This window comes from Streptomyces sp. GDS52, assembly GCF_052246875.1.
In the GTDB taxonomy this organism is placed as follows: Bacteria; Actinomycetota; Actinomycetes; order Streptomycetales; family Streptomycetaceae; genus Streptomyces; species Streptomyces cathayae.
In genome coordinates this window covers 1-50922 of record NZ_JBQQCR010000003.1, presented here as the reverse complement: position 1 = coordinate 50922, position 50922 = coordinate 1, and the positions used below count along the sequence as shown (strand labels likewise).

The window sequence follows — 50922 nt, the reverse complement described above, 5'->3', positions numbered from 1 at the left end:
TCGGGGCTCCCCGTCGGCTGGGTCATGAGAGCCCCCAGAACGGCTTCAGGCAGGCGTCCGTGCACGGGGTGCCGTCGTGGGGCAATCCGATCCCTTCGGCGCCGCCGTCGATGTCGTCGGAGTCGAACCGGGTGAGGGCCTGCCAGTACCACTCGCCCTTCCTGGTCAGCCAGGCCGCGTCGATGATGCTGCTGTGCTCGATCAGGCCGGCGTTGTCCAGGGCGCCGAGGACGAGGTAGCGGGCGCCGTGGTCGGGGAGCAGCGTGTCGATGTCGGTCTTGGTCCGGAAGGCGGTCAGTAGGTCGCGGACGAGGTCGTAGGAGTCTTCGGGGAGTCCGCAGCACAGGTTCAGGTCCTCGAAGAGCAGTCGGTAGACGTGCTCGCGGACGTTCTCGCTGGGCTCGGTCACGGGCTGGTCCTCTCGAGGGTGGGGGCGTGGTGTGCGGGCCGGCCGGTCATCAGCCACCTCGGGCTGGTGCCGGCCGCGTCGGCGATCAGCCGCAGGTCGGCGGAGGTGGGGGTGCCGCCGCGCTGGTATGCCGCCCGGTGCCGGTCGGGCAGGATGCCGGGCGGTACGAGGGGGAGGGCCGCACGGATGCGGGCGTTCGGAACGAACCGGCCGGTCGCCGGGCGTTCCTCTCGGTGGCGTGCTTGCGGGACAGCTCGAGCGCGTCCGTCCGGACGTCCTCGGGGACGCTGGTGGCGGTCACCCGCACCCAGTGGTCGCAGTCGCACGGGTTGAGGCCGTGCCAGCGGTTGCCGTCGCAGTCGGTCTCCCACTCGACGGTGACGGGGATCGGGTCCATGACGGCGAACTCCTGCCAGTCGCCCCAGGTGTACGAGGGCTGCTTCCCGCAGGCGGCGTGGACGAGGACGGCCTGACCCTCGTCGATCTCGAGGAGGTACTGGTTGTCGCCGTGCGGGCACTGGCATCCGGTGTCGTCGTAGTCGGGGTTGTCGGTGGCGGGTTCGTCGGCGGGCTGGAAGTTGAGGGCGGTCATGGTTTCTCCTGGTCGTGGTCGGGGTGGGTCCAGTCGATGGTGGCGAGGTAGGCGAACGCGATGATGACGGCGGCGATGAGCGGGCCGGCCAGTACTGCGGGTATGTCGGGGGCCGGGGTCAGAATCGCCACCACCCGTCGTAGCCGTCGGGGATCGCCGGGTAGTTGGCGAGCATCGGCCGCAGGATCTCGAGGTGCTGCTCCTGGTCGGCGAGGGTGCCGGTGCCCCAGTACGACTCGCCGTCCCACCTTCCCTGACAGTCGCCGCCGTACCGGCCGTCCTCGTGCTGCTCCAGGAACTCGCGGCCGTCGGCAGGCTCCGGGTGCTGGAGGTCCCACAGTTCGCCGATGCAGGCGACAGTGACGCCCTTGCGACGGCGGAACCAGACGGCGCCGATACGGCCGTCGAAGAAGTACTCGTTCCGGCCCTGCGGGGTCACGGTGCGGCTGCCGCGGAGGCTGGTCAGGTCGACGGCGTAGGGCTTGCGGCTGATGAGGAACCGGTCTTCACGGATCATGCGGGGTCTCCGTCGGCGGGGTTGGTGATGGTGTGGCCGTCTCGGGTTCGGGAGAGGACGCGGTCGTACTCGCGCTTCGGGTCGTCCCAGCCGCCCCCGCCGCCGTCCAGGGTGAGGGTCTTCTTGTTGACCCGCTTGACCTTGTAGGTGCTGGTGCTGGTCTCGAAGACCCGGACGGTGACGATGTCGCCCACCTGGAAGTCGGTGGGCTCCCACGGGCGGGACCGGGTCGCAGTGATCGCGGTGATCTCGTCCTTGGCGTCGGCATGGGTCTGCGCTGACTCGGCATGCTGCCGGGTGCGCTCGGCAGCTTTATAGGCGTCGACGGCCCGTTCGGAGGCGGCGTCGGCACGATCCCTCGTCCGGCGAGCCGAACGGTAGGAGTGGTGGCCTTGGAGGAGCGGCTGGCCGCCGGCGAACCTCCCGTACATGGCGTGGGCTCGCTCACTGGCCTGCTCGGCAGTCTCGGCCAAGCGGTCGGCGCGCTGCTGGAGTCGGTCCGCCTTGCGGCGTTCGGGGCTGTCGACCATGGATGGCTCCCGGGTTCGGGGTGTGGTGGTCAGGGTGCCGGGTTTCGGGGCGGGCGTTCCCCCGGCCCACAAGCGCGGGCCGGGGGAACGGGGGTTACGGGGTGGCGAGGTCGCGCGGGACGACGAGCAGCAGGCTGTCGGGGCGGTAGGTGGTGCAGCCGTCGACGGTCCAGTGCCCGGAGCCGGCGCCGACGCCGAGGACGTGGGCGTTGTGGGTGCACCAGTGGCAGTGCTGGGGGTCGAAGGGGCGGGCGTCCTGCTGCTGGGGCTTGGAGGTGTGGGAGAAGTAGGACACCCACTGGGCCCGGTCGAGCGGGTTGAGCAGCGTGTCGTAGTGGGGGGACACGGTGCCGATGAGGGTGTCGCCGGCCTGTACCTGGGCGATGGGGGTGATGCGGAGGTGGAGGGGGTCGAAGGCGTCGGCGGGCGGGGTGATCATGCGGGCGCCGGAGGTGGTGTGTTCGCTGGGGGCGCGGACGATGACGCGGTGGAAGACGGCGGGCTCGGGCATCGGCGGTCTCCTGGGGTGCTGGGAAGGATTCCACCGTACCGCCATACGCATGGCAGTGCAATGCGTATGGCGGGGTTGGGGGTGGCCGGAGGGAGCCACGTGCCCGGGACGCGAAGAAACCCCCGGACCATCCAGGCCCGGGGGCTTCCCCAGCTCTTCCCCTCCCCGGAGAACGGACGGATCACGGGGGCGCTTGGAGCGCGACCCCACAGGTGCGGGCCGCAAGACCAGCATGCCCGCTCCGGCGCCGGGCGTTCCCCCGGCTACTGTCCGGCGGGCGGCCGCAGCCGGTAGTCGGGGCAGACCCCCGGGTCCCCCCACGGCTCAAGGTGCGGCGTACTGGTCCCGCACCACGGGCACGGCAGGACCGGCCGGGATCCGGCGCCCTCGACACCGCAGTACCCGACGTCCCCGTGGTCGGTGGGGATGACGGTCACGGCGGGCCGGCCGCACGTGCACAGGTCGCCGGGTCGGGCGGGTCGGGGCTCGAGGCTCATGGCTGCGCCGCGGCTACGCCGGCCTTCACGCCGTCCAGATAGTTCCACGCGTCGTGGAAGCTCATGGGGCCGATACCGGTGCTGGTTCTGGGTCCGTGAAGCCTCAGATGGTAGGTCTCCTCGGTCGGTTTCTCAGTCGCTGGTTGGATGCCGGTTCGGATGTCGGACGACTTGCGGACTTCGATACGCAGTCCGGTTTCGAGAGCGACGATCCCGGCGTGCCACTCCAGTTGGGTGGGGTGCGGCCAGTTCTCGTTGTAAGCGGGGCTGTGGCTGCCATCCGTGTTCTTGGTGACGGTCATCTGTGTCAGAGGCATGCGGGCTCCAGGGCGTTGTCGGCTGGTGGCCAGTCTTCCACCCACGGGGGCCCGTGTGGGGCGGTTGGCGGGCACTGGGGCGTCGTGCCGGTGGTGAGCGCCCGTGCGCCCCTGCGGGCCCTCTCCCGGCCGTCGTGGGCGCGGGGCACCGTCGACACATGGGGGACACCTGGGACGCGTGCGCGGGGCGCGGGGACGGCAGTGGCTGCCCGCACGGGGAGACGGGCACGGTCACGGCGGGCAGGCCGGTGTACCGGTGCGTGGACTGCCGGGACTGCTGGGGGCTGGACGAGACGGAGCCGTGGCGCCGGCCGGGCGACGACGACACGTGACCCGGCCTGCCGCGCGGACCTACTGCCGGGCGCGCGGGTCGTCCGCCATCTCCAGGCCGTCGATCAGCGCGCCCGCGAACGCCCGGTTCCCGCGGGCCGGGTTGTCCTCGTCCGCCAGGCCCTGGCACACCTCCGGGGTGCGCGGGTCGTCCTGCCACTTGCCGGGGCTGTAGGACCAGTTGTCCCATCCGGGTGCGGCTTCGGCGACGGCTTCGCTGCACCGGCGGGCGGTTTCGGCCTGGCTGAGCGAGGGCGCCGTGGTGGGCGTGGCGGTGGCGGTGGCCGGCGCGGGCTTGGCGTCGCCGCTGCTGCTGCTGCCGCAGGCGGTGAGCGTGAGGGCGAGGACGGCGGTGGCGGCGGCCGTGGTGGTGCGGATGCGCATGGATTCCCCCGGGGCTGGTGCGAGTTGGGGGACCATCATGACGGATCGGCGGCGGGTGCCACCGTCAGACCTCGTCCTCGTACTGCCGCTCCCCGACGTACTCGATGCAGTCGGGGCAGCCGCAGAAAGAGCTTCCGTCATAGCTGTCGGGAACCCCGACGTACCGGGCGGCGACGCAGCCTGTCCCGTCGCTCTCGTCAGCTTGGGTAGCGGGGGCGTGATTGCGGTCCATGGGGGCTCCAGGCGGCTGGTCGGCAACGCGGCCAGTGTTCCAGCCAGGCCTGACAGGCGGGGTGGAAACGGTGAAGCCCCACCCGAGGATGATCGGGTGGGGCTTCGGGGCCGTCCGGCACGATCTACTCCTCCTCGATGCGCTCGTGTTCGCCGGACAGGCAGAGGACGCAGAACTTCGTGTCGGGGCCGGAGTGCTTCACGCGCTCGGCCGGGGTCTCCGCCTCATCCTCCTCGGGAAGGCACGCGGAGCACGGCGCGTGGGTCCAGGTATCGCCCTCCCTGAAGAACGCGTCGGGGTCAAGCCCGGATCCGTCACAGCGGTCGCAGTCCTGGTCGGGCTCACGCTGCCCCTCGGCGGCCGGTGTCTCGTCGGCCATGCGGCGCAGCACGTCTCGCGCGACCAGCTCGTACATCCGGTCCACGGCGCCGTCCAACTCCGACTCGATGTGTCCGGCGGCGTAGGCCCAGCGGCGAAGCGTCTTGCGGACGGCAGCGGAGGGGACGGCGGCCCGGTCGGCGGGCTCCGGGGTAACGGGCGCAGCAGCGGTGCGCGCGTCCCGCGTGACGGTCAGCCGGTCGGCCAGCCAGCGGGCGGCCTTGCGGTAGTCGTCCTGCCCGCGCCCGGACCGGGTGGGCAGCTGCTGCCAGCTCGGGTGATCGCCGCCGTGCACGTGGACGTCGGCGGCGCACAGCAGGCGGGCGAGCACTTCGACATAGGCGGTGGCGTCGGTCATCAGGTGTCTCCAGGGGTGGGGCCGCCCCACGGTCGGGGGCGGCCGGACGGGTCAGGGGTGGGCGGGCGTGTAGCCGACGGCGAACGCGGCCTTCTGCGCGGCCTGCACGTCGTGGCACGGCCACTCATCGCCGTCACGGAAGCAGTGGCGGCCGTCGTCGTCGGGCCCGTGAAGGGTGGCGGTGTCGACGAACCACATGCACAGCTCGCCTTCGAACCAGCCACCGCGCCGACGGAGAACCTCGGCGGCGGCCAAGAGTTCCGCCCGGGGGCTGGTGGGCCCGACGTCGGCGGAGGGCGCGGCGTGCAGGGCTTCCAGATCGGTCACGGCTGCTCCCCTTCGGCTCGCCGGGCGTTCATGCGGTCTTTGATCTGCTGCTGGCTGGGCTTCTGCCAGGTGTGGGTGCCGTCGGCGGCGGCCTGGATGCCGTGGCCGCGCCGGTCGATGCCGCAGCGGGCGCAGCCCATCGGGTTCGGGGCGGCCATCAGGCGGCCTGTCGGGGCTGGCCGTTGACGGCCCGCCGGCCGGTCTGCTGCGCCGTGGTGGGCTCGGTGTACCGGTGCGGGTTGAGGAAGTCCACGTCGTGCTTGTGCCCGTCCGGGCCCTGGTGGCAGTAGCGGCAGGCACCCACGGGCAGGGTTTCGTACCGGGGCATGTCGTCGGTGAGGCAGGCGGGGCACATGCACACCCTGCCGGGCTGGGTGGCGTGCCGGGACGGGTTGATGTCGATGGTGCCGGGCTCGTACCAGTGGGGTTCGGTGTACTGGCCGGGGATGAGCATGGCGACCATGCCGGCGCCGCCGGAGTTTTCGATGTTGTCGATGATCTGCCGGAACCAGTCGAGGGCCTGGGCGTCGTCGCCCTGCCAGCCGTGGTGGATGGTGTGGCCGTTGATGACGAGCTTGCGGTGGAAGGGCTCGCCGCGGGCGGCGAGGACCTTGATGGGGCGGCCACGGTAGGTGGTGCGGATCATGTGGTGCTCCTCGGTGGTGCGGTGGCTTCCAGGCTGGCGCGGAGTGGGCGGGAGGTTCCCCGGGGATGACGGGGCCCGGCCGCGAGAGGGGGTGCGGCCGGGCCGGAGGGGGTGGGTGGGGGCGTCTCCTTTCGGTGCGTGCGGAGTGATTCCACCGTACCGCGACATGCATGGCAGTGCAATGCGTAAGGTGGGGTTGGGGGTGGAAGGGCCCCCAGGGGTGCCGATCTCCCTTGCTACGCCTTCGGCGTGATGTGGAAACCGCCATCGGCGGCAAACAGAGCCTTGATGTCGGCTGCGGCCATAGTGTCGAGTCGGATCCAGCAGCCGCACAGGGCCTGCGCCGAACAGATCTGCCCACAGTCCGCGCACGTCCAGGGCGGGCAGTCGCCGCAGTGCTCGGACGGGAACAGGTCGGTGGGGTCGCCGGTGGGCGCGTCCTTGGTGTGTCCGCAGCCGGTGCAGGTCAGGATCGGAGCGTTCACCCGTTCCCCCAGGGCATGGTGGTGGCTGGGGCCAGTTTGGTGCGGATACGGGCGAGGGCGGCGCGTACGTCGGCGGCACCGGGGTCCTGGCGGTGACGCCATTCTTCCTCGAGGGCGGCGCATTCCCGATGCACGTCTCTAAGGGTGCGCAGGGCGAGTAGCCGTGCCCCCTCGCTCGCTTCCGCTGCTGCCTGTTGGAGCCGCTCGTAGGCGGTCTGCTCAGCCATGGTGTGCCCTCCGGTCGGTGGCTTCTCGCTGGAGACGGACGACGTAACTCGCAACCCATAGGCCCGGCGACGTCAACGCGCTCAGCCCTCCGCCCAGCCGTAGCCCTCCGCCAGGGTCTGCACGACGGGGCACACCTCGTGGTTGTAGAACCGGGCGAAGGAGTCCAGGTCCCCGTCGTAGTCGTAGGAGGGGCAGGAGTGCCCCTGGCCGGCGTGCAGCTCCAGCAGCTTCCGGTCGGCGGCGCAGCGGCGCAGGACGGCGGCCGGGTTGTTCAGCACGATGTGCTGCGCCGACTCGGGTTCGTGCGTGATGCCGATGTGCGGGGCGATGGCCCGCTGCTTGCCCGGGACGGCGTACGAGGAGTCATCGACGATGCCCCACCCGTTCTCCGGGTCGTCCTGCAACGCGGCGGCGGCGCGTGCGGTGTCCTCGTGCACGCGGATGGCGCCGTACAGCCAGGTCAGGATGTCCCCGCTCTGGGCGGTGGGGTCGGTCATGGGTCGTGTCCTCTCGCGGGGGCTTGCGGGGAGTCTGGCAGCAGGTTGCGGGGCTGGTTCCCCGCGGCGCCCCTGGACCCGAGCCCAGGAGCGCCGCGCGGTCGGTCAGCAGTCGCAGGTGGTTCCCGCGGGCCTTCGGCATCTGCCCTGCCAGGCACGGATGCACCCGGGCCGCACAGGCTCTCCCTCGGCCGTCCGCCGAAGGGGCTCCCCCTCAGCAGCGGCTGTCGACCGGCCGGGAGGGAAGCGTTCATCCCACGTGACCGTCGGGGAAACGGGAGGGAAGAGTTCCTCCCACGTCTTCCCTTCCTCGAACCGGAAGGGAGTGAAGCGCTCCTCCCATGTCTGCCCCTCCTCGAGCGGGGTGACCGTCGGGGCCGGCTGCATGGTGCTGGCAGACGCCGCGGGGTGCACTACCTTCGGCCCGCGGAACCGGCGCGGCTTCTGCAACTGCGCGCCGTCGGCGGCTTCAACCGCCTCCCGTACTGCCGCGACGGCGCCTCCGAGGGGCGTCAGGTCGAACCACTCGCCCCGCAGCCGGTACTCCTGGAAAACCGCGTGCAGGTGGTTCTCCAGCTCCTCGCCGCCCTCGTGCACCCATTGCAGGATCAGAGGTGCCGGGCTTCCGATCTGGAGTTGCGCGACCCGCTTTTCCGGGTCGCTGCCGCGCCCGATCTTCACTACTTGGGAGTCGTCCAGGCTGATGACGTAGATCATGCGGTCACGTCCTCTCGGCAGTCGTGTACAGGGTGGTGGGCGCTGCGGGCCGCAGTCAGACGGCCCGCAGCAGGGAGGTGAGAGTCGGTCACGGTATGCGGGAGACGCGGTTCTTGCCCCGGTTGGCGAGGACGGCGGCGCGGGCTTCGGCCACGATGTCCGTCGGCAGTCCCGGCGTCACAGTGGCCTGCTCCGGCACGTACGCCGGCGCCGTGTACGTCCGGGCCGTCGGAGACTTCACGGGCCGCTCCTGCGGCTGCTGGGGCCGCTCCGGGGCCTTCTCCGCCTGCCGCTCGGCCCGCCGGTCCACACCCCGCTGCTCACAGGAGATGCACGGCTGCCCGGTGTCGACATTCGTCCGCTCGTCGCAGCGGTCGTCCTGGCACTCACGGTCCCAACGCAGCATCGTGATCAGCGCGCCCACTGGCTTCTCGATCAGTCCGGCGGTGTCCCTCGAGGCGTAGTGCCCGTGCCACTTCGGCAGCAACCGGTACTCGACCAACTGCCCCGCGGTGCGCTCCTGCGGCCGGTCGACGGCCAGGGCCTCGAGGACCGCCGCCTTCAGGTTGCCGGGCGGGTTCGTCGGCACCAGGTCGGCGAGCTCCTTGGGGAGCGCCTGGAAGAACGCGGTGACGTGCTGCCGCTGGGTTGGGGTGAGGGAGGGGGGCTTGCTGTTGCCGGACGCGGCGGAGCCGCTCGAGCTCGAGCGCCTACTACCTGAGGTTGCAGGGCTACGCCCGTCCAGAAGGATCTCTACGGGTTCTCTTGGTGGATCACTAAGGGATTGGCTGTCACTTTGACAGGGGGTACCTGTCACTTTGACGGGGGGTACCTGTCGATCTGACAGGGGGTAGCTGTCAGAATGACAGTTCAGCTGGTCAGACCCGGTTCCCTCGGGTGCATCCGGCGCCTCGTCGAACGTGATCTGCTGCATCAGGTTGTCGTCGTAGCTGCGGTCTCGTCGGCGCATCGACGCCAGCAGCGGCAGGTTGACCCGGGACAGGTTGGAGATCGGCTCGCCGGTCCTCGGGTTGATCCGCCGGACCGACGCCAGCAACTTCTTCTCCTTCAGGCTGCGCTTCTGCCGCGCCACCGTGCTCACCGACGTCCCGCAGTCGTCCGCTAGGCGCTGCTCACTTGGCCAGCAGTACCCGTTCGGGTCGGTGTAGTTCGTGTACGCGAGGAGCAGCAGCTTCTCGGGGCCGGCCAGGCCCTCCGCGGCGAACACCATCGCCATGTGCTCAACGCTCACCACGCACCTCCGCACGGAGGATCTGCCGGTCACTGCTTGTCGACTTTGGGGGACGCGCTACTCTGGTCACGAACCGACCTGCCTTCATGATCACGGTTTGTTCGATGCAGCGGGCGGTATCCCGCTGTGTGTGCTTGAACGGCTGGCCCAAGGAAGCTGCGACCTTTCTTACGGGCTGGCCGTTCTGCATGTCGGGGCACTGGGGCTGCGATCCCAGAGCCCGTAACGTGCTCACCGGTCTGTCCTTCGGGCCCGAGGCTTCCTGTCCGGGCCGCGGCCGTGCGGGTTCGGCGGCTCGTCCTGGAGGTGCTCGAACAGGACCAGCGTCTTCATCTTCCGGGCGTTGGCGACCTTGCCGTACTCGTAGGGCTTGCCCTCGCCCGGGTCCCCGAAGGGCCAGGTGGTCTCCTTGCGGGCCCTGGCCAGATGGCGGAGCTTGTCCGCGGTGGCGCCGGGGAAGAGACCGTTCTTGTCGGCGAGGGCGGCTGCCTCGGTGAAGGTGACGTCTTCGGGCAGGTCGCCCCAGTCCGCGGTCACGGGTGGGCTCCCATCCGCGGCAGACTTTTTACGAGTCTCGTCATTGCGTGTAGGTTCACGGGTGGATCTCCTAGTGGGGATTCCCCACTGCCGTGTCTTCGCAGGGCTGCGGCATGTGGGGCGGCCGGCCGTGCCACTGGTGCGGTCGGCCGTACTACGTCTTACTCCTGGGGGCGCAGGGATGTGGTCCAGCGGAGGATCGTGGACCCCTCAGCGACCTTGACGGCCACCTCGACAACGCGGCCATCTTCCAGCGTCACAGTGCGAACTACCTGGGTAACGACGACCTCGCCCGCAGTCAGCCCCAACGCCTCCTTCTCAGCCGTCGTGGCGTGCCGGCTCGTCACCTCCTCCAGCACCTGATCCTGGTCGAGCCCCAGCCGTTCCGCCGCAAGCTCCCGCGACGCGCCGGTGGACACCGGCTCCGTCAGCTCGGGAGTCACCGCGATCACGTAGGCCGGGTAATAGCTGCTGCTCAGATGGATCGGAAGCCCGTTCCTGCTGACAACCCGGCGACGCACCTGCACCGGCGTCCCAGGGACTACGTCCAGCCGTGACGCCACCAGTTCGTCGGCGCCGGTCGTCCCGACTTCCAGGATGCGCGAGACCTCGCCGCCATCCAGAGCGCTACCGGTAGTTGCGTACAGAGCCACCCTGGTGCCGATGTTGTTGCTGGCAGGACCAGCGACGATCGTTCCCACGCCGGGCTTCGCGAGCGTGAGCCCTTCCATCTTGAGAACCCGGTAGGCGCGGTTCACGGTCGTGTGCGCCACGCCGAATTGCTCGCTGGCCGCCTTGAAACTCGGCAGGGTGTCACCGGGCCTGAGCGTCCCGTCGCGGATCTGTCGGCGGAAGTGCTGAGCGATCTCCGGGTATCCGGGCGTTTCGCGCATGGTCGACCTCCTCTCTGTCGTTAGTGCTGCGCTCCATGCGCGCAGCGGTACATCCCTGAGAGTAGTCGAAAGAAACTCTGTTCGCTAGCACTAGCGATACGAGCGCGAGGGCGCTACATTGGGGTTGTCGGTGACGACGGCGGCCTCAGAAGCGCCGAAAGACCCGGGTGGTTGCACACCCGGGCCTCTCAGTGGCCCCGAAGGACCCGGCACATCGCTACCCGCCTCAACAGGAGCGACCGCCATGGAAAACCGTATCGGACGGACGGCCCCGGGCCGCACCGCCACCACTCAGGCCGATGAGGCCCTGCGCCGGGTCACCGCCGCGCCGACCCGTATCGACATGTCCGCCCCGAACGGCGACGCCATCCGCGCCACCGCCCAGGCCGGCGGCCACCTCGAGCTCCACGACTCCACCCGCCCCGACGTCGCCCCGGTCGTCCTGGACGACTTCCTCATGGCTGTCCTGCGCGGAGAGGTGGCGTGATGCAGCAGCCCGCCCTCGAGACCATCCCCACCGGCGAGTACTCCCCGGCCGCGGTCGCCCACAACCACCCCCACCTGTACGCCGACGTCACCGACCTGTACGACGCCGTCGACCCGTGGTCCTACCTGGACGACGTCCTCACCTCCACCGACCCCGACGCGGCGGCCGCCGCCTACGAGCAGATCGTCACCGGCGAATGGGACGGCGAACTGTGATGCCCGGCCCCACCCCGCTGGACGGGACCGAGCTGAACGACCTGCTGGACGACCTCACCGACGGCAGCAACATCCACGAAGGTATCCACCAGATCGCCGCCGGTATCCGCGCCCTCGCCACCGACCCCGCCATCGACCGGCCCGCCCTCCAGCTCCTGATCGCCCAACTCGCCGGCAGCGCCGACGGCTGGGACGTCATCGGCGCCGTCGGCCACCTCATCGAGCACCTCACCGCCCACACCCCCACCGTCCGCGCCCTGGACGACGACACCCGGAAGGACACCGCCCGCCAGGGCTGGCTCACCCAGCACGCCCTCACCGACCCCACCCTCCGCGAACCCGCCGCCACCGCGTGCGCCGCCCTCGACACCCGGAGGGAGGTGCCCCCCATGACCCGACTGACCGACGAGCAGCGAAAGGAGCTGTCGAAGAAGGTCGCCGACGCGAACAAGAAGTCCACCAACCGCCCCCGCTGACCCCCGACCGGGGCCCGGACACCGCCGGGCCCCACCGATCCGAGAGGACACCCCATGGGATTCATCGCCGACAAGACCACCGAACTCCGCACCGCCGTCCAGAACGGCGACAGCACCCGCTCCGCCCAGATCATCACCGAGACCGTCCTCGAGTCCGGCCGCAGCTTCGAGGACACCATCCGCGAGATGACCGACACCGACCGCCGGCAGCAGCGCCGAACCTGACCCCCGACCGGGGTCCGGCCGCCGACACCCCCACGACGGCCGGACCCCACCCCACTGGCCGCGCCGGAGTCCGCCCCGACCCCATGCGGGGCGGGCCCCAGCACCACCAGCGGAACCACCCGCCCCGACCCGGAAGGACCACCGTGAACAAGCAGCGCATCAAGACCAACGCCATCAACACCACCGCCAACATCACCTACTACGGCGGCACCCTCGGAGCCGGCATCGGCCTCTACGAGCTCATGAACCAGCCCAGCGCCCTCGGCATCGTCGCCGTCCTCGTCTTCACCCTCACCGTCGAAGGCATCCTCCGCACCCTCATCGACGAGGCCCTCGACTCCCTCCTCCCCGCCGCGGACACCGCCCCGGCCACCGTCTCGCTGGCCAAGGAGACCGCCCGATGACCGGCCGCGAGTTCCGCGCGCTCCACGGCGACCCCGCCGACTGGGACGACGACGAGTACGACACCTACTTCGCCCTCACCGCCGACCAGACCACCCCCGGCGACTACCAGCCCGCCGCCTGACCACCAGGGAGGAACCGACCATGCCCGGCACCGCCACTGCCACCGTCCACTGGAACCCTCCGGCCACGTCCGTCTGGTACGACCAGACGCTCATCAACGGCCGGACCTACCACACGCGGCACCGGGCCCCGGACTCCGTGGCCTGCGGCACCTACCTGGACGACCTCGCCGACGGCCAGCGGGACACGCTGCGCGCCGTCCACGAGGCCGCTCACGCGGTCGCCGGACTGGCCGCCGGCTCCTTTGTCCACTACGCCCGGATCTCCACCACCGCCGAGCTGCGGGACCGCACTCCGGACGGCCAGGGCATGGTCGCCGGTGGTGACGTCCACGGCTGCAACCTCACCGACGGCCAGAGCTTCGCCGCCTTCATGGGCGCTGGTGAGCGGGCGGAGGACCGGTGGCTGCGCGAGAACGGGCTGTGGAGCCACACCCGGGCCGTCGGTATCGAATTCGGGGCTTACACCGACCGCCGCCAAGTCCTCGACCTCAACCCCCACATCGGGTTCGACGGCGGCCTCAACGACTATCTCGTGGTCCACCACCTCGCCGACCAGTTCCTGAGCCAGCACTGGGGTGCCGTCCTCGCCGTCGCCGACGTACTGGCCACCCGGCTGCACCTGACCGGCGGCCACATCGCCGACCTGGCCGGAATCCCGAACGGCACCCACTCCGCAACCTGTACCGCCTGACCACCGGAAGGACACCGAACCCGATGTTCGCCACGTACAAGGAAAGCCGCCGCCACAACAAGCTCATGAAGGTCGCCCACAACCTGCTCTACAGCGCCTACATCAGCGCCGCCCGCAGCCCCGCCGACGTCACCGCCCAGGACGTCGCCGCCGACGCCTTCGGCCGCCACCAGATCGAACTGGACCTCGACGAGGCCCAGAAGTTCCTCGACGCCGCCCGCGTCGCCCGCGGCGAGTCCACCACGAACAACGCCTGACCCCCACTCCACCGACACCGGAAGGACCCACGCCCATGCTCACCGACATCCACACCACAGTCGGACGGGTGCCCGTGTACGCATGGGCCGCCCTCCTCGCCCTGGCCACCCTCGCCGTCGGCTACCGCATCGCCGCCAAGACCCGCGCCCGCACCAGCCAGCGCAAGCCCGCCGACAAACAGAAGCGGCGCACCGTCACCGGCCTCCTCGGCATGGGCCTCGTCGTCGTCGCCGGCCTCGCCCTCTCCACCAACACCTCCGCCCGCTTCGCCGAGAAGCGGCTCCACATGGACTCGCCGCTGCACATCACGGTCGGCCTCGTCCTCGAGGCCATCGTCCTCGGCCTGTCCCTGTACGCGTGGGCGTTCAACGACAAGGGCGCCACCCGCACCGCCTACTTCCTCGTCTTCGCCCAGGCCGTCGGCGCCATCGAGGTCGTCCGCCAGGAGAACGAGGACATCGGCACCGCGCTGGTCCGCATCGTCGGCCCCGTCATGCTCGCCTACGGCCTGCACAAGCTCCTCGGCCTCGAGGCCAAGCTCGGCAAGATCGAGATCAAGTCCGACGGGATCCTCGCCCGCTGGTGGCGCGACCGCCTCCAGCGCCTGGAGAGCCAGCTCGGCATCGGCTCCCGCGGCGCCGACGCGCAGGCCATCAGCCGCCGCAACGCCCAGGACAAGCTCATCACCCTCGCCACGCTCGGTAAGCCCCGGCTCATGAGCAAGCGCGCCTACGAGAAGGCCCTCATGCGCGCCGGCGACGCCTCCTTCCACGGCCTGGACGACACCCTCGACCAGCTCGGCACCGAGATGACCATCACCACCCGCATCGACCGCATGGGCGCCTTCAAATCCCTCCCGGACCGGTCCGAGACCTACGCCCTGCGGTCCCTGCGCCCCACCACCGGCCCCCAGGGCGCACCCGACGTCGCCCCCGACGACATCAGCGCCCTGACCAGCGAGGGCGCAGCAGGGCGCACCACAGGGCCCGACACGGGCGCGCCCGAGGCAACCCCCAGCGAGGCGCAGGCGAACAAGAGGCCCGACGGGGGCGACACCGACCGCCGCAGGCTCGCCTTCGACCTGTACTTCGACCTCCGCGGCACCGGCCCGGCCCCCTCGCAGAACGCCTTCGAGCAGGCCTGGCGGAAGGCCGGCTACGGACTGAAGACCGACGACATCCGCGCCCTCTACAAGGACATCCACACCAAGGTCACCGGTGACAACAAGTAACCGCCTCCCCCGGATGGAGACGAAAGGAGAACGAGTGAACGAGACCCGCACCCAGCCGAAGCCGCGGACGGCCACCCCGGCCGCGGCCCCGGCCCGCGTCCACCCCACACCGGTACGCCCGGCCCGGCCGCTCCCGGTCCTGCCCACCGCACCGCAGGCACCCGGCTGGACCCACCGGCTCCTGCCCGCCCCCCTCCGGCGCACCATGGCCGGCCTCGGCTGGTGGCAGAACCCCACCCCCCAGCGCCCCTCCACCCACCTCGAACAGACCCTGGACGTCCTCCACCGCTACGGCTGGTGCCAGTCCCTCGACGTGTCCCCCACCGGCCGCATGTGCATCCGCGGCGCCCAGACCCTCCTCGAGAGGACCGGCCACGTCACCCCCCACGCCCGCGAACGGGCCGTGGCCTACATGCAGCACACCCTGACCCAGGCCGGCATCCAGATGAGCTTCTTCACCTGGAACGACCTGCCCGGCCAGACCCTGCCCGCCGTCGAAAACCTGCTGGTCAGCGCCTCCCGCGCGGCCCGAGCGAACGGAGAATGACATGACCCCCAACCAGCCCGAATACGACCCGGAATTCCACAACGTCATCCACGGCGGATACGGCATTCCCGCCCAGCCCGAATTCACCGACCCCACCCCCTACGGAATTCAGACGCATTCCGGTGCGGCCCCGGTGAAGACCGGCCTCACCCCGCGCGGAAAGGCCGCCCTCGGGGTCGGAACCGTCGCCATCGCCTGCGCCAGCCTCTTCGGCTGGCAGCACTACAGCGCCCAGCAGGCCGCGAACGAGGTCCGCGCCCAGGAATTCGCCATCCAGAAGCAGCAACTCGAACTCGAGAAGCTGAAAGAGCTCAACAAGGTCAACGCGGCGCAGCAGGAAACCCAGGCCACCGAGAACGCGGCCCGCCAGAAGCAGATCGACGCCTGCGTGGCCGACAACAAGGGCCTGGTCGGCAAGCAGCTCGGGGCCTCCTACCGGTCGGTGGTGGAGGACTGCCAGGCCCAGTACCCGGCCACCAGCAGCACCGACATGCAGGCCGTCGCCACCACCGCCGACCCCACCGGCGGCGGCGTCAACCCCGGCCTCCTCCTGGGTGCCGGCGTCCTCGGTCTCGGCCTGGCCGTCGCCGTGAAGAAGAGCACGAAGAGTCACCCCGCCTGACTTCCTCCTCCGCTTCCTTCCCGCCCCGAAACCCCCCGCCTCATACCCGCACGCGAGGGCTTGATCAGGGGAATTCGGGGCCGGGAGGAAGGGAGGAGGAGGAAACCACCCACCCCCATGACCACACACAGTGAGGAACCCTGATGGCGAGCAACGCGGTCCCCGCGGCCGTCCCCGGCCCCACCGACCCGCCCCCCAGCACCGCACCCACCACCCCCGCCGCCGCCGGCGGCACGCAGCAGCAGCCGGGCGGGATGGCCGGGCTGCTCGCCCCCGTCACACCCACCCGCACCGCCTTCACCCTGGACCCCGACCCGGCCGCGGAAGCCACCCCCGGCGACCAGGCCGTGACCGACGCCAGCAGCGCCACCTACCGCACCGAGAGCACCCCCGACGACACCCCGGGGAACACCGGAAAGGCCCCGGCGGGAAAGCAGGAGCGCAGCGTCCTGCGGGCGTGGATGCTGGCCGGTGCCGAACGCTGGAAGAAGGGCGCCGACGCCCGCAACAAGCGCCTCGACATCCAAAAGGCGAAGGCGCAGGCCCGGCAGGTGAAGGAAACCGTCACCGTGAACCGTGCCGAGAAAATGGTGGGCGGGTCGACGAATTCCAGCACCGGCAGCAAAAACAATGCCGCCGGGAAGTCCCTGAACAGCAAGTCCAACGGGGCCGGAAACGGTGGCGGCACGGGGCCGAAGAACCGGCCCGGCGGCACGAACAGTTCCGGCGGGGGCCAGTCCGGCAGCACAGGCCGCAGCGGGTCCGGCGGCCCGGCCGGAGGCGGCAGCCGCGGCAGCAACACCGGGACGAAGCCCGGCGGATCCGGGCGCACCAGCACGGGCAACGGCAAGGACTCCAGCAGCGGACGCGGCACAGGCAAGGACAGCGGCCCCGTGAAGCAGCCCGGCGGGAAGCCCGGCGGCGGCAGCGGCGCCGGGCCGAAGCACGACACGAAGCCCACCGGGCCGGGACCGAAGACCAGCGGCGGATCCGGGGGAGGGGCAGGCAAGTCCGGGTCCTCCGGTACGCAGGGCCCGGCCGGGAAGCCCGGCAAGGACGGCTCCGGCCCGAAGACCCCCACCAAGTCCCAGGACGCCACGAAGCCGTCCACGACCGGCCCGGCCCCCGACACCGGCAAGAACACCCCGACCGGCACGGAGACCCGACCCAAGGGCCCCGACTCCAAGGGCAACGCGAGCAAGGTCCGCCTGGACAAGACCGGCCGCACCAACGGCAAGACCGCCGACGGCACGCCCGGCACGGACCCCAAGAAGCCGCAGCGCGGTGACGCGCAGCCGACGACGAAGGACGGCCAGGAGCCCCGGAAGCCGCAGGACGGCGGCACCGGCACGCAGCAGACGGCGAAGACCGGCACCGCGAAGGACGGAAAGGGCACCGAGCCCACCAAGCAGACCGGCCCGCGCGTGCCCGCCCCCCGCATCAACCTCCAGAACTCCCGCGAGGCCGGCTACCGCGACGGCACCCGCGCCGCCAAGGCCGTCGCCCACACCCAGGCCTGGCGCGACGGCGCCCGCGACGGATACGCCGACACCACCCAGGCCGCCGCCCGCGAGAAGACCCGCCTGGACAAGGCCCACACCGACCGCAAGAACGCCCGCACCCACCCCGAGGACACGCCCGTGACCGCACCCGCCTCCAGCGCCGACTACCAGACGGTGCCGCCCAAGCCCGACCACGCCCCCGGCCCGCAGCCCGTCCAGGTCGCGTCCATCGACGCCACCCACGTCCACCTCGGAGACGGCGCCGCCCGCCCCTCCATCAGCCGCGGCGAGGTCCGCACCCTCCGCCAGTTCCAGCAGCGCCTCGAGGCCAAGACCGACACCATGACCCGCGTCGGCGAGGCCACCCGCGTCCTCGAGCAGCACGCCCTCGAGCAGGCCAAGCAGGTCACCGACCTCCTCGAGCAGGCCCGCAGCGTCGAAGGCGGCGAGAAGGTCGTCGCCGCCCTCACCCGGCTCGCCGACACCGCCCAGGTGCAGGCCGGCAAGGCAGCCGAGATCCACCAGCGGGCCGTCCGCGCCGGCGAAGCCTGCACGGTGCTCCACACCAACACCGAGACCCGCTACGGCGGCATCTACCAGGCCGTCCAGGACTCGCCCGAAACCAGGGCCGCGCGCATGACCTACTACCGCGACATGGAGACCGCCAATGTCTGACCTGACCTACGCGCAGCTCGCCAAGCAGACGGCCGCCCTGGCCAAGGACATCGCCCGCAGCAGCGAAGCCATCCGCGGCCACGCCACCAGCATCAGCACCGAAGCCCAGGACACCGGCCGCACCGCCGAATCCATCGGCGCCCTCAAGGTGGATGCCGCGACCGTCGCGGAAACCCGCGAACTCGCCGCCCTGATGGACGGCGTGTCCACCGCCGTCGTCGACTACGCGACCGCCGCCGACACCACCGCCCACGCCGCGCAGGCCGCCCACGACCAGAACCAGGCCAGCCACGCCCGGATCGGGGAGGCCGCCGCCCGCTCCTCGGTCGGCCGGGAGGTCTACGACGTCGACTCCGGCTGGTTCACCCAGGAATAACCCCCCGCCACCCCTCCCCCTGCGGCCGGGACCACCACGGTCCCGGCCGCCCCCCGAACCCCTCCCAAGGAGCCCCCGATGAGCCAGCCCACCCCCACCACCGCCCGCCCCGTCGCCACCGAACGCGCCATCGCCTACGCCGAAACCTTCGCCCCCATCGCCACCGGCGTCACCACCCCCTTCCTCGACGGCTCCGCCGCCATCCTGGGAGCCGTCGCCTACGGCGGTACGGCCGGCTTCCTCGCCGCGAACTACATGAACCGCCTCCCACCCCACCTCATCGACCAGCTGCCCGCCGGGGACATCATCCGCGCCCACCGCTCCACCCTGTTCGGCTCCACCCTCACCACCGGCATGGCCCTCCTCATGGGCACCGTCCAAGGAGCGGAAGGCGCCGACGCCCTCATGGCCGGCTGGCTCGGCATCGCCGACCAGCCCCTCCCCGGCATCGTCTCCCTCGGCTGGTGGGCCGCCGTCGCCCTCGTCCCCATCAAACTCCGCAAGGTCCTCGCCCGCCCTCGCAAGCCCAAGCCGACCACCACCGCCCCGCCCGGCACCACCGCGGCCCACGTACCGGCCACCGCCGCAGAGAAGATCGCCTACCGCTGGTACGAGGTCATCTCCAACCGGGACACCGGCACCCACAGGGACCAGGAACTGGAACTCCGCACCCTCACCGCCATGCGCTGGACCGGCACCATCACCGTCCCCATGGGACAGTCCGTCACCGTCACCAAGGACACCGTCTCCTCCGCCTACCGGATCCCCATCGAATGGATCTACTTCAAGCCGGGAGCCCACGCCGGCGAGGTCCACCTCACCGTCAACCTCCAGGCCCCGCCCGAGCTCGACCCCAACACCCTCGCCGGAGCCTGGCGCAAGTGGGTCGCCAAGAGCGGCGGCGTCATGGCCGGCACCCACCTCGAGAACGCCCAGACCGACCCCAACACCGGCGGCGAAGTCGCCTACGTCGTCGCCGGCGAAGACCTCGACAAACTCCCCCTCCCCGACCGGGCCAGCCTCGCCGGAGCACTGCGCACCAACAGCCTCCTCTGCTCCTACAGCCCCGTCCCCGGCGACCCCCGCAAGGGCGAAATCCGCCTCATGAAACACAACCCCCTCCAGAACGGCGTGCCCTTCCCCGGCACCCACGTCCTGAAAATCAGCGACGGCGGCTACGTCCAGATCGGCCGCCACGTCTCCGGCTTCCCCGCCCGCATCCAGTTCACCGACCCCGTCCTCGGAGCCCGCCACCTGTTCATCGCCGGCGTCACCGGCTCCGGCAAGGGCGGCCTCGTCCAGATCGTCGCCCTCGCCGACCACGTCAACGGCCACGCCATCATCTACGGCGACCCCAAGGGCTCCTCCAACCCCGACGTGGAAACCATGGCCTGCTACAGCGGCCTCGTCGACGACGTCATCGGCGCCCTCCGCGTCGCCTACGCCCTCATGAACTGGCGCATGGAAGAGTCCGCCCGCCTGCGCATGAAGAACTTCCAGGCCACCCCCGACCGCCCCTGGGTCCGCGTCATCCTCGACGAGGCCCACGTCCCCCTCTCCGAGATGGAGGACCACAAGAAGGAAGCCGCGATCATCGTGGAAGCCCTCGCCGCCAAGGCGCGCTCCCAGGGCATCATCCTCACGATCGTCAACCAGGCCGTGAACGCCGACAAGCTCGGCGGGTCCACCACCCTGCGCACCAACGTCATCCAGGGCGGATCCCTCGCCATGCTCCGCTCCGACTCCGCACAGAAGCACCTCGTCACCACCGGCTTCGAAGGCGTCGACCCCGGCGACATCCCCGCCGCCTGGGACGTCGACCGGCCCCTCGTCTACGACGACACCGTCACCATGAAGGACCCCAAAGCCACCTTCGGCCTCGGCTACACCCTCGGCCCCGGCGGGGCAGCCGAGATGATGCGCACCTTCATCCTCGAGTCCGCCGCCCCCCACATCGACCACACCCGCATCGCCTACCCCGCCGACTGGCCCGGCTGGGACGACCGGCACGAGATCGCCGCCACCTCCATCCTCGGAGACGGCGAGCACACCGACCCGGACGCCGACGGCGCCTCCAGCCTCCTGAGCGGGATCAGCTTCGCCCCGAAGAAGCCCGCCAGCGCCGACGAGAAACTCCTCAAGGCGCTCACCGAGTTCGCCGACCCGGAAGGCATCGACATCAACTACCTGCACAAGGACGACCTCGGCCGCGCCGCCGGCGTGGAAGGCCGCACCCGCGACAACGCCCTCACCGAGCTGGTGAAGGCCGGGAAGATTCACCGCGGCCCGGAGCGCGGCACCTACGGCCTCGGACCCGACCCCGACCCCGGCCAGTAGCCGCCGGGGGATAGCGGCTCAGACAAACCGCTTCCCATGCCCCACACTCAGAACTGCACGGCCCGGACCGGTACCGGTGTCCCCGCGCCCTACCGTCCCCGGGCCGTGCCAGCAGACCCGCCCGGACCATCCCGGGCGCGCCACGGCCCCGCCACCAATCCCCCGGTGGCGGGGCCGTTCCCTGCCCACCCCCGGGCCAGGGGGAACAGAACACCGAAAATCGGCGATCATCCCTACAAGGCGCGGGGCCGACAATCACACACACGAGCGGGAGCCCCACCGCCATGGGATGGTCAAAACTCAAACTGGACGAAGTCACCGTCCGCCGCACCCACCTCCTCAAACTGCGCCGCCAAGGCGTCCGCTACGACGATCCCCGTGTCGAAGCCCTCGGCTACTCCAGCCCCGACAGCGCCCGCCGGGACCTCAGCCGCGCCCTCCAAGCCCACCGCGACGCCGAAGCCGCCGAAGTGTCCATCTACCGGCAGCAGGAGAACGAACGCCTCGACGACGAACTCAGCCGCCTCCAGAAACTCGAAGCCGCCGCCCACGTCGTCCTCAACAACCGCCACATCATGGTCAACAACGGGCGCGTCATCCTCCACCCCGACACCAACCAGCCCATGGAAGACGACGCCCCCGTCCTCCAGGCCATCGACCGGCTCGTGAAAATCGAAGACGCCCGCCGCCGCAACAGTGAACGCCGCGCGAAACTCAACGGCCTGGACATGCCCGTCAAGACCGAAGTCACCGGAGCCGACGGCGGACCGCTGGCCCTGTCCACCGCCGACCCGGACAAGCTGGCCGCGCTGATCGCCGCCACCAGCCGGCTCGACTCCGAACAGCCGGCCAACACGGCCACCTCCACCCCCGACGAGGACGACGAAGACGAGGACCGTGCGCAGTGACCACGGCGCTTGAGGATCAGGTAGCCCTCTACCGGACCCTCCCCGTCCAGCAGCGCCAGCAGATCGCCCGGCTCGCGGACGACGAAACCCGGGCGGCTCTGGCGTGGGCGGAGCGGCAGATGGCCATCGAACGCTCCCCCGGGTCGATGGCCGCCGCGCTGACCGGCGGCCGGGAATGGCAGGCCCGCCACCTGGACCTCATCGACAAGGCCTTCGTGCGGATCGCCAACGGCGAGCGGATGCGCGTCCTGCTGAACATGCCTCCGAGGCACGGGAAGAGCGCCCGTGCCGCACGGTGGGCGCCGCTGTGGTACCTGGCCCGGCACCCCGACCACCGCATCATGATCGCCTCGTATGCGGCCAAGCTCGCCGAAGGGCACGGCCGGTGGATCCGCGACAGCATCAAGGAGCACGGCCAGGACATCGGTATCGAGCTGCGGTACGGCTCGCAGGCCGCCAACCGGTTCGACCTCGCCGGAACCGAGGGCGGTCTGGTCACCGCAGGCGTCGGTGGATCTTTGACCGGCATGGGCGCAAATGTCGCAATTGTCGACGACCCCCTGAAAGACGCCAAGGAAGCCGACAGTCCCGTCAAACTCGCCAACCTCTGGGACTGGTGGCAGCAGGTCATCAACACCCGCATGGAACCCAACGGCTCCATCGTCGTCATCCAGACCCGCTGGTCCCAGAACGACCTCGCCGGCCGCATCCTCCAAGACGGCGCCGACGGCTGGACCGTCCTCAACCTGCCCGCCATCGCCATGACCGAAGGCGACCCCCTCGGCCGGGCCGTCGGCGAACCGCTGTGGCCCGAACGGTTCCGCCGCAAGCACCTCAACCGCTTCAAAAAGGATGTCGGCGAACGCGGCTGGTGGGCCCTCTACCAGCAAGAACCCCGCCCCCTCGAAGGCGGCGTGTGGAAATGGCCGTGGATCACCGACCACCGCATCACCCCCCAAGCGTTCCGCGGCGTCGACCTCACCCGCACCCTCGTCGCCATCGACACCGCCGGCGGCCGCGAAGACAGCGACGAAGTCGGCCTCATCGGCGGCGGACGCGACGCCGCCGGGGACATGTACCTGCTGGCCGACCGGTCAAAGAAGATGGGCGCCGCCGAATGGGGCCGCGAAGCCTGCCTGCTGGCCATCGAACTCCAGGCCGACGCCTTCGTGGTGGAGGCGAACTTCGGCGGAGACATGGCCGCCCAGATCCTCCGCCAGGCCTGGCAGGAACTCGAACGCGAGGCCGCCACCAACCGCCTGCTGATGCCCCGCATCATCGAGGTGACCGCCAAGGTCGGCAAACGCCTGCGCGCCGAACCCGTCGCCCAGCTCTACGAGAACGGGCACGTCCACCACGTGGGCGAGCTCCCCGGCCTCGAGGTCCAGTACGTGTCCTGGATCCCCGGCATGGACTCCCCGGACCGCCTGGACGCCGCCGTCCACCTCATCACCGAGCTCGCCGACCCGGCACAGGAAGGACTCGGCACCCAGCGCTACGCCGACCAGCGGCTCCGCGGTCGGCGGTAGCCGGGGGAAGCCCCGCGCCCCGCGCCCGTACCCTGATCACAAGGCGCGGGGCCTGGGAACAGCGGGAAGGAATGCTGTGGGCCTCATCTCCGGCCTCAAGTCGGTCATCATCGACCGCTGGTCATGGCTGAACTACAAGCCGCTGTACAGCGACTCCCTGGGCATGCCCAACCGGCGGGCGTTCCCCGAAGCGCACGCCACCTGGGTCCCCGCGTACGACGAACGCCGCCTCGCCGCGTACAAGCTCCTCACCGCCTACGACCACAACCAGGTCGCCGAACTCACCGCGTTCCGCGACGGCGAGGCGGCCCGCGACGGCCGCGAGTTCGGCGACCCGTCGATGTTCATCGACACCATCACCAGCCACGTCCTGGGCGACGAACAGACCATCACCGTGCCCGGCGCGGAGAAGGCCGGCGGCGAGCAGGCCACCCCCGAAGCGGCCACCGCGGACCGCGTGCAGAGCCTGCTGCGCGCATGGGCCGACGAGGAACTCCTTGCGATGCGGCTGCTCCAGACCGAACGCAAGGCCGTCACGCTCGGGGACGGCGTCTACCTGCTGCACTGGGATCCCGACAAGCAGCGCGTCCGCGTCCGCACCTACGACCCCGGCCTCTACTTCCCGATCATCGGCGAGGACGACGACGGCTCCGACTACCCCGACCGCATCCACTTCGCGTGGGAACTCCCCGAGGACAGGCCCCGCCGGCTGCCCGCCCGGCTGCGCCGCATCACCTACCACCTGGACTGGATCCGCCCGCAGACCGCGAACGGCGTCGACCAAACGGGCCGCCCCCTGCGCGCCCCCGTCATGTCCGAGCCCACCGAGGAGCAGGCGGCGCAGCCCGTCCTCGGCCGCGGCGACACCCTGGATGGCAACGGGTCGATCACCCGCCGGTACCCGTGGTCCGAGCGGCCCTCCTACAAGACGGTGTATCTCACCGACGCCACCTGGGAGCTGGGCGACCTGAAGGGCCCGGTCGACGTCGACTCCCTGCCGATGGACAAGGCGCACTTCGCGACCAACGGGCAGGGCGAGATCCTCGACCGGCTGGACCTGTACCAGGACTTCATCCCGGTCATCCACGTGCCCAACACTGTGCCCGAACCGGGCGAGCACTGGGGGGAGTCGTCCCTGGCGAAGGTGCTCCAGGTGTTCGACGAACTCGCCGGCGCGGACACCGACTCCGGGAAGGCGTCCGCCACCACCGGATCCCCCATCCTCGCCATCTCCGGTAAGGCGGTCACCAGTCAGCAGCAGTACACCGCCGGCCCCGGCATGGTCTTCACCCTGGGCGAGGGCGGCGCGCTCAGCACCGTCGACACCAGCGCCAACCTCGCCGAACTCCGCAACCAGGTTCACGACCTCAAGGGCCGGGCCGCGACCACCGCCCGGCTGCCCGCCGTCGCCCTCGGTACCTCCGACCCCGCGCAGTTCTCCTCCGGCTACCAGCTCGAACTTGCCCTCGGGCCGCTGGACTCACTCATCTCCGGGATGCGGCTCGCCCGCGACCACGCCGACCGGCTGCTGCCGAAGTTCGTGCAGCGCCTGTTCCAGGCCGGGCAGCACCCCGACTGGATCGACCTGCCGGTCCTGCCCGCCAAGCTGACCCGGGGCGCGTACACGCCGACCGATAAGGCCGCCGCCCTCGAGGAAGTCGCCACCGCCCGCAAGGCCGGCCTCATCAGCCTGGAGACCGGGATCCGGCGTCTTCAGGAGATCGGCTGGCCCATCGAGGACGCCGAAGAGGAGATCCGCCGGATCGACGCCCGCTCCTTTGCGGACGCCCGTCTCCTCGCCGACGCCCTGAACAACCCGGAGGAGACCGCCCGGTTCCTCGGCAGGCAGGCCCCGGATGTGCCGGAGGCCCCGCCGGTGAACCTGCCCCCGGCCGGGGGCGACGACGGTACCGGCGACGACCCCGAGGGCGACGACGGGAACCCGGCGCAGGGGAGCGGGGGGAACACGTGACGAGATCTGTGCTGCACTTGGATCTAGGCGCGGGGCCTGATCTGTCCATGGGAGGACTGTCTTCAATGCGTCGCCCCGCGCAGCACCGCCCCGGTCTCACCGCCGCCCACGGCTGGGCCCACCCCTACACCGGCATCCAGTCGCTCGCCGTCTTCTACAACGACGGAGGCCAGGGTGACGGCGGCAACCAGCCCGCCCCCTCCCCGGCCGACCTCGCCCACCGGGCCCCGCAGCCGCCCGCCAACCAGCCCGCCACGCAGACCGGCGACGACGAGGTCCTCCTGGACCACCGCACCGGCGCCCCCATGACCCAAGCCGCCTTCGCGAAGATCATGGCCAGGGAGAACGCCAAGGGCCGCCGCAACATCCTCCGTGAACTCGCCGAAGCCGCCGGTGTGCCCTTCGACCCGGACGACTTCGACGTCAACCGCTTCGGGAAGCTGTTCAAGGAGACCGAGGAAGCCCGCAAGGCGCAGCTCAGCGAAGAGCAGCGCCGCATCGAGGAACTCACCGCCCGCGAACAGGCTCTCGCCGACCGGGAAGCCCAGGCCGCCCAGCAGGCCGCCGAAGCCGCCCGCCGCGACCGCGAGACCCGCATCCGCTCCGCCCTCGTCTCCCTCGGAGCCACCGGCGACGACCTCGAGGACGCCACCCGCCTCCTCACCGTCCCCGACGACGCCACCGACGAACAGATCACCCAGGCCGCCACCGAACTCAAGGAACGCCGCGGCGTCCTCTTCGGCGCGACCGCCCCGCAGACCCTCCCCCCGGCCCCGTCCGGCGGACCGGCCGGCGGCAACGCCCCCCGGCAGCCCGCCGCGGGCAAGGACGCCGTCCGGGAAGCCGCCCGCGCCCGCGCCCGCGCCATGGGCCTGCGCACCGACGAAGCGGCCTGAACAACTCCAGACCAGGGACCACGCCCTAACCCCCGTGGACGGCGTCACGCAGACGTCATCACACGAACACCCGCGTACATCGCGAAAGGGGCTACGGCGTGGACATCCAGCCGTACACCAGCACCGAGACGCTCGCTGTCGGCCGCCCGTGGCTCATGAGCATGCTCGGCATCGAAGCCAACCAGTCCGTCACCCTCGACCTCGCCGCGTTCGACGAGGACACCCACTGGCTGCCGCCGACCGGACACCAGCCGCAACGCAAGCTGAAGTCGGGCATCCCCCTCGGCAAGAACAGCACCAGCGGCCTGTACGGCCCGTACGACAGTGCGGCCACCGACGGCACCCAGACGTTCGTCGGGTTCCTGTTCACCGAGATCTCCTACGCCCCGACCAGCACCCGGGCCGTCGCCCCGCTCATGGTCCACGGGCAGATCGACCCGGAGAAGCTGCCCGTCCCGTTCGACCCGGCCACCGTGGCGGACGGCTCCAACACCCAGTTCATCTACAAGGTCTGAGCAGGAGACACCGACATGGCCAACGACATGCTGGAGCTCCTGCTCCGCGACCTGTCCCCGACCGAGATCAACGTGTTCGCCCGGGAAATCCAGACCCCGGCCGACTACCTCCTCACCCAGTCCGTCATCCCCGAGCGGACCATCGACTCCGTGCAGTGGGAGCACCGCGGCACCCGCCGCCGGGTCGCCGCCGCCTCCTACCGGGCGTGGGACGCGCAGACGAAGGTCGCCACGCGTGAGATCACGCAGTTCGCGACCTCCGGCAAGCTCCTCCCGCTGGGCCAGAAGTACATCGTCGGTGAGTTCGAGACCATCCTCCAGAACATGGACCGCGGCATCGACAGCCGGGACCTGGTCAACACCGTCTACCAGGACGTTGCCGACCACGTGCTGTCCATCAAGAAGCGTCTGGAACTCGCCGCCGGTGACCTGCTGGCCGACGGCAAGTTCTCCCTGGTCGGCGAGAACGGCCTCACCATCGAGGCCGACCACAAGGTGCCGGCGGCGAACATGCCGACCGCGTCCACCCCGTGGACCGACCCCGCCGCCGACATGCTCGGTGACGAGATGCGGTGGCTCGAGGTCCTGCGCTCCTCCGGAGCCCCCACGCCGGCCCGCGCCCTCACCTCGTACAAGACGATGGCGCTGGCCATGGGCAACGACTCCTACCGCGCCGCCTACTACGGGTCGGTGAACTCCGCATCGACCATTCCCACTGCGGTCCTCGCCCCCAACGAGGTCAACGTGGTCCGGGCCCGCTACGGTCTCCCGCCGATCACCACGTACGACGTGAAGATCGAGCTGGAGGGCGGCTCCGACGCCCGCGTGCTGCCGGAGAACATGTTCTTCCTGCTGCCGCCGAACCCGCAGCAGTGGGCGGAGACCCAGTACGGCCTCACCGCCGACGGTCTCCTCCTCTCCCGCAGCGGCAACCCCGCCATCGAGCGGGAGGACGCCCCCGGCATCGTCGTCACCCGCGGCTACCAGGACGACCCGCCGCAGGTGTGGACGAAGGGCTCCGCCGCCGCGCTGCCGGTCATGTACGTGCCGGACATCCACATCGCCGCGACGGTGTGGTAAGCCATGGCCACCCTGCGATCCACGGTGTACGTGAAGGACCCGGAGTCCCACCAGACGGTGGTCCTGGAGGCCGGTAGCTCCCCGGAGCCGCGTCTGGCGGCCCTGGTGACGAACCCGTCCGCGTGGGAGGGCGGCAAGCTCCCGGCTGCCGCCACCAAGTCCGCCGACTCCTCCCCGTCGTCCGACGACGGCGAGAGGGACGGCGACAAGCCGGCCGCGAAGCGCGCGGCCAAGCGGCCCGCTCGGGGCCGGAGCGCCGCTGGCGAGGGCGACAGCGGCGACTAGCGGTGTGCGGGTCCGCCCCTGTGGTGGGGGCGCCAACCGGCGGGCCCGCACCCGCACCCCTTCCCACCCCCTTCAGTCCCGGGAGGACAGTCATGGCCCTGACCGCCGCCGTCACCGCATGGCTCCGCGGCGAACTCGGCACCACCGCCGACCTCGCGGACCTCGAGGCCCGCTACTCCCGGCTCGGCACCGCCCGCGCCGTCGCCCTCGAGGTCCTCCGGGAGCGGCTTGCCGCGCTGCGCGCCCAGCCCGCCACCGTCAACGTGTCCGGCGTCGTCTCCGTCGGCACCGGCGAGAACATCAAGGCGTACGAACGGCAGATCGCCGCCCTCGAGAACGGGGAGCCGCCCGCCCCCGACGACCCGGACGACGGCAGCACCGGCGGCGACGGGATCGGCATGCTGCGCCTGGTCGAACGGCCCCGCCGATGACCACCCCCGTCCGGCGCCGCGGCCGCACCCTCCGCCAACGCCTCCTCGGCTACATCACCGGCGCCGTGGACCGGCTGCGGCAGGCGTGGGCGATCCTGACCGGCGCACAGACCCGGCTGCTGTCCGCGCTCGCGGCGATCCGGCCCGGCCGCCACTCCGGCAGCGGGCCACGGCTGCGCGCCGCCATCGCCGACTTCAACACGTCCCTCGCGGCGTTCCACCGGGCGGCCATGGCGTGGACGGAACGCTGGGCGGCCACCGATCTGCCCCTCATCTACCGGGAGGGCGCCTGGACGCTGCTGGACAACGCGCTGCGCCCCACCACCCGCTTCTCCTGGACCGACCGGCACCGGGCGGCCATCACCCAAGCCTCCGCGCAGTACTACGCGGACCTCACCGCCCGGATCACCGAGGCGCTGCGCCGGGCCAGGGCGTTCCTCCGCGACGCCCAGGACGCCGCCCGCGACCCCGACGCGGCCCGCCTCGACACCGAAGCCCTGCGCCAGCAGCACCCCCTCGACACCGTCGTGTACGCCAACAACTCCCGGCATCCCGTGGACGCGTGGGCGAGTGCGGCGGTCACCTGGCAGGCCGTCACCACCGCCAACACGGGCGCGGCTCGCACCGCCCTGGACGAACTCGGCACCGAGTGGGTGGAGATCCGGGACGGCGCTGATTGTGGGTGGCGGGAGCACAAGGACCCGGACCGCGCCAACCGCACCCTGCGCACCGTCCAGGACGCCCTCGCTCATCCCGTGGCGCACGCCCACTGCCAACGGGAGCTGCTGCCCCGCATGGACCTCATCGGCCGCACCGAAATCCGCACCGGAGCGCCCCTATGACCGACGCCCCCATCGCCCTCACCGTGCACCCCGGCGGCGGTGTCCCGCCGGAGTGGCGCCGCCTCCTCATCGTCGACTGGCTCACCACCAACGGCATCAACCCCGCCGACGTGTCCTCCGACGACCCGATCACCGTACTCACCCTGCCCCACACGCCCTCCGACCCGGACGAGCCGTGGCTGGTGCAGGTCATCGTCCTCACCCAGTACCACCGGAACGTGTACGGCGTCCGCGAACAGAACCTGCTCACCCGACGCCCCGTGGCGTTCCAGCGGACCGTGCCGCTCCAAGAACCCTTCCCGACCGACCTCCCGGACGGAGAGGACCGTGGCGAAGAGCCGCAAGTCGAAGCTGTCGAAGAAGAGCAACGCCCGCCGGAACACGAAGAGCGGGCGGAAGCGGATGAGCAGCAAGCAGTTCGCCCTGCCGGGCAAGCGCTACAGGATTGATGATCTTGCTCACGCCAGAAATGCCCTGGCCAGGGTCGGGCAGCACGGATCAGCCAAGGAGAAAGCCGCCGTTCGCAAGGCGGTGACCCGCAAGTATCCAAGCCTGAAGAGGAAGAAGTAGCCCAGTGACCGAGCCCCCCGCGGAGCCGCAGGCGCACGGTGTCCGGATCGACGCCCAGCCCGGCCACGCCACCATCAGCATCGGCGGCACCCCCCTGCCCCCCGGCACGGTCACCGGATACGTCGTCCAGCACGACATCGCCGCAGGGCTGCCCACGCTGATCCTGCACACCCGGCAACCCGACGGGACCGCCTTCGAGGGCCTCGCCCGGGTCGCCGTCGGTATCCCGCAGACCCCGGCCAGCGTCATCGCCACCTTCCTGCGCGAGGTCGACCCCGTCCTCCTCGACCAGGAGGCGCTGAACCGGGCCGACTACGGCGGCGGCCCGGGGGCGACCGCCCGCGCCATGCTCGCCACCCTGTCCGAGTGGGCCCACACCGGAGGAGGCACCTGATGGCCGGCCTGGACCTCGGACCGATCACCACCCTCGTGGAGGGCCTGATCCTGCTGGACGTCGTCCGCTTCACCAGCCCCGCCGGCGGCCCGCCCGTCTTCAACCCCGACACCGGCCAGTACGAGGTGCCGGAGGGCGCTGTCCTGTACGAGGGCCCCGGGGCCGTGCAACCCGGCTCCACCTCCGCCGTCGCCAACATCCCGGTCCCCAACCAGCCGTGGGTGGATGAGACCGCGTCCAACTACCGCGCCTACACGCCGCTGTCGGCGCCGCTCGCCGTCCGGGACACCATCGTCACCGTCGTCCAGGTCCATGCGGGCGGGGACGTGTCGCTGATCGGCCGCCAGTGGCGGGCCAACGACCCGTCCCAGGGCGGCACCCTCGGTGTCATCCGGGTCACCAGCCTGGACCAGATCCAGCAAACGGGCGGGGGCGCGTGATGGACCTCGAGGACCTGGCGCCCCGGCTGGAGGAGGCGGCGGACCGGGTGGGGCCGGAGGTGAACCGGACGGTGCAGCAGCAGGCCCGCCTCGCCCGCGCGATGATCCGCTTCAACGCATCCGGCCGTCCGGGCCCGAACATCATCACCGGCGACTACTTCGACTCCTGGGGGCCAGCGCAGCCATTCGCCGTCCCCGACGGCGGAGGGGCCCTCCTCGGCACCGACCGGCCGCAGGGGCGCCGCCTCGAGTACGGCTTCATGAACATGTACGACAGCCTGGGCCGGTTCTTCCGGCAGCCCCCGTACCCGCACGTGGAGCCCGCCGTGACCGAACTGTCGGCGGAGTACGAGGACGCGTTCAAGGACGCCCTGGACCGCATCTTCGGGGGTGCCTGATGATCGAGAGACGGCCCGTCACCCTCGGCCTGCAAACCCTGCTGGCCACCCTCACCGGACGCCCCGTCGGCCTGCGCAGCGTCCCCCTGACCGCCGCCGGTCAGCCGGTGGCGCCGCCGTACACGATCCTGGACCCCCTCGACCGCATCGACGACACCCGCACCCTCGCCGACAACCAGCGAGCCGCCGTCATGAACTATCAGGCCACGTTCGTCTCCGGACCGACCCCAGGCGTACCGGACAGCCGGGGCGGGGATGAGCAGGCGCAGTGGCTCACCGACCGCGCCTGGAAGGTCGTCGAACGGCCCGCGAACGGATCCCCCGGCTACGCCCACCCCCTCAGTGTCGGGCCCGGCGTCACCTGCTGGCGGCGGGAGGCGACCGAGGCGGGGGGAACATCCGACGCAGGAGATGCCATCATCACATCAGTGATCCGATTCCGGCTCTTCCTCGAGGAGCAGCCGCCCGCCTGACCCCCTGGGGGTTGGGCATCACCGCACCGCGGCGGGACCCCACGCGGACGCCACCACGCAGGTGGCCGCCACACCAGACACGTGTAGCAGGGGCCCCACTTCTCGGCCCCATTTCCGCGAGGGGCCAATCATGAGGTTCAACCGCAAGGGCACCACGAAGATTCTCTTCCTGCCGACCATCGCTGCCGCCGACACGCTGATCCCGACCTCTGCGGAGATCTCCGACGGCACCGACTACACGCAGCAGATCAACGCCATCGACGGCTGGTCCCTCGAGAACCAGCCCATCGAAACCCCGGACATGGCGTCCACGTTCGTCAGCAAGATCGGTGGCGACGACAGTGCGGCCGACTCCTCCCTCACGTTCTACGAGGACAGCACCGCCGACGACATCGAGACCGAGCTCGCCAAGGGCACGTCCGGCTACGTGGTGATCTTCTCCAAGGGCAACACGGCCGGGAACAAGGGGATGGATGTCTTCCCGGTGACCGTGGTGTCCAACTCGAAGCAGTACAGCGCGGACAACGAGCCCGCCCGGATCGCCGTCCAGTTCACGATCACCGCGCGGCCGCTGTTCAACGGGACGGTCCCTACCGGGCCGTGACCCGCGCCGGCTGACCCACCCCCTCCAAGCCCCCGGCCGGGCCCCGGTGTATCTGGGAAGGGCGCTGTGCGCCCGGCCGGGCCTTCCCAAAGGACCCGAACATGACCAGCAGCACCGCATGGGACGCGCTTGAGAAGCGCCTCAACAGCGTCAAGAAGCCCGTCAGTGTGTTCCGGCTGTGCGACGACCCCGACATCCGGGACCGCTACCTGACCGTGCGGAGGGAAGCCGAGCGGGCCGACACCTACCTGGACGGCCTCGCCAAGGACACGGACCCCGACGTGCGGGCCGTGGCGGAGCGGCAGGCCAAGGACGCCCAGGGCAGGCTCATGGCGGCGCAGAAGGCGTACGACGCGCACACCATCACCCTCCGCTTCCAGGCGCTCGAGCGGCAGGAACTCGAGGACCTGCTGGCCAAGCACCCGCCGACCGAGCAGGACGAGGAGAACGGCAACGAGTTCGCCGAAAGTTTCATGCCCGTATTGATCTCCGCCGCGTCCCTGGACGGCATGCCCGAGGAGGCCGCCGCCCGCTTTATGAGGGCGTGGATCCCGGCAGACGTGAAGGCCCTGTGGCAGGCCGCCTGGTCGGTGCAGCACACGCAGCGCACGGACCTGGGAAAAGGCTGATCGATGACGCCGACTTCCGCACCCAGATGGAGCTCTGCCACAAGTGGGGCATCCCCCACTCCCAGTTCCGCGGGCACGGGGACGGCACCTGGACCGACCTGGACCGCAGGAAGGCCCTGGCCTACGCCCACTACCTCAAGCAGGTCTGCCCCCAGTGCGGCACCCGGCCCGAGGAGTGGGACGAGAACGCGGGCGGCGACGAGGACGCCTACCGGGCCACCACCCACCGCTGCACCGGCTGCCAACTCATCGCCGACAAACAGAAAACCGTCCCCGACGGCGACGAGGGGCACGGCGTGCAAGTCGCCCTGATCCCCACCAGCGTCGCCGCCGCCCTCGAACTCCATAACCAGCACCGCTAGTCCAGGAAGGAGCCCGCCCGTGCCCCAGTGGAACCTGTCGGTACGCCTCACCGGGCAGGGCTCCGGGCTCGCCCGCACGCTGCGCAACACCTCCCGTGACGCCCGTGCCGCCTCCCGTGACGTGCAGGCCCTCACCCGCGACATCGGCCGGCTGCGCGCCGCGGCCTCCCGCGACATCCGCCTCGGGGTCCGGGTCGACGCCCGCAGCCTGCGCGCCGACGTCCGCCGCGCCGTCACCACCGCCCGCGCCGGACAGGAACTGCGGGTCCGCCTCGGGGTCGACGCCCGGTTCCTGCGCGCTGATGCACGGCGTGCCATCACCGCGGCCAGGTCCGGGCAGGACGCACTGGCCGTCAACCTGCGCCTCGGTAACTCGATGCAGCTACGGCGTGAGGTGGAAGCCGCGGTGCGCTGGGCGGCATGGGGGCACCGCATCGAGATCCCCATCGGGCTGCGCGACCCCAACCAACTGCGCCGGGACGTGTCCGCCGCGGTGCGCCGTGCCCAGCAGAACCAGACCATCCGGGTGCGGGTCACCGCCGACACCAGCGCCCTGCGCGGCCTCACCCGCGGCTTGGGAGGCGGCAGCGGCTCCTCCGGCGGGGGCCTGGACATCGGCCTGGCCGGGCTGCTGCCCATCGCCACCGCCGTCGTGCCGCTGGTGGCGGGGCTGTCCACAAGCGTGCTGGCCCTCGCCGGGAACATGGCCATCGGCGGCACGGCCGCCGCCGCATTCGGCGTCGCCCTCGCCGGGCAGATCGGCCCGCTGGGCGAGGTCGCCGAAGCGGAGACGAAGTATCAGGAGGCCGTCAGCGAGCACGGCAAATCCTCCGCTGAGGCCATCAAGGCGCAGGTCGCCTACCAGAAGCTGCTGGCGCAGATGCCGCCGGAGACGCAGAAGGCCGCGATCGGACTGTCGCAGCTGAAGCAGGAGTTCTCCGACTGGTCGGACGAGATGTCCGGCTTCACGATGGTGCCGGTCACCAAGTCCTTCACCCTGCTGCGGGAGCTGCTGCCGCACCTGAGCCCGGAAGTGAAATCCTTCTCCACTCAGTTGGACCGGCTGATGGACGTGGCGGGCGGCGGCATGCGCACGCCCGGCTTCGACGCGTTCTCCAAGAAGGTCGCCGCGCTGACCGACCAGAAGCTGGACTCGTTCACCGACTCGGTCATCCACCTGATGCGTGTCCTGTCCGAGGGCGGCGCCACGGACGGGGCACTTGGCAAGATCCTCGACTACATGCGGCAGCACGGGCCCGCCGCCCGGGAGGCCCTCGACGCGATCGGGGACGCGGTCGGCAACCTCGTGGAAGGGGCCGCCGAAGCCGGGCCGACCATGCTGACCCTGGTCACCGCTGCCGCCCGGCTGGTGGCCGCGCTGCCGCCGGAGCTGGTCGGCATCATCCTTCAGGTCGCCACCGCGCTGAAGCTGCTCCAGTTGTCCGGGGCGGGCATGGCGGCGCTGGCCGCCGGGATGGGCCGCGTCCGTACCGCCATCGCCGCCCTGGGCACCACCGCGGCCACCGCCGGCGGTGGTATCGCCGGCCTGCGGGCCGCGTTCCTGTCCCTCGGTGTCGCCGCGCGGGCATCGATCATCGTTGCGGCCGTCGCCGCCATCGTCGTGGTGCTGTCGGAACTGTCGGAGATCGGGCAGGAGGCCCCGCCGGATGTCGACAAGCTGACCACGTCACTCGGCAAGCTCGGGCGGACCGGGAAGGTCGCCGGGGAGGCTGCCCGCGCCTTCGGGAAGGACCTGGGCGGCCTCGCGGACAGCCTGCGCACCCTCGCCCGCCCGTCGAACACGGAGAAGACGCAGCAGTTCCTCACCTCCCTGATCGGGATGGACTCCACCCCGGTCAAGAACGCCAAGGAGGACCTGGACGCCGTCGACCAGTCCCTCGCCAACCTGGTGCAGTCCGGGAAGGGCGACCTCGCAGCGGCCGCGTTCGAGCGGATTGCCGCCGCCATGCGGGAGCAGGGCATGTCCGGCAAGGAGCTCGAGGCCCAGCTGGACGACTACAAGTCGAAGCTCGCGGATCAGGCGTTCGAGGCGGAGCTGGCCGCCCAGAGCATGGGCCTGTTCGGTGAGGCGGCGCAGGCGACGTCGGCGAAGCTGGACGCGCAGAAGCAGTCGGCGGACGGGCTGCGGCAGGCGATCGTCGCGTTGAACGACGTCAACCGGGCCGCCGGATCCGCCATGTCGGCGTTCGAGCAGTCGCTGGACGACACCAGCAAGGCGGTGAAGGAGCACGGCGCGGTCCTGAAGTGGCGCGACGGCGAGTTGGACCTGGGCACGCAGAAGGCCCGCGACGCCGAAAAGGTCCTCAGCGATCTGGCCGCGAACACGGACGCGGCGGCGACGGCGGCCCGGGAGCAGGGCAAGAGCTGGGAGCACGTCTCCGGCATCTACGACGAGGGCCGGGACGCGTTCGTCCGGGCCTCCGACACCCTGGGCCTGACCCGGGAGCAGGCCGAACTCCTCGCCGCCTCCTACCTGAACATCCCGGACAAGAAGGAACTGTCCGTGGAGATGCGCACCGAGGACGCCGTCTCCGGACTGGACGCGGTGATCGCCGCGATCGAGGAAACCCCCGACGAGAAGAGCGTCACGGTCAGCGCGTTGACCGAGGACGCGCAGTCGATGCTGCGCGAACTCGGGTTCGAGGTCACCGAACTCAAGGACGGCTCCTTCCGGGTCACCGCGAACACGGCCACCGCGGAGGCGTCCCTCGCGGACGTGCAGTCCCTGCGGGACGGGCTGGCCGACAAGTCCATCACCATCGACGCCCGCACCCAGGACACCATCAACAGCCTCCAGGGCGTGCAGGACAAGGTCGCCACCACCAAGGGCAAGACCATCACCATGAAGGCCCCCACGTCGGAGGCCCGCCACCAGCTCGAGCTGCTGGGCTTCCGCATCCGGGACACCAAGGGCAAGAACGTCCAAATCACCGTGCCCACCGGCAGTCAGCGAGCCAACGTGGCCGCGCTCGCCGGCGCCATCGCCGGACTGCGGAACAAGACCGTCACCATCACCACCAACTACGTCATCACCGGCAACCAGGCGAGGCGCTCGGGTGCGCACGGCTCCCAGCTCGCCAACGCCCGCGGCGGGGTGTGGGACTACTACGCCGACGGCGGCATCCGCACCCCGCGCGTGCACAAGTTCGCGTCCGGAGCCGAGAACCACGTCGCGCAGATCGCCCCCGCCGGATCGTGGCGGGTGTGGGCGGAGCCGGAGACCGGCGGCGAGGCCTACATCCCCCTGTCGTCGGCCAAGCGCACCCGCTCCCGCGCCATCCTCGAGGAAACCGCCCGCCGCCTCGGAGGCGACCCGGCCGCCATCCAGTGGAACGCCGCCGGCAGCATCACCGACTGGCGCTACGACCCCACCTCCGGCTCCCTGTACTCCGCGTCCGACGCCGGGGCCGCGGGCCGCAAGACGAAAAAGGTCAAGGTCAAGGGCGGCAAGACGAAGGAAGTCGAGTATTTCGACCTGGGCGCCGTCGAACGGAAGCTGAAGAGCGCCTCCAAGGCGACCAAGGCGTGGAACAAGGACCTCGAGCGGGTCGCCGACCGGGTCGGCGGGGACGTCGCCGATGCGCTCGCGTCGATGGGCGAGGAGGGCGTCAAGCTCGCCGCGAAGATGGCCAAGGGGTCGACGAAGTACATCAACGAGATGGCCAAGGCCCTTCGGGGCCTCCAGGCCACCGCCAAGGCCAGCCTCACGGACTACACGCGGCAGCTGACCGGCGCGAACAAGCTGAACAAGACATTCGCTGACAACCTCGCCAAGCTCGCCGCGCAGGGGTACGGCGACCTCGCCGCGCAGCTCGCCGACCAGAACGACGAGGCCGCCCAGCAGCTTGCCGCCGCCGCGGTGAAGGACAAGGGCAAGGCGTCCAAGGCCAACACCCAGGCCAAGGCGGCCAACAACGCCCTCACGTCGGATCAGGTGCAGGACCTGGTGCAGATCATTGCCGCAATCAAGACGAAGTCGACCGGCATCCACGACGTGGCCGGGACGACCGGCCTGGGTGAGGACGTCATCATCGCCATCGCCAACAAGGCCAAGAAGCAGATCAGCTCCAGCCTCGGCACGCGGGCGACGCGGTTCCTCGCGGACCTGGGCAAGGCCAACAAACACCTGGCGTATGCGGACGGCGGTATCCGGGCGGGCATCTACGCGAGCCGGGCGGGCCTGATCCGCTGGGCGGAGCCGGAGACCGGCGGCGAGGCCTACATCCCGCTCGGGGGGAACAAACGCCGCACCGCGCTCCCGGTCCTCGCCGATGTCGCCCAGCGGTTCGGGGTCGGCCTCACGAACGGGCAGGCCGGGCGGGTTGTCATCATCCGCGAGCAGGGCCCCCTCGTGGGCGCCTCCCATTTCCACATCGGCGCCCGCCAGTCCGACCGCGACCTGGCGCGCGCCATCGAGGCCCGCCAGTCCTACCAGCTTCGGCGCCTGGCGCGCGGGGGAGTGGGGGCAAGAGGATGAGCACACCCGTGGAGCTGGCCGACCACCAGCACGATCTGGCCGGGATCCTGATCGGCCGCGGCACGCCGGTGGTCGTCGCGGCGATCGAGGGGCTGGGCAGGGCGCCGCAGCGCACTGCCGACATCGAGCCGCCGGGGGAGGACGGCCTGTGGCTGGGCCCGGACTTCTTCGCCGGCCGCACCATCCGCATCGACGCCGGTATCAGGACGCCCGGGGATGAGGTGGCGGCCCTGGCCGTGCACGCCGCGCTCCAGGAGGCCGCCGACGACGAGGCGGTGCGCCTGGCCGGCGGGGCGACCACCAGTCTGCGGCTGAAGTTCCCCGGCCGCCCGGCCCGCACCGTCCGCGGCCGGATCCGCCTGCTGGACGCCGACCTGACGACGGCCGTCCACGGCTGGATCCCCCTGGACATCGAGTACACCGCCCACGACCACCTGTACTACGGCGAGCGGCAGTCCACGTCGATGCCGCTGGGGTCGCTCACCCAGGGCGGCATGACGTTCCCGGTGATGTTCCCGTTCACGATCGAGGACACCGCCGGGGCGGTGGGCCGTCCCGGGTTCCTCACCGTCACCGGCAGTGCCCCCACGTGGCCGGTGCTGCGGATCAGCGGCCCGTGCGCCAACCCGTCTGTCACCCACGTCGCCTCCGGCCGCACCCTGACGGTGCAGGGCTCGCTGGCCGCCGGGGAGTGGGTGGAGATCGACACCCGGCCCGGCTGGCGCACGGTGCTCCGCAGCAACGGGGGCGGCATGCCCCTGACCGCGCGGTCCCGTATCGACCTGTTCCGTCTCGCCCCGGGGCTGAACGAGCTCCATTGGACGGCGACCGACCCGACCCTGACCAGCACTCTGGCCGTCACCTGGTGGCCGGCCTACAAGGCCCTGTGAGGATCCGATGGCACTGGCACCCGTTCCGATCGCCACGAAGGGCGCAGAGCATTCCGCGCAGCAGTTCCGCATGATGATCAAGGATTTGGCGCGGGACAACCAGGGCGTCACCACCGGCACCGACCTGAAGGTCACGGCGCTGCCCACGCCGGGCGCGGGGGTGCAGATCGGCGACGGGTCCGCGGTCATCGCCGGGAAGAAATCCCCGGTCCAGGGCTACTACAACGCCTACAACATCGGCACGGACACTGTGTCGGTCGCGGCGACCGGCGGGGTGGGCCGCTCCGACATGCTGGTGCTGCGGGTGGAGGACCCCGAGTACGAGGGAACCCGCGACCCGAAGAAGGACCCGATCGTGTTCTTCGAGGTCATCCCGAACGTGTCCTCCAGTGCGACGGCGGTCCCGGCCGGGTATTCGGCGATCCCGCTGGCCCGGATCGACCTCCCCGCGTCCACGGCCACCATCACCAACGCGATGGTCAAGGACCTGCGCAGGATCGCCAACCCGCGCCGGGAGCGGATCCTGTACCCGTACTACGCGCAGGACCCGCTGGTGGAAATCTCCGGCACCTCCGAGACGTGGCGCACGTTCCCCAACCTGACCATGGCGACGATCGCAATCCCCGCCTGGGCGGCGAGCGCGAAGGTCGTGTTCAGCGCCGGTGGCATCCGCACCGCCGGCGGCAACGTGTGGGGCAACTTCCGCTTCATGCTCGGCACGATCGAGGCCGGCCAGTACGTCGCCATCGACGACGAGGGCACCACCGCGCGCCGCCTGTATGTCGAGATGGTGGAGACGATCGACCTGACCACCACGGCGGGTGCGGCGATGCGGGGCACCAGCCAGGCGTTCCGCTCCCGGATGCGGACCCGGTCCTCGAACGCGGGGCGGATCGGGGTGGACGCCACCACCACCTTCAAGATCGATGTGGAGTTCACGGAGGGCCCGCTCTGATGGGCGGCCGGTGGCGGTACTTCACCCAGCACGCCCTCACCGGCGAGATACTCCACTCCGCGCTGCCGTTGTCGGATGTCGACTTCGGGAGCGAGTTGAACGGGCCGGGCCAGTTCTCCGGCACGCTCGCGCCGCGGTTCGTGAAGGCCCATGTGGCGTCCCTGCTGCCCGGGAAGGCGCTCGTCTACGCGGAAGCGGACGGGTTCCTCCGCTGGGGCGGCCTGGTGTGGGACATCACCGCCGAGGACGGCGAGTACCGCATCGAGGCGGCCTCCTGGTCGTCCTACCTGACCGCCCGGCACGACACGCACGGCGAACTCAACGCGCGTGGCCCCTACGTGTACACCGACCCGTGCAAAATCATCCGCGACCTGTGGGCGTACGCGCAGGAGCAACCCGACGGCAACCTCGGGGTGGTCGTCGATGCGACCGCCTCGCAGATGACGGTGGGCACCCCGGCGGAGCTGTGGCACTCCTACTGGTACGAGACCCCCAACCTGGGCGACCACCTGGACGACCTCGTCTCGGAGGAGGGCGCCCCCCAGTACACGTGCACCTGCCGCTACCTGACCAACGGGAGCGTGGAGAAACGCCTGCGGCTGGGCTATCCGCGGCTCGGGGCCCGCCGCACCGACATCAGCTTCGCGACCGGTGTGAACATCGTGGAGGCGCCCCCGGTGCAGTACGCGGGCGACGACTTCGCCAACGTGATCATCGCCACCGGCTCCGGTGAGGGCACCGCCACCCGCCGGGCGGAAGCTCCCTCACGGGACGGCGGGCTGCGCATGGAGTCCGTGCTGGCCCTGCCGACCGTCAACGGCGTGGACGTCCTGGGCAAGCGGGCCGGTGCCGAACTGAAACGGCGCCGGGCGCTGGGGCAGGTGGAGCAGATCACCGTCCGGGACCACCCCAACGCGCCGCTCGGCTCGTGGCAGATCGGCGACGACGTGCACGTCGCCGTGCACAACCAGTGGGTGTCCTGGACCGGCTGGGCGCGGATCACCGCCGACTCCTACCGGCCGTCCGACAGCCCCGACCAGGCCGTCCTGTCCCTCAAGCGCGCCGACTCCTACCACTACGGACCCGTGGAGGCCCCCTGATGGCCCGTGACTACGCCAGTGAACTCGCCCGCCTGGGGCAGCAGCTCAAGCAGATACAGAAGGGGCAGCGGTACGCGCACGGCGGCAGCCTCGAGGACGCGGCGATCGAGGTCCGGGACGGTGCGGGCACGGTCCGGGCCGTGATCGGGATGCAGCCGGACGGCACCGCCGGGCTGATCGCCCACGCCGGGCCCGCCCCCGGGGCCCCGTCCGCGCCGGTGGTGACCTCCACCATCGGCGGGCTGCGCATCGTGTGGGACGGCGCCCTCGCCTCCGGGCAGCCTCTTCCGGCGGACTTCGACCACACGGCTGTCCACATCTCCACCAGCAGCGGCTTCACCCCGTCGGCGGCCACCTACGTCGGCACCATCACCAAGGCCGGGGACGGCGGCATGCTGCCCGCCCTGCCACTCCCCTACGTCCCGCACTACGTGCGGCTGACCGCCGTCAACACCTCCGGGAACGCCGGGGACCCGTCGCAGGAGACCACCGCCACCCCCATCAAGGTCGACGGCCCGGACCTTGAGGCCGGGTCGGTCACCGCGGGCGCCATCAAGGCCGGCGCGGTGACGGCGGAGAAGCTCGAGGCGATCCTCCAGCTCGTCACCCGGCTCGTCGCCGGGGACCCGACCGGGGCACGGGTGGAGCTGAACGAGGGCGGGCTGCGCGTCTACAACAGCAGCGGACAGCTCGTGATCCGCTTCGACGCCGCCGACGGATCCGCCGCCTTCACCGGGGCGATCACCGGCAGCACGGTCACCGGCGGACTGATCCAGACCGCCACCAGCGGCGAGCGGATCACCCTCAACGAGCAGGGCCAGAACAAGGTCGTCGTCTACAACTCATCCGGCTCATCCGGGACCGCGATCGGTGAACTGTCCGCGCGGGGCCTCATCGTGCAGGGCACCACCGGGGCGACCCTGTGGCTGGACCCGAACAATGCGTATCCGAACCTGCGGCTGACCAACCCCGCCCGCACCAACGCGGCCATCATCAACGTGTCCGGCAACAACGCCGTGCTCGGCATGAACTCGGGAACCTACCCGGCGTCCGGGGCCACCTGGAAGTGGCGAAACCTGTTCGGCATGGACAGCGGCCTGGACTTCTGGGCGGCCGAACGCGTCCGGGACGACAACAACGCGATCTACAACGGCGGCCGGATCTACCTGACCCCCACCTCCGCGACGTTCGGCTACCGCAACGCCGCCGACGTCAGCCAGGACGCCTACCTGCGCGCCAGCCCGGACCTGATACAGCTCACCGGCAACACCCACGTCACCGGCATGCTGACCGCCAGCAACATGGCCTACGGGCGGGTCGTCATCACCCCGTCCGCGGCGAACGCCCCCACCAGCGCCACCGTCACCTACCCGCGCCTGTCCGGCACCGACTACGAGGGCTACGCCTGCGCGTCCACCGCCGTGCCCGGCATGACCGTGACCGGCGTATCCATGTCCGGCGTCGGCCCCACCAGCGCCACCGTGTGGTGCACCCGCACCAACCTGACCGCCACCGGCGTCAGCTGGCAAGTCATAGGAAGGTAACCCGCCATGTCCATGCCCCCCATGCCCATCGATGAAGAGCCGACCCCCGTCATGCTCATAGCGACCTGCCACACCGACGGCTGCAAGATCGAAGACGTGTCGATCACTGCCGCGTACTACGCGAACGCCGCCCCGCCGGTCTACCGCGGTGTGTGCGGACCGTGCGGGCAGACCATCACCGACCTCGTGCCCGCCCTGTGCGACCAGTGCGGGGCCCCTGTCAGCAGCCACCCGCCCACCGCGTGCGGGCAGTGCGGGCACACCGTCACCGACCCGGCCCGCGGCGAATGGCCGCCCGAGGGCCCGGACGGGGACCCGGGAGCGGGGGCAACGTCGGACGCGTGAGCGTCTAGCCTGACCACATAGGGCGACCCTCCGCCCCAGCTCCATCCCTCGAGGGACGACCGCACGCAGCGGTCCGCCACCACCAGTCAGCTCTGGGCGCGGGGAGTTCAGGAGCACGGGCGATGCCCGATCCGACCACATCGCAGGACGAGAAGACGGCTGCCCGGAAGAAGACCGCTCCCGCCACGGAGCCCGCTCCGGCCCCCGAGCCCGTCCCTGAGCCGCCCGCGGACGGCGACGCCGCCCGGTACGAGCCGTACCCCGGCCGGGAGTTCTTCCACGGCGGCCGCCACTCCCCCCTCTTCACCGCGATGGCCCGCCGCCTCGAGGCCGAAGGTGCCACCGACGGCCGCCACCTCGGCCCGGACTGGACCCGCGCCCACCGCGACGCCGTCGCCGCCTGGCAGCGCACCCTGCGGCCCAAGGGCGGCGGCGACACCTCCGGCATCCCCGACCAGACCGCCTGGGACAAGCTCCGCATCCCGCGCGTCACCCCCCTTCCCCAGGAGACCTGACATGGCCACCGCCCCAACCGCCGCCACCTTCGCCAAGGCCCTCAGATCCGAGGGTGCCACCGTTGTCGAGGTCGGCAACTGGGCCACCCACAACCGCAACCACAAGGGCCCGTGGGGCCCGGTGCACGGCGTGATGATCCACCACACCGTCACCAAGGGCACCGCCACCACGGTCCGCATGTGCAAGGACGGGCACTCCGCCCTGCCCGGCCCGCTGTGCCACGGCGTCATCGCCAAGGACGGCACCGTGCACCTCGTCGGGTACGGCCGCGCCAACCACGCCGGGCTCGGCGACCCGGACGTCCTCGCCGCGGTCATCGCCGAACGCAAGCCCCCAGCCGACAACGAGGCCACGGTGGACGGGAACCGGCACTTCTACGGCTTCGAGTGCGAGAACCTGGGCGACAACAAGGACCCGTGGCCGCCGGAGCAGATCGAGGCGATCGTGCGTGTCGTCACCGCCATCTGCCGCCACCACAAGTGGGGTGCCCGCTCCGCGCTCCGGCACCTGGACTGGCAGCCGGGGAAGGTGGACCCGCGCGGGCCCGGCATGGACTGGGACGACGTCCTCGCCCGCGTCACCAAGCGGCTCGCCGGGGACAAGCCGGCCCCGCAGCCCGCCGCCCCGGCCCCGAAGCCGCTGCCGAAGCCGGCCAAGCCGGTCGTGGACCTGTCCCGGCTGGTCGCCGCCGCCCGGTCCAACCCCGCCGCGAAGGGCACCCCGGTCACCTACTCCGGCGTGCGCACCGTGGAGGCCGCCCTGGTCGACGCGGGCCTGCTGGCCAAGAAGTACTCCGACGGGCACTACGGCACCACCACCGTCACCGCTTACGCGGCATGGCAGCGCTCCAAGGCGGGCGGCGGCTACCGCGGCAAGGACGCCGACGGCATCCCCGGTAAGGCCAGCCTGAAGCGCCTGGGCGACCGCTACGGCTTCACCATCGTCGACTAACTCCTACCACCAGAAACGAGACCATCGTGAAGCTCTTCGCCCGTGAACCCGCGCTCCTGCTGGGGCTGATCGCCGCCGGAGTCAAGCTGATCGGCTACGAACTGAACGTCTCCGCCGGCACCCAGACCGCCATCAACGCCGTCGCCGCCGGTGTCGTCGCCATCGTCATCGCGTTCGTCGCGCAGAACGGTGCGTGGGGTGCGGCGATCCTCCAGACCGCGCAGGCCGTCATGGCGCTGTTCGTCGGCCTGGGCCTCGAGTGGAGTGCTGACCGGCAGGCCCTGTGGATGGCGTCCATCGCCGCGACGCTCGCCGTGGTGGAACGCTTCATCGTCACCCCGCCTCTGGCCACCACCGGCCTCGAGCAGTCCAGCCCGCTCACCAAGTCGCCCGGCCCGCGGGCCGTCTGACCGTGACCCTCCGGCACGTCCGCCGTCGACTGGCAGCGGCACGGGCGTGCCCCCACATCCCCCCACACCATGAGGAGCGGTCCGATGAGTGACCTGTCGGCCCTCGCCGTCCTACTGCCGGGCGGGGCCGGTGCCATCGTCACCCTCATCGTGCTGCTCATCCTCCGAGGCAGTCTCGTCTCACGCGCCGTCCTCGAGGACGTCCGCAAAGACCGTGACGCCCGCGTCGCCGAACTGGTGGCGGAGCGGAACGCGTGGCGCGAGGCGCATCGGGAGAGCGAGGCTGCGCGGATCGAGGCGCAGAACCAGGTCGGCGAGCTGGTGGAACTCGCGCGTATCGCCGACCACGTGCTGCGCGCCATACGAGGGGAGGTGCCCGGGGATGCGATGGACCAGACGGTTGCTGCGCCGCCGTCCTGAGCCCGCCCCGCAGCACTCGGAGACGCCGGGGCATCGGGAGGCCAAGTCTGCGCTGTCCCGTGCCCGGCAGGCCCGCCGGGAGGTCGAAGCGCACCGGCAGGCCGTCACCCACCTCGCCGAACGCCTGGCCCGTGAGCGGCAGAGGAACCACTTCGCGGAACTTTTCCGCTCTGCCTTAGAGGGAGGCCGACGATGAACTGGGCGCAGATAACCAACCTCGCAGCATCGGGCCTGGTGGCCCTGGCCAGCCTCGTGTTCGTGATCGCCTACCACCTGCACGCCCCGTGGCGGTCCACTGTGGTGGGCCGTCACCTGATGGGGTTCACCGCCGCGATCGGCGCGCTGGGCGCCTACACCATCGCCATCACCATCTGGCCGGACGGGGCGGCTGCGTCGGTGCTGCGCACGGCTCGGACGGCGCTGCTGGTGGTCATCGCCTGCCTGGTGGTGCAGCGGATCCGCATGGTGGTGACCGTGCAGCACCAGGGGGCGCTCCTCGGCACCCGCGCCCCGCACGATCAGCCCGGCCCGCCGCCCACGGCCTGAACTGGAGTACGACGATGACCATGGTGAACGGGACGCTCCTGGGGGGCGGGGACACCCGCCGGGTGGAGATGCGGGCGACGCTCGTGGACGTGACCGGTGCGCCGGCGGTCGGCTACGTGCCCTCCCTGGAGGGGGAGTTGGTGCGGCCGGTGGCGATCCTGCCCGAGCCGGACGGGGACTGGACGGTGGACCTCACCCCGAACACACTGATCGACTCCGCCGCCGGGGACACGCTGTGGGCGGTACAGGAGGGCCGCACCCTGTCCGGCGCCCCGATCATCACCCACATCCTGGTCCCGGAGTCCGGCGAATGGTGGGTGGGGGAGCTGCGCGTCGACCTCGCGGACGCGCCCACCGGGCAGGGCAGCGTCGTGTACGCGCCGGGCCCCGCGGGCGAGGACGGTGCCGACGGGCAATCAGGCGCGGATGGGGCGTCAGCGTACGAGGTCTGGCTGGCCGCGGGGAACAGCGGTACGGAGGCCGACTTTCTTGGCTCGCTTCGTGGGGAGCCCGGCACACCCGGTACCTCGGGCGCAGATGGGCAGAACGGCGCCGTCGGCGAGGACGGTGCGTCCGCCTACGAGGTGGCCGTCGCAGCGGGTTTCACCGGCAGTGAGATGGAGTGGCTGGCCTCGCTGACCGGGCCCCGGGGCGAGCCAGGACCGCAGCCGCCGCTCGGCTCCGCGGGCGCCGGCCCCGATGTCGCACTCCGCTCCACCGACCCGGCCCTCACGGACGCGCGCACCCCCACCGCGCACGCCGCCAGCCACGCCACCGGTGGTACGGACCCGCTCACGGCGGCCGCGATCGGCGCCTACCCGGCCGCCGACGGCAACACGTTGAACTCGTTCGTGACCGACCTACAGAACCGGGTCGGCGGCCAGTTCGGCGTGGAGAACAGAGTCGGCGCCCTCGAGGGCGGGAAGTTCGACAAGGCGGGCGGCTCCCTGTCGGGTGGGCTCACGGTGAACACGGCGGCTGCGGGCGATGCGCTCCTCGCCCTGCACGTCGGCGCTGAGACGTTCGACCGGGTGCGGGTGCTGGTCGACCGGATCGAGTGGGGTCCGGGACCCGGCGCGCGGGATACTAACCTGCGCCGGTCCGCGGCGAACGAGCTGACCACCGATGACGCGCTGATCGTGTCCCTGATGCTGCGGCATCTGGGCAGCACGCTGGGGTTCTACGGTGCGGCGGCGGTGGCGCGGCCGACGGTGAACGGCTCCCGGGGCGGGAACGCGGCGTTGGCGTCGCTGCTGGCGGGGCTGGCCAGTCTGGGGCTGATCGTGGACGACACGACGCCCTGACCTGCTGGGGCAAGTGGCGCGCTCGTACGATGGCGGTATGAGCACGCCGCCCGCCCTTGCCCGTCCGAAGCCGCCGACGCCCGACTGCGCCCCGTCCCAGGTCGGCCTGTGTGCGACGTGCCAGCATCCGTGTCACCGGTACGGGCCCGGCGGGAACCCGCTGTGCGTCCTGTGCCGGAAGGAACTGCACGCCTGAGAACGCGAGCCCCGGGACCCTCACGGTCCCGGGGCTCGGTGGGTGGTCAGCGCAGGCGCCTTACGTTCCGGCGGCCCGCTGCCACGGGGCGCCGGAGGAGGCGCGGTGGCCGCCGCCCGGGGTGTAGACGTGGGTGGCGAGGGCCGTCTGGACGAGGTGGTCGGCGATGGCCCGCGCGATGACCATGCCGGTGGCGGCCTCGACGAATCCGAACTGGCCGAACGGATTCGCCTCCAAAAACCACCACGTGCCGCCCCGGTCGACGGCGAAGTCCAGGGCCGCGTACTCCAGACCCAGCTGATCCATGAGCTGCTGGACCTTGTGCGTCAGCGGCCGACCGGCGCTCACGGCCTCGAAGCCCAGCTCGTCCTCGGGTGCGGCCCGCCAGTCGAACGCACCGTTCGCCGTGACCTTGCACGGGAACATCCGGTCGCCGATCACCGTCAGCCGGATGTCGTGCACCTTGTCCACCGGCCGCTGGAAGTAACAGACGGCCTGCCGCACACAGTCGGCGGATTCCTTGATCTCCTCGGCGGACACCAGCCGGGCCTGGATGAACCGGTGGGGGTGGGCGGTGAGTGTCTTGCACACGACCCGGCCGCCCTGCTCGCGGGCGAACGCGGCAGCCTGGTCGGGGTCGTTGGTGAACAGGGCGGGCGGGGTCCGCAGACCGAGCGACGCGGCGAGCTTCAGTTGCCGCGGGCCCGGCCTGGCCGTTCGGGCCCGCTCGGGGTGGTTGACCCATAAGACCCCGTCCAGCCCGAACAGGAAGTCCTCCAGGATGACCCGGGACTCCTGCTGCTCCCACCCGCCGGGCGGGCCCGGGTGCCACCAGAGCACCGAGACGACCGACTGCGAGAGCGTGCACCGGTGTTCGTCGTCGATCGTGAACCGCAGCGGCTCCCCGTCCGCGGTGCCGGTCATCCGCAGGACCCCCGGGCGTGCGAGGTCGGCGGGGTCGATGCGGTGGATCGTGACCCCGCGTTCCTGGATCTGCCGTATCACGAGGTCGGCCCCGAGGTCGCCGGGTGTGGTGACGATGAGCACGGTGGGCGGGAGCAGCGGCATCAGTCGTCGTCCTTCTTGCGGCCCTCGCTGTTGTGCGTGTAGGACGGCCCGAACAGCGCGTGGGGCGCGTACTCGAAGTCGTCGTCGCGCTTGAACCCCTTGTGGTTGTGGGTCATGGTCTCGGCCTGGACGTCGGCGACGTCCACCACGGCGTCACCGGCCGGGGTCAGGTTGAGCTGGCGGAACCGGTCGTAGGTGTGCGGCGGCGTCCGGTCGGCGGGCGGTGTCGGGTCTTCGGTGAGGAGAGCGAACGGGGTGAGCGTGGCGGTCATGGCGTGGTCCTTCGGGTAGGGGCCGCGCGGTGCGGCCCGGTCTCGTGTGTCTTACTCGTCGCCGGGCGGCCGGTTGTATTTGGCGACCGTCGTCCTGCTGGTGTCGGCGTCCAGGAACGTCAGCTCCCACGGGCCGGTGTTGACGTCCAACTGCTTGCCGAACCCGACCCACTTGCCGGCCATGCGCCGTCCGGTGGGGTCGATCAGCAACTGGATCGCCCCGTGGTAGACGGCGCCCCGGTAGTAGCCGCCGGGTGCGGTGCGTTCGGTCCACGCACCGGTTACCACGGTGCCGTCCACGGTCAGCTCCATGGACAGCGGTGAGTCGGGGTTCGTAGACCCGTTCGGCAGGGACTTCACGGTGAGCCGGTGCCGGTGCTGGAGCAGCACCACGTGGTGGAGCCCGGTGAGTTCGCTGCCCCGGCCGGAGCTGGGGTAGGTGTACCGGGACAGCCAGATACCGGTGTACGGGGCGGTAGACCTCCTCATGTCCGGCGTCCTTTCGTTTCCTTGGTCCTGGCCCGCTATCAACGGGTCGACCGGTGAGAAGCCGAGCGAGGACAGCGGGAGGCCCGTCACCTGCTCCAGGGCGCGTGCGTATACCGGGCGGGGGGTGGTGATGTCGCCTGATTCCCAGCGTTGTATCAGGCGTTTCGATGCGTCGTTGGGCTGTCCGGCGCGGATTCCGGCTTTTTGGATCTCCCGGGCGAGGTCGCCTTGGCTGAGGTGCAGGCTGAGGCGGGCCGCCCGTAGTGCGCTGTTCGGCGTGTGTCGCGTTTCGTTCGTTGTCGTCATGCTTCCACGGTGGCACGGACGGTAGTCGGTGCGACGCCTTTATGACGTCTTTGATGGTGCCGAAATGACGTCCCGTTGGGACGCCTTGCGCGGAGGTGCGCGTCGTAGGGGTCGGCCTTGCAGACGCTCGACATCTCGGAGCCACCCGAGCGGAGAATCGCTCCTGACGAAGAATCTGACGGGCTGTCATACTTGCGGGTCGTCAGGGCGGCCTGAAGCCTAGCCCCTCATAACCTTCCTTATGAGCGGTTAGATCCACTAGACTCGGATCATGGACAACCTCCCGGCCCGCCGCCCCGAGGACGTCATCGACGCCGAACTCATCGACGACGACCGAACAAGCCTTCCCGCCACTCGCGACACCGACCTCTCCCCCGCCACCCGCGCGCTCCTGGCCGCAGCCGACGCCGACAACACCCGGGCCGCCTACACCCGCCAGTGGGACCTGTTCACCGGATGGTGCGCCCACCGGGGCCGCGCCGCGCTGCCCGCCACCCCCGAGACGCTCGCCGACTACGTCACCCACCTCACCGCCACCGTCTCCCAACGCACCGGCCGCACCCCGGCGCCCGCCTCGATCGAACAGGCCATCGCCGTCATCCGCGCCGCCCACACCGCCGCCCGGCACCGCGACCAGCCGGACACCGCACTCGCCCTCAAGGCCCTCAAGGCGTACAAGAAAACGCAGGCCCAAGCCGGCCGCCGCAAACGCAAGGCCCCGCCCATCAACCTCGCCCGGCTGCGCGCCCTCGCCGCCACCTGCGACACCGGCACCCTCGCCGGGCTGCGCGACCGCACCATCCTCGTCCTCGGCTTCGCCATGATGGCCCGCCGCTCCGAACTCGCCGGCCTGCACCTCGAGGACATCCGCGAGGACGACGGCGACCTCCTCGTCTACCTCCGCACGTCCAAGACCGACCAGGAGGGCCGCGGCGCCGAGGTCGTCGTCCCCCACGGCGTCCACCCCGACACCGACCCCGTCCGCGCCGTCCGCGACTACCGCGCCGCCCTCGCCGCCCGCGGCATCACCACCGGCCGCCTCCTGCGCGCCATCAACCGCTGGGACAACGTCAGCCGCGACTCGATGTCCGGCGACGCCATCAACGAGATGCTCCAGCGCCGGGCCGCCGAAGCCCTGCCCGGCGAGAACCTGGTCTTCACCGCCCACGGCCTGCGGGCCGGCGCCGCCAGCGAGGCGTACCGGGCCCGCAACCCCATCTCCGCCATCCGCGGGCAGGGCCGCTGGGCCGAAGGCTCCCCCCAGGTCCTGGAGTACATCCGCCCCGTGGACGCCCGCGAAGAGAACCCCATGAGAGGAATCGGCCTGTGACGACCGCCCATGAGACCGCAGCCACCGAACTCCTGCACGACATGACGGCCGATCCCGCCTGGACAGCCGATCTGGCCCGTGCCGCCGCCGGACTGCGGCGCCAGTATCCCGAACAGTCGGTGACCGCCATCGGCCAGACGCGGTAGAGTCGTTCCCGCGACAGGCACCGACGCGCGGCGACGGGCCTGAACCACTCGCTCCTTCTGACAACCTCATAGCTCAGCCCGCGGCCAGGGCTTCCCGCAGGTACAGGGGCAGGGCCTGGCGGACGGCCGCATCCGCGGTCCAGCCGTCGGCGGGGAGCTGGTCGCAGGTGACGGTGACCGGCTGGCCGGTGTCGGGCCGGGCGAGGGCGCGGAACGTTTCCCCACTCCGGGGCGGGTGGACGGTCAGGTGACCGGCCAGGACGGCGGCGGCGACGTCGGCGGGGTCGGCGGTGGTGGTGGCCCGGCCGTAGCCCTTGCAGATCCACACGCGGGAGTACGGTTCGTAGCACTGGATTTCCCAGGCGAGGCGGACGGGAGTGTCTTCGCAGGTCATGCCGACAGCCTGCCGCGTGCGGACGGGCGCCGCGCCGCATACGTGCAATTTCACGTCCCGGCGGGGCTGTCCCAATACCCGGTGTGCGCGATGGTGTCGGCGGTGACG

At 71.0% G+C, this 50922-nt stretch carries 72 protein-coding genes (1 of these 72 only partly in view); 47 read left to right on the top strand and 25 right to left on the bottom strand.

All coding sequences use genetic code 11. The features are described from left to right. The 8 genes from ACTWJ9_RS33150 to ACTWJ9_RS33115 form a co-directional block, all read right to left on the bottom strand. A protein-coding gene (locus ACTWJ9_RS33150) for a hypothetical protein (RefSeq protein ID WP_443296216.1) crosses the window boundary here: on the bottom strand, nt 1-26 show its 5' portion. Its footprint begins 565 nt before the window's first position; the window shows 26 of its 591 coding nt (coding positions 1-26); its start codon is at nt 24-26; its stop codon lies off the left edge, out of view. Beyond that, nucleotides 23-409: a hypothetical protein gene (locus ACTWJ9_RS33145; protein WP_443296215.1), complete on the bottom strand. Its 387-nt coding sequence runs from the start codon at nt 407-409 to the stop codon at nt 23-25. The genes ACTWJ9_RS33150 and ACTWJ9_RS33145 overlap by 4 nt, the downstream gene beginning before the upstream one ends. Nucleotides 410-494: 85 nt before the next feature. Then, nucleotides 495-1001, bottom strand: coding sequence for a hypothetical protein (locus ACTWJ9_RS33140; protein ID WP_443296214.1), 507 nt, complete (start codon nt 999-1001; stop codon nt 495-497). Further along, nucleotides 998-1135, bottom strand: coding sequence for a hypothetical protein (locus tag ACTWJ9_RS33135; RefSeq protein ID WP_443296213.1), 138 nt, complete (start codon nt 1133-1135; stop codon nt 998-1000). Before ACTWJ9_RS33135 ends, ACTWJ9_RS33140 begins: the two co-directional genes overlap by 4 nt. After that, nucleotides 1120-1518 carry a hypothetical protein gene (locus ACTWJ9_RS33130; protein WP_443296212.1) on the bottom strand — a complete coding sequence of 133 codons (399 nt, stop codon included), beginning with the start codon at nt 1516-1518 and terminating at the stop codon, nt 1120-1122. Before ACTWJ9_RS33130 ends, ACTWJ9_RS33135 begins: the two co-directional genes overlap by 16 nt. Continuing rightward, nucleotides 1515-2048, bottom strand: coding sequence for a DUF3560 domain-containing protein (locus ACTWJ9_RS33125; protein WP_443296211.1), 534 nt, complete (start codon nt 2046-2048; stop codon nt 1515-1517). Before ACTWJ9_RS33125 ends, ACTWJ9_RS33130 begins: the two co-directional genes overlap by 4 nt. 94 nt (nt 2049-2142) lie before the next feature. Next, nucleotides 2143-2559, bottom strand: a complete 417-nt coding sequence (locus tag ACTWJ9_RS33120) for a hypothetical protein (protein ID WP_443296210.1) — start codon at nt 2557-2559, stop codon at nt 2143-2145. A gap of 493 nt (nt 2560-3052) precedes the next feature. Beyond that, a complete protein-coding gene (locus tag ACTWJ9_RS33115) occupies nt 3053-3358 on the bottom strand; it encodes a hypothetical protein (RefSeq protein ID WP_443296209.1) in 306 nt (101 codons plus the stop codon). Nucleotides 3359-3531: 173 nt separating this feature from the next. Between ACTWJ9_RS33115 and ACTWJ9_RS33110 the strand changes: the two genes are divergently transcribed. Beyond that, a complete protein-coding gene (locus ACTWJ9_RS33110) occupies nt 3532-3705 on the top strand; it encodes a hypothetical protein (protein WP_443296208.1) in 174 nt (57 codons plus the stop codon). Nucleotides 3706-3724: 19 nt separating this feature from the next. Here ACTWJ9_RS33110 and ACTWJ9_RS33105 read toward each other — a convergent pair whose 3' ends face one another. The 13 genes from ACTWJ9_RS33105 to ACTWJ9_RS33045 all read right to left on the bottom strand — a co-directional run bounded on the left by ACTWJ9_RS33105 (nt 3725) and on the right by ACTWJ9_RS33045 (nt 10637). Further along, the gene (locus ACTWJ9_RS33105) at nt 3725-4087 is read right to left on the bottom strand and encodes a hypothetical protein (RefSeq protein ID WP_443296207.1); all 363 of its coding nucleotides are present in this window, start codon (nt 4085-4087) and stop codon (nt 3725-3727) included. Nucleotides 4088-4151: 64 nt separating this feature from the next. Beyond that, nucleotides 4152-4319 (bottom strand): hypothetical protein, encoded by a 168-nt coding sequence (locus ACTWJ9_RS33100; protein WP_443296206.1) that lies wholly within the window; start codon nt 4317-4319, stop codon nt 4152-4154. 124 nt (nt 4320-4443) lie between these two features. Then, nucleotides 4444-5055: a hypothetical protein gene (locus ACTWJ9_RS33095; protein WP_443296205.1), complete on the bottom strand. Its 612-nt coding sequence runs from the start codon at nt 5053-5055 to the stop codon at nt 4444-4446. A 51-nt stretch (nt 5056-5106) separates the two neighbouring features. Then, nucleotides 5107-5382 (bottom strand): hypothetical protein, encoded by a 276-nt coding sequence (locus ACTWJ9_RS33090; protein WP_443296204.1) that lies wholly within the window; start codon nt 5380-5382, stop codon nt 5107-5109. Further along, nucleotides 5379-5540, bottom strand: a complete 162-nt coding sequence (locus tag ACTWJ9_RS33085; protein ID WP_443296203.1) for a hypothetical protein — start codon at nt 5538-5540, stop codon at nt 5379-5381. The genes ACTWJ9_RS33090 and ACTWJ9_RS33085 overlap by 4 nt, the downstream gene beginning before the upstream one ends. Further along, entirely contained in the window at nt 5540-6028 is a 489-nt protein-coding gene (locus ACTWJ9_RS33080) for a hypothetical protein (protein WP_443296202.1), read from the bottom strand. Before ACTWJ9_RS33080 ends, ACTWJ9_RS33085 begins: the two co-directional genes overlap by 1 nt. Before the next feature lie 236 nt (nt 6029-6264). Next, nucleotides 6265-6513, bottom strand: coding sequence for a hypothetical protein (locus ACTWJ9_RS33075; protein ID WP_443296201.1), 249 nt, complete (start codon nt 6511-6513; stop codon nt 6265-6267). After that, nucleotides 6510-6740, bottom strand: a complete 231-nt coding sequence (locus tag ACTWJ9_RS33070) for a hypothetical protein (RefSeq protein WP_443296200.1) — start codon at nt 6738-6740, stop codon at nt 6510-6512. Before ACTWJ9_RS33070 ends, ACTWJ9_RS33075 begins: the two co-directional genes overlap by 4 nt. 81 nt (nt 6741-6821) lie before the next feature. Further along, nucleotides 6822-7238, bottom strand: a complete 417-nt coding sequence (locus ACTWJ9_RS33065; RefSeq protein ID WP_443296199.1) for a DUF6221 family protein — start codon at nt 7236-7238, stop codon at nt 6822-6824. 105 nt (nt 7239-7343) lie between these two features. Further along, entirely contained in the window at nt 7344-7955 is a 612-nt protein-coding gene (locus ACTWJ9_RS33060) for a GIY-YIG nuclease family protein (RefSeq protein WP_443296198.1), read from the bottom strand. 88 nt (nt 7956-8043) lie between these two features. Beyond that, nucleotides 8044-9207 (bottom strand): helix-turn-helix domain-containing protein, encoded by a 1164-nt coding sequence (locus ACTWJ9_RS33055; RefSeq protein WP_443296197.1) that lies wholly within the window; start codon nt 9205-9207, stop codon nt 8044-8046. Nucleotides 9208-9438: 231 nt separating this feature from the next. Continuing rightward, nucleotides 9439-9744, bottom strand: coding sequence for a hypothetical protein (locus ACTWJ9_RS33050; RefSeq protein WP_443296196.1), 306 nt, complete (start codon nt 9742-9744; stop codon nt 9439-9441). A 161-nt stretch (nt 9745-9905) separates the two neighbouring features. After that, on the bottom strand, nt 9906-10637 hold the full coding sequence (locus tag ACTWJ9_RS33045) for a GntR family transcriptional regulator (RefSeq protein ID WP_443296195.1): 732 nt from the start codon (nt 10635-10637) through the stop codon (nt 9906-9908). A gap of 244 nt (nt 10638-10881) precedes the next feature. Between ACTWJ9_RS33045 and ACTWJ9_RS33040 the strand changes: the two genes are divergently transcribed. From ACTWJ9_RS33040 to ACTWJ9_RS32825, 44 genes are all read left to right on the top strand, one after another. Next, entirely contained in the window at nt 10882-11124 is a 243-nt protein-coding gene (locus ACTWJ9_RS33040) for a hypothetical protein (RefSeq protein ID WP_443296194.1), read from the top strand. Further along, on the top strand, nt 11124-11339 hold the full coding sequence (locus ACTWJ9_RS33035; RefSeq protein ID WP_443296193.1) for a hypothetical protein: 216 nt from the start codon (nt 11124-11126) through the stop codon (nt 11337-11339). The genes ACTWJ9_RS33040 and ACTWJ9_RS33035 overlap by 1 nt, the downstream gene beginning before the upstream one ends. Further along, a complete protein-coding gene (locus ACTWJ9_RS33030; RefSeq protein ID WP_443296192.1) occupies nt 11339-11815 on the top strand; it encodes a hypothetical protein in 477 nt (158 codons plus the stop codon). Before ACTWJ9_RS33035 ends, ACTWJ9_RS33030 begins: the two co-directional genes overlap by 1 nt. Before the next feature lie 54 nt (nt 11816-11869). Then, nucleotides 11870-12040 (top strand): hypothetical protein, encoded by a 171-nt coding sequence (locus ACTWJ9_RS33025; RefSeq protein ID WP_443296191.1) that lies wholly within the window; start codon nt 11870-11872, stop codon nt 12038-12040. A gap of 143 nt (nt 12041-12183) precedes the next feature. Continuing rightward, entirely contained in the window at nt 12184-12444 is a 261-nt protein-coding gene (locus tag ACTWJ9_RS33020) for a hypothetical protein (RefSeq protein ID WP_443296190.1), read from the top strand. Next, a complete protein-coding gene (locus ACTWJ9_RS33015; protein WP_443296189.1) occupies nt 12441-12566 on the top strand; it encodes a hypothetical protein in 126 nt (41 codons plus the stop codon). The genes ACTWJ9_RS33020 and ACTWJ9_RS33015 overlap by 4 nt, the downstream gene beginning before the upstream one ends. Nucleotides 12567-12586: 20 nt before the next feature. Then, on the top strand, nt 12587-13258 hold the full coding sequence (locus ACTWJ9_RS33010; RefSeq protein ID WP_443296188.1) for a hypothetical protein: 672 nt from the start codon (nt 12587-12589) through the stop codon (nt 13256-13258). Between the two features lie 23 nt (nt 13259-13281). Then, a complete protein-coding gene (locus ACTWJ9_RS33005) occupies nt 13282-13515 on the top strand; it encodes a hypothetical protein (RefSeq protein ID WP_443296187.1) in 234 nt (77 codons plus the stop codon). Between the two features lie 35 nt (nt 13516-13550). Continuing rightward, nucleotides 13551-14747, top strand: a complete 1197-nt coding sequence (locus tag ACTWJ9_RS33000) for a hypothetical protein (RefSeq protein WP_443296186.1) — start codon at nt 13551-13553, stop codon at nt 14745-14747. A 34-nt stretch (nt 14748-14781) separates the two neighbouring features. After that, entirely contained in the window at nt 14782-15294 is a 513-nt protein-coding gene (locus tag ACTWJ9_RS32995) for a DUF6197 family protein (protein WP_443296185.1), read from the top strand. A gap of 1 nt (nt 15295) precedes the next feature. Beyond that, nucleotides 15296-15916 carry a hypothetical protein gene (locus tag ACTWJ9_RS32990; protein WP_443296184.1) on the top strand — a complete coding sequence of 207 codons (621 nt, stop codon included), beginning with the start codon at nt 15296-15298 and terminating at the stop codon, nt 15914-15916. 143 nt (nt 15917-16059) lie between these two features. Next, nucleotides 16060-18093 carry a hypothetical protein gene (locus tag ACTWJ9_RS32985; RefSeq protein ID WP_443296183.1) on the top strand — a complete coding sequence of 678 codons (2034 nt, stop codon included), beginning with the start codon at nt 16060-16062 and terminating at the stop codon, nt 18091-18093. After that, nucleotides 18086-18469 carry a hypothetical protein gene (locus tag ACTWJ9_RS32980; protein ID WP_443296182.1) on the top strand — a complete coding sequence of 128 codons (384 nt, stop codon included), beginning with the start codon at nt 18086-18088 and terminating at the stop codon, nt 18467-18469. Before ACTWJ9_RS32985 ends, ACTWJ9_RS32980 begins: the two co-directional genes overlap by 8 nt. Nucleotides 18470-18547: 78 nt before the next feature. Continuing rightward, nucleotides 18548-20806 (top strand): type IV secretory system conjugative DNA transfer family protein, encoded by a 2259-nt coding sequence (locus ACTWJ9_RS32975; protein WP_443296181.1) that lies wholly within the window; start codon nt 18548-18550, stop codon nt 20804-20806. A 284-nt stretch (nt 20807-21090) separates the two neighbouring features. Beyond that, complete coding sequence (locus ACTWJ9_RS32970) at nt 21091-21714, top strand: hypothetical protein (protein WP_443296180.1); 624 nt, start codon at nt 21091-21093, stop codon at nt 21712-21714. Beyond that, nucleotides 21711-23243 carry a terminase large subunit domain-containing protein gene (locus ACTWJ9_RS32965; protein ID WP_443296179.1) on the top strand — a complete coding sequence of 511 codons (1533 nt, stop codon included), beginning with the start codon at nt 21711-21713 and terminating at the stop codon, nt 23241-23243. Before ACTWJ9_RS32970 ends, ACTWJ9_RS32965 begins: the two co-directional genes overlap by 4 nt. A 76-nt stretch (nt 23244-23319) precedes the next feature. After that, nucleotides 23320-25215, top strand: coding sequence for a hypothetical protein (locus tag ACTWJ9_RS32960; protein WP_443296178.1), 1896 nt, complete (start codon nt 23320-23322; stop codon nt 25213-25215). 65 nt (nt 25216-25280) lie between these two features. Then, nucleotides 25281-26111 carry a hypothetical protein gene (locus ACTWJ9_RS32955; protein ID WP_443296177.1) on the top strand — a complete coding sequence of 277 codons (831 nt, stop codon included), beginning with the start codon at nt 25281-25283 and terminating at the stop codon, nt 26109-26111. A gap of 98 nt (nt 26112-26209) precedes the next feature. Further along, the gene (locus tag ACTWJ9_RS32950; RefSeq protein ID WP_443296176.1) at nt 26210-26626 is read left to right on the top strand and encodes a head decoration protein; all 417 of its coding nucleotides are present in this window, start codon (nt 26210-26212) and stop codon (nt 26624-26626) included. A gap of 15 nt (nt 26627-26641) precedes the next feature. Further along, a complete protein-coding gene (locus ACTWJ9_RS32945; protein WP_443296175.1) occupies nt 26642-27706 on the top strand; it encodes a major capsid protein in 1065 nt (354 codons plus the stop codon). A 3-nt stretch (nt 27707-27709) separates the two neighbouring features. After that, nucleotides 27710-27991 (top strand): hypothetical protein, encoded by a 282-nt coding sequence (locus ACTWJ9_RS32940; RefSeq protein WP_443296174.1) that lies wholly within the window; start codon nt 27710-27712, stop codon nt 27989-27991. A gap of 92 nt (nt 27992-28083) precedes the next feature. Continuing rightward, on the top strand, nt 28084-28422 hold the full coding sequence (locus ACTWJ9_RS32935) for a hypothetical protein (RefSeq protein ID WP_443296173.1): 339 nt from the start codon (nt 28084-28086) through the stop codon (nt 28420-28422). Next, nucleotides 28419-29264, top strand: a complete 846-nt coding sequence (locus ACTWJ9_RS32930) for a hypothetical protein (RefSeq protein WP_443296172.1) — start codon at nt 28419-28421, stop codon at nt 29262-29264. The genes ACTWJ9_RS32935 and ACTWJ9_RS32930 overlap by 4 nt, the downstream gene beginning before the upstream one ends. Beyond that, complete coding sequence (locus ACTWJ9_RS32925) at nt 29261-29713, top strand: hypothetical protein (RefSeq protein WP_443296171.1); 453 nt, start codon at nt 29261-29263, stop codon at nt 29711-29713. The genes ACTWJ9_RS32930 and ACTWJ9_RS32925 overlap by 4 nt, the downstream gene beginning before the upstream one ends. Nucleotides 29714-29838: 125 nt before the next feature. Continuing rightward, the gene (locus ACTWJ9_RS32920) at nt 29839-30228 is read left to right on the top strand and encodes a hypothetical protein (protein WP_443296170.1); all 390 of its coding nucleotides are present in this window, start codon (nt 29839-29841) and stop codon (nt 30226-30228) included. Continuing rightward, entirely contained in the window at nt 30228-30668 is a 441-nt protein-coding gene (locus tag ACTWJ9_RS32915; RefSeq protein WP_443296169.1) for a DUF6093 family protein, read from the top strand. Before ACTWJ9_RS32920 ends, ACTWJ9_RS32915 begins: the two co-directional genes overlap by 1 nt. Continuing rightward, nucleotides 30668-31066 (top strand): hypothetical protein, encoded by a 399-nt coding sequence (locus tag ACTWJ9_RS32910; RefSeq protein WP_443296168.1) that lies wholly within the window; start codon nt 30668-30670, stop codon nt 31064-31066. Before ACTWJ9_RS32915 ends, ACTWJ9_RS32910 begins: the two co-directional genes overlap by 1 nt. After that, a complete protein-coding gene (locus ACTWJ9_RS32905; protein WP_443296167.1) occupies nt 31066-31539 on the top strand; it encodes a hypothetical protein in 474 nt (157 codons plus the stop codon). The genes ACTWJ9_RS32910 and ACTWJ9_RS32905 overlap by 1 nt, the downstream gene beginning before the upstream one ends. Before the next feature lie 130 nt (nt 31540-31669). Next, a complete protein-coding gene (locus ACTWJ9_RS32900; RefSeq protein WP_443296166.1) occupies nt 31670-32143 on the top strand; it encodes a phage tail tube protein in 474 nt (157 codons plus the stop codon). Between the two features lie 101 nt (nt 32144-32244). After that, nucleotides 32245-32772: a hypothetical protein gene (locus tag ACTWJ9_RS32895; protein ID WP_443296165.1), complete on the top strand. Its 528-nt coding sequence runs from the start codon at nt 32245-32247 to the stop codon at nt 32770-32772. Between the two features lie 26 nt (nt 32773-32798). After that, entirely contained in the window at nt 32799-33134 is a 336-nt protein-coding gene (locus ACTWJ9_RS32890; protein WP_443296164.1) for a hypothetical protein, read from the top strand. 19 nt (nt 33135-33153) lie between these two features. Then, nucleotides 33154-37632 carry a hypothetical protein gene (locus ACTWJ9_RS32885; protein WP_443296163.1) on the top strand — a complete coding sequence of 1493 codons (4479 nt, stop codon included), beginning with the start codon at nt 33154-33156 and terminating at the stop codon, nt 37630-37632. Continuing rightward, nucleotides 37629-38522: a phage distal tail protein gene (locus ACTWJ9_RS32880; RefSeq protein WP_443296162.1), complete on the top strand. Its 894-nt coding sequence runs from the start codon at nt 37629-37631 to the stop codon at nt 38520-38522. Before ACTWJ9_RS32885 ends, ACTWJ9_RS32880 begins: the two co-directional genes overlap by 4 nt. A 7-nt stretch (nt 38523-38529) precedes the next feature. Further along, nucleotides 38530-39477, top strand: a complete 948-nt coding sequence (locus ACTWJ9_RS32875; RefSeq protein ID WP_443296161.1) for a hypothetical protein — start codon at nt 38530-38532, stop codon at nt 39475-39477. Beyond that, nucleotides 39477-40577 carry a hypothetical protein gene (locus ACTWJ9_RS32870; RefSeq protein WP_443296160.1) on the top strand — a complete coding sequence of 367 codons (1101 nt, stop codon included), beginning with the start codon at nt 39477-39479 and terminating at the stop codon, nt 40575-40577. Before ACTWJ9_RS32875 ends, ACTWJ9_RS32870 begins: the two co-directional genes overlap by 1 nt. Then, the gene (locus tag ACTWJ9_RS32865; RefSeq protein WP_443296159.1) at nt 40577-42121 is read left to right on the top strand and encodes a hypothetical protein; all 1545 of its coding nucleotides are present in this window, start codon (nt 40577-40579) and stop codon (nt 42119-42121) included. Before ACTWJ9_RS32870 ends, ACTWJ9_RS32865 begins: the two co-directional genes overlap by 1 nt. 21 nt (nt 42122-42142) lie before the next feature. After that, nucleotides 42143-42466, top strand: a complete 324-nt coding sequence (locus ACTWJ9_RS32860) for a hypothetical protein (protein WP_443296158.1) — start codon at nt 42143-42145, stop codon at nt 42464-42466. 122 nt (nt 42467-42588) lie between these two features. Continuing rightward, complete coding sequence (locus ACTWJ9_RS32855; protein WP_443296157.1) at nt 42589-42981, top strand: peptidoglycan-binding protein; 393 nt, start codon at nt 42589-42591, stop codon at nt 42979-42981. Between the two features lies 1 nt (nt 42982). Then, the gene (locus ACTWJ9_RS32850; protein ID WP_443296156.1) at nt 42983-43933 is read left to right on the top strand and encodes an N-acetylmuramoyl-L-alanine amidase; all 951 of its coding nucleotides are present in this window, start codon (nt 42983-42985) and stop codon (nt 43931-43933) included. Between the two features lie 26 nt (nt 43934-43959). Next, a complete protein-coding gene (locus tag ACTWJ9_RS32845; RefSeq protein WP_443296155.1) occupies nt 43960-44343 on the top strand; it encodes a hypothetical protein in 384 nt (127 codons plus the stop codon). Nucleotides 44344-44427: 84 nt separating this feature from the next. Further along, on the top strand, nt 44428-44763 hold the full coding sequence (locus tag ACTWJ9_RS32840) for a hypothetical protein (RefSeq protein ID WP_443296154.1): 336 nt from the start codon (nt 44428-44430) through the stop codon (nt 44761-44763). Continuing rightward, the gene (locus ACTWJ9_RS32835; RefSeq protein ID WP_443296153.1) at nt 44726-44959 is read left to right on the top strand and encodes a DUF7620 family protein; all 234 of its coding nucleotides are present in this window, start codon (nt 44726-44728) and stop codon (nt 44957-44959) included. Before ACTWJ9_RS32840 ends, ACTWJ9_RS32835 begins: the two co-directional genes overlap by 38 nt. Then, nucleotides 44956-45309, top strand: coding sequence for a putative phage holin (locus ACTWJ9_RS32830; RefSeq protein ID WP_443296152.1), 354 nt, complete (start codon nt 44956-44958; stop codon nt 45307-45309). Before ACTWJ9_RS32835 ends, ACTWJ9_RS32830 begins: the two co-directional genes overlap by 4 nt. A gap of 14 nt (nt 45310-45323) precedes the next feature. Then, entirely contained in the window at nt 45324-46613 is a 1290-nt protein-coding gene (locus ACTWJ9_RS32825) for a hypothetical protein (protein WP_443296151.1), read from the top strand. 256 nt (nt 46614-46869) lie between these two features. On the opposite strand, the gene ACTWJ9_RS32820 is transcribed toward ACTWJ9_RS32825, so the two are convergent. The 3 genes from ACTWJ9_RS32820 to ACTWJ9_RS32810 are packed head-to-tail and all read right to left on the bottom strand — an operon-like array spanning nt 46870 to nt 48944. Next, nucleotides 46870-47877 (bottom strand): hypothetical protein, encoded by a 1008-nt coding sequence (locus ACTWJ9_RS32820; RefSeq protein WP_443296150.1) that lies wholly within the window; start codon nt 47875-47877, stop codon nt 46870-46872. Next, nucleotides 47877-48149, bottom strand: coding sequence for a hypothetical protein (locus ACTWJ9_RS32815; RefSeq protein ID WP_443296149.1), 273 nt, complete (start codon nt 48147-48149; stop codon nt 47877-47879). The genes ACTWJ9_RS32820 and ACTWJ9_RS32815 overlap by 1 nt, the downstream gene beginning before the upstream one ends. 51 nt (nt 48150-48200) lie before the next feature. Then, nucleotides 48201-48944 (bottom strand): helix-turn-helix domain-containing protein, encoded by a 744-nt coding sequence (locus tag ACTWJ9_RS32810; protein ID WP_443296148.1) that lies wholly within the window; start codon nt 48942-48944, stop codon nt 48201-48203. 271 nt (nt 48945-49215) lie between these two features. Here ACTWJ9_RS32810 and ACTWJ9_RS32805 point away from each other — a divergent pair, with 271 nt between their 5' ends. Next, nucleotides 49216-50274: a hypothetical protein gene (locus ACTWJ9_RS32805; RefSeq protein ID WP_443296147.1), complete on the top strand. Its 1059-nt coding sequence runs from the start codon at nt 49216-49218 to the stop codon at nt 50272-50274. Beyond that, a complete protein-coding gene (locus tag ACTWJ9_RS32800; protein ID WP_443296145.1) occupies nt 50271-50420 on the top strand; it encodes a hypothetical protein in 150 nt (49 codons plus the stop codon). The genes ACTWJ9_RS32805 and ACTWJ9_RS32800 overlap by 4 nt, the downstream gene beginning before the upstream one ends. 73 nt (nt 50421-50493) lie before the next feature. Here the strand turns inward: ACTWJ9_RS32800 and ACTWJ9_RS32795 are convergent, their stop codons facing one another. Continuing rightward, nucleotides 50494-50814, bottom strand: coding sequence for a hypothetical protein (locus tag ACTWJ9_RS32795; RefSeq protein WP_443296144.1), 321 nt, complete (start codon nt 50812-50814; stop codon nt 50494-50496). Nucleotides 50815-50922: the final 108 nt, after the last annotated feature.

Excerpts from the sequence above, each read along its gene's own strand:
- ACTWJ9_RS32980 (WP_443296182.1), top strand. The coding sequence starts at position 18,086 with ATGTCTGACCTGACCTACGCGCAGCTCGCCAAGCAGACGGCCGCCCTG.
- ACTWJ9_RS32915 (WP_443296169.1), top strand. The coding sequence starts at position 30,228 with ATGGCCGGCCTGGACCTCGGACCGATCACCACCCTCGTGGAGGGCCTG.
- ACTWJ9_RS33140 (WP_443296214.1), bottom strand. The coding sequence starts at position 1,001 with ATGACCGCCCTCAACTTCCAGCCCGCCGACGAACCCGCCACCGACAAC.
- ACTWJ9_RS32795 (WP_443296144.1), bottom strand. The coding sequence starts at position 50,814 with ATGACCTGCGAAGACACTCCCGTCCGCCTCGCCTGGGAAATCCAGTGC.
- ACTWJ9_RS32865 (WP_443296159.1), top strand. The coding sequence starts at position 40,577 with ATGGCCCGTGACTACGCCAGTGAACTCGCCCGCCTGGGGCAGCAGCTC.
- ACTWJ9_RS32895 (WP_443296165.1), top strand. The coding sequence starts at position 32,245 with ATGACCAGCAGCACCGCATGGGACGCGCTTGAGAAGCGCCTCAACAGC.
- ACTWJ9_RS32815 (WP_443296149.1), bottom strand. The coding sequence starts at position 48,149 with ATGACCGCCACGCTCACCCCGTTCGCTCTCCTCACCGAAGACCCGACA.
- ACTWJ9_RS33030 (WP_443296192.1), top strand. The coding sequence starts at position 11,339 with ATGCCCGGCCCCACCCCGCTGGACGGGACCGAGCTGAACGACCTGCTG.
- ACTWJ9_RS32860 (WP_443296158.1), top strand. The coding sequence starts at position 42,143 with ATGCCCATCGATGAAGAGCCGACCCCCGTCATGCTCATAGCGACCTGC.
- ACTWJ9_RS32955 (WP_443296177.1), top strand. The coding sequence starts at position 25,281 with ATGCGTCGCCCCGCGCAGCACCGCCCCGGTCTCACCGCCGCCCACGGC.
- ACTWJ9_RS33010 (WP_443296188.1), top strand. The coding sequence starts at position 12,587 with ATGCCCGGCACCGCCACTGCCACCGTCCACTGGAACCCTCCGGCCACG.
- ACTWJ9_RS33065 (WP_443296199.1), bottom strand. The coding sequence starts at position 7,238 with ATGACCGACCCCACCGCCCAGAGCGGGGACATCCTGACCTGGCTGTAC.
- ACTWJ9_RS32940 (WP_443296174.1), top strand. The coding sequence starts at position 27,710 with ATGGCCACCCTGCGATCCACGGTGTACGTGAAGGACCCGGAGTCCCAC.
- ACTWJ9_RS33115 (WP_443296209.1), bottom strand. The coding sequence starts at position 3,358 with ATGACCGTCACCAAGAACACGGATGGCAGCCACAGCCCCGCTTACAAC.
- ACTWJ9_RS32945 (WP_443296175.1), top strand. The coding sequence starts at position 26,642 with ATGGCCAACGACATGCTGGAGCTCCTGCTCCGCGACCTGTCCCCGACC.
- ACTWJ9_RS32840 (WP_443296154.1), top strand. The coding sequence starts at position 44,428 with ATGAGTGACCTGTCGGCCCTCGCCGTCCTACTGCCGGGCGGGGCCGGT.
- ACTWJ9_RS32975 (WP_443296181.1), top strand. The coding sequence starts at position 18,548 with ATGAGCCAGCCCACCCCCACCACCGCCCGCCCCGTCGCCACCGAACGC.
- ACTWJ9_RS32805 (WP_443296147.1), top strand. The coding sequence starts at position 49,216 with ATGGACAACCTCCCGGCCCGCCGCCCCGAGGACGTCATCGACGCCGAA.
- ACTWJ9_RS33070 (WP_443296200.1), bottom strand. The coding sequence starts at position 6,740 with ATGGCTGAGCAGACCGCCTACGAGCGGCTCCAACAGGCAGCAGCGGAA.
- ACTWJ9_RS33110 (WP_443296208.1), top strand. The coding sequence starts at position 3,532 with ATGGGGGACACCTGGGACGCGTGCGCGGGGCGCGGGGACGGCAGTGGC.
- ACTWJ9_RS32990 (WP_443296184.1), top strand. The coding sequence starts at position 15,296 with ATGACCCCCAACCAGCCCGAATACGACCCGGAATTCCACAACGTCATC.
- ACTWJ9_RS33060 (WP_443296198.1), bottom strand. The coding sequence starts at position 7,955 with ATGATCTACGTCATCAGCCTGGACGACTCCCAAGTAGTGAAGATCGGG.
- ACTWJ9_RS32910 (WP_443296168.1), top strand. The coding sequence starts at position 30,668 with ATGGACCTCGAGGACCTGGCGCCCCGGCTGGAGGAGGCGGCGGACCGG.
- ACTWJ9_RS32985 (WP_443296183.1), top strand. The coding sequence starts at position 16,060 with ATGGCGAGCAACGCGGTCCCCGCGGCCGTCCCCGGCCCCACCGACCCG.
- ACTWJ9_RS33120 (WP_443296210.1), bottom strand. The coding sequence starts at position 2,559 with ATGCCCGAGCCCGCCGTCTTCCACCGCGTCATCGTCCGCGCCCCCAGC.
- ACTWJ9_RS32970 (WP_443296180.1), top strand. The coding sequence starts at position 21,091 with ATGGGATGGTCAAAACTCAAACTGGACGAAGTCACCGTCCGCCGCACC.
- ACTWJ9_RS33095 (WP_443296205.1), bottom strand. The coding sequence starts at position 5,055 with ATGACCGACGCCACCGCCTATGTCGAAGTGCTCGCCCGCCTGCTGTGC.
- ACTWJ9_RS32825 (WP_443296151.1), top strand. The coding sequence starts at position 45,324 with ATGACCATGGTGAACGGGACGCTCCTGGGGGGCGGGGACACCCGCCGG.
- ACTWJ9_RS33005 (WP_443296187.1), top strand. The coding sequence starts at position 13,282 with ATGTTCGCCACGTACAAGGAAAGCCGCCGCCACAACAAGCTCATGAAG.
- ACTWJ9_RS33105 (WP_443296207.1), bottom strand. The coding sequence starts at position 4,087 with ATGCGCATCCGCACCACCACGGCCGCCGCCACCGCCGTCCTCGCCCTC.
- ACTWJ9_RS32870 (WP_443296160.1), top strand. The coding sequence starts at position 39,477 with ATGGGCGGCCGGTGGCGGTACTTCACCCAGCACGCCCTCACCGGCGAG.
- ACTWJ9_RS32820 (WP_443296150.1), bottom strand. The coding sequence starts at position 47,877 with ATGCCGCTGCTCCCGCCCACCGTGCTCATCGTCACCACACCCGGCGAC.
- ACTWJ9_RS33035 (WP_443296193.1), top strand. The coding sequence starts at position 11,124 with ATGCAGCAGCCCGCCCTCGAGACCATCCCCACCGGCGAGTACTCCCCG.
- ACTWJ9_RS33085 (WP_443296203.1), bottom strand. The coding sequence starts at position 5,540 with ATGGCCGCCCCGAACCCGATGGGCTGCGCCCGCTGCGGCATCGACCGG.
- ACTWJ9_RS32925 (WP_443296171.1), top strand. The coding sequence starts at position 29,261 with ATGACCGACGCCCCCATCGCCCTCACCGTGCACCCCGGCGGCGGTGTC.
- ACTWJ9_RS33040 (WP_443296194.1), top strand. The coding sequence starts at position 10,882 with ATGGAAAACCGTATCGGACGGACGGCCCCGGGCCGCACCGCCACCACT.
- ACTWJ9_RS32930 (WP_443296172.1), top strand. The coding sequence starts at position 28,419 with ATGACCACCCCCGTCCGGCGCCGCGGCCGCACCCTCCGCCAACGCCTC.
- ACTWJ9_RS33025 (WP_443296191.1), top strand. The coding sequence starts at position 11,870 with ATGGGATTCATCGCCGACAAGACCACCGAACTCCGCACCGCCGTCCAG.
- ACTWJ9_RS32890 (WP_443296164.1), top strand. The coding sequence starts at position 32,799 with ATGGAGCTCTGCCACAAGTGGGGCATCCCCCACTCCCAGTTCCGCGGG.
- ACTWJ9_RS32905 (WP_443296167.1), top strand. The coding sequence starts at position 31,066 with ATGATCGAGAGACGGCCCGTCACCCTCGGCCTGCAAACCCTGCTGGCC.
- ACTWJ9_RS32855 (WP_443296157.1), top strand. The coding sequence starts at position 42,589 with ATGCCCGATCCGACCACATCGCAGGACGAGAAGACGGCTGCCCGGAAG.
- ACTWJ9_RS33100 (WP_443296206.1), bottom strand. The coding sequence starts at position 4,319 with ATGGACCGCAATCACGCCCCCGCTACCCAAGCTGACGAGAGCGACGGG.
- ACTWJ9_RS32880 (WP_443296162.1), top strand. The coding sequence starts at position 37,629 with ATGAGCACACCCGTGGAGCTGGCCGACCACCAGCACGATCTGGCCGGG.
- ACTWJ9_RS32830 (WP_443296152.1), top strand. The coding sequence starts at position 44,956 with ATGAACTGGGCGCAGATAACCAACCTCGCAGCATCGGGCCTGGTGGCC.
- ACTWJ9_RS33000 (WP_443296186.1), top strand. The coding sequence starts at position 13,551 with ATGCTCACCGACATCCACACCACAGTCGGACGGGTGCCCGTGTACGCA.
- ACTWJ9_RS32850 (WP_443296156.1), top strand. The coding sequence starts at position 42,983 with ATGGCCACCGCCCCAACCGCCGCCACCTTCGCCAAGGCCCTCAGATCC.
- ACTWJ9_RS32935 (WP_443296173.1), top strand. The coding sequence starts at position 28,084 with ATGGCCCTGACCGCCGCCGTCACCGCATGGCTCCGCGGCGAACTCGGC.
- ACTWJ9_RS33130 (WP_443296212.1), bottom strand. The coding sequence starts at position 1,518 with ATGATCCGTGAAGACCGGTTCCTCATCAGCCGCAAGCCCTACGCCGTC.
- ACTWJ9_RS33015 (WP_443296189.1), top strand. The coding sequence starts at position 12,441 with ATGACCGGCCGCGAGTTCCGCGCGCTCCACGGCGACCCCGCCGACTGG.
- ACTWJ9_RS32835 (WP_443296153.1), top strand. The coding sequence starts at position 44,726 with ATGCGATGGACCAGACGGTTGCTGCGCCGCCGTCCTGAGCCCGCCCCG.
- ACTWJ9_RS33125 (WP_443296211.1), bottom strand. The coding sequence starts at position 2,048 with ATGGTCGACAGCCCCGAACGCCGCAAGGCGGACCGACTCCAGCAGCGC.
- ACTWJ9_RS32875 (WP_443296161.1), top strand. The coding sequence starts at position 38,530 with ATGGCACTGGCACCCGTTCCGATCGCCACGAAGGGCGCAGAGCATTCC.
- ACTWJ9_RS32900 (WP_443296166.1), top strand. The coding sequence starts at position 31,670 with ATGAGGTTCAACCGCAAGGGCACCACGAAGATTCTCTTCCTGCCGACC.
- ACTWJ9_RS33045 (WP_443296195.1), bottom strand. The coding sequence starts at position 10,637 with ATGCGCGAAACGCCCGGATACCCGGAGATCGCTCAGCACTTCCGCCGA.
- ACTWJ9_RS32810 (WP_443296148.1), bottom strand. The coding sequence starts at position 48,944 with ATGACGACAACGAACGAAACGCGACACACGCCGAACAGCGCACTACGG.
- ACTWJ9_RS33080 (WP_443296202.1), bottom strand. The coding sequence starts at position 6,028 with ATGATCCGCACCACCTACCGTGGCCGCCCCATCAAGGTCCTCGCCGCC.